51 protein-coding genes (1 of these 51 cut by a window edge) are annotated in these 57,495 nt (G+C 73.8%); 23 read left to right on the forward strand and 28 right to left on the reverse strand.

Annotated features, from left to right (window positions below; genetic code table 11):
* Positions 1-48 precede the first annotated feature (48 nt).
* Positions 49-2,049, forward strand: a complete 2,001-nt coding sequence (locus tag AB0H28_RS09295; RefSeq protein WP_358036625.1) for an ABC transporter ATP-binding protein — start codon at positions 49-51, stop codon at positions 2,047-2,049.
* Between the two features lie 73 nt (positions 2,050-2,122).
* On the opposite strand, the gene thrS is transcribed toward AB0H28_RS09295, so the two are convergent.
* Positions 2,123-3,340 carry a threonine--tRNA ligase gene (gene thrS / locus AB0H28_RS09300; protein WP_358036308.1) on the reverse strand — a complete coding sequence of 406 codons (1,218 nt, stop codon included), beginning with the start codon at positions 3,338-3,340 and terminating at the stop codon, positions 2,123-2,125.
* A 219-nt stretch (positions 3,341-3,559) separates the two neighbouring features.
* Entirely contained in the window at positions 3,560-3,838 is a 279-nt protein-coding gene (locus tag AB0H28_RS09305; protein ID WP_358036310.1) for an excalibur calcium-binding domain-containing protein, read from the reverse strand.
* A 247-nt stretch (positions 3,839-4,085) separates the two neighbouring features.
* Here AB0H28_RS09305 and AB0H28_RS09310 point away from each other — a divergent pair, with 247 nt between their 5' ends.
* Together AB0H28_RS09310 and AB0H28_RS09315 are read left to right on the forward strand one after the other, a co-directional pair.
* Positions 4,086-4,727, forward strand: coding sequence for a DedA family protein (locus tag AB0H28_RS09310; protein WP_358036312.1), 642 nt, complete (start codon positions 4,086-4,088; stop codon positions 4,725-4,727).
* Positions 4,724-4,918 carry a hypothetical protein gene (locus tag AB0H28_RS09315; protein ID WP_358036314.1) on the forward strand — a complete coding sequence of 65 codons (195 nt, stop codon included), beginning with the start codon at positions 4,724-4,726 and terminating at the stop codon, positions 4,916-4,918. Before AB0H28_RS09310 ends, AB0H28_RS09315 begins: the two co-directional genes overlap by 4 nt.
* A gap of 282 nt (positions 4,919-5,200) precedes the next feature.
* Here the strand turns inward: AB0H28_RS09315 and AB0H28_RS09320 are convergent, their stop codons facing one another.
* Positions 5,201-6,604, reverse strand: coding sequence for an NAD(P)H-quinone dehydrogenase (locus AB0H28_RS09320; RefSeq protein ID WP_358036316.1), 1,404 nt, complete (start codon positions 6,602-6,604; stop codon positions 5,201-5,203).
* Positions 6,605-6,770: 166 nt separating this feature from the next.
* Between AB0H28_RS09320 and AB0H28_RS09325 the strand changes: the two genes are divergently transcribed.
* Complete coding sequence (locus tag AB0H28_RS09325; RefSeq protein ID WP_278107801.1) at positions 6,771-7,226, forward strand: gamma-glutamylcyclotransferase; 456 nt, start codon at positions 6,771-6,773, stop codon at positions 7,224-7,226.
* Between the two features lie 74 nt (positions 7,227-7,300).
* Here the strand turns inward: AB0H28_RS09325 and AB0H28_RS09330 are convergent, their stop codons facing one another.
* Genes AB0H28_RS09330 through AB0H28_RS09345 form a run of 4 tightly spaced genes read right to left on the reverse strand, consistent with a single transcriptional unit; the run spans position 7,301 to position 10,664 of the window.
* On the reverse strand, positions 7,301-8,263 hold the full coding sequence (locus AB0H28_RS09330; RefSeq protein ID WP_358036318.1) for a GNAT family N-acetyltransferase: 963 nt from the start codon (positions 8,261-8,263) through the stop codon (positions 7,301-7,303).
* Between the two features lie 41 nt (positions 8,264-8,304).
* A complete protein-coding gene (locus tag AB0H28_RS09335; RefSeq protein WP_358036320.1) occupies positions 8,305-9,045 on the reverse strand; it encodes a hypothetical protein in 741 nt (246 codons plus the stop codon).
* Positions 9,046-9,088: 43 nt separating this feature from the next.
* Positions 9,089-10,039: a hypothetical protein gene (locus AB0H28_RS09340; RefSeq protein WP_358036322.1), complete on the reverse strand. Its 951-nt coding sequence runs from the start codon at positions 10,037-10,039 to the stop codon at positions 9,089-9,091.
* Positions 10,032-10,664, reverse strand: coding sequence for an MBL fold metallo-hydrolase (locus AB0H28_RS09345; RefSeq protein ID WP_358036324.1), 633 nt, complete (start codon positions 10,662-10,664; stop codon positions 10,032-10,034). Before AB0H28_RS09345 ends, AB0H28_RS09340 begins: the two co-directional genes overlap by 8 nt.
* A gap of 124 nt (positions 10,665-10,788) precedes the next feature.
* Here AB0H28_RS09345 and AB0H28_RS09350 point away from each other — a divergent pair, with 124 nt between their 5' ends.
* Positions 10,789-11,739 (forward strand): DUF4349 domain-containing protein, encoded by a 951-nt coding sequence (locus AB0H28_RS09350; RefSeq protein WP_358036326.1) that lies wholly within the window; start codon positions 10,789-10,791, stop codon positions 11,737-11,739.
* Here the strand turns inward: AB0H28_RS09350 and AB0H28_RS09355 are convergent.
* Positions 11,696-12,955: an amidohydrolase gene (locus tag AB0H28_RS09355; protein WP_358036328.1), complete on the reverse strand. Its 1,260-nt coding sequence runs from the start codon at positions 12,953-12,955 to the stop codon at positions 11,696-11,698. The genes AB0H28_RS09350 and AB0H28_RS09355 overlap by 44 nt on opposite strands.
* 479 nt (positions 12,956-13,434) lie before the next feature.
* Positions 13,435-15,018: a methylmalonyl-CoA mutase family protein gene (locus AB0H28_RS09360; RefSeq protein ID WP_358036330.1), complete on the reverse strand. Its 1,584-nt coding sequence runs from the start codon at positions 15,016-15,018 to the stop codon at positions 13,435-13,437.
* 204 nt (positions 15,019-15,222) lie between these two features.
* On the opposite strand from AB0H28_RS09360, the gene AB0H28_RS09365 reads away from it, so the two are divergent.
* Positions 15,223-17,235, forward strand: coding sequence for a serine/threonine-protein kinase (locus AB0H28_RS09365; protein ID WP_358036332.1), 2,013 nt, complete (start codon positions 15,223-15,225; stop codon positions 17,233-17,235).
* Positions 17,236-17,284: 49 nt separating this feature from the next.
* Entirely contained in the window at positions 17,285-18,949 is a 1,665-nt protein-coding gene (locus AB0H28_RS09370; RefSeq protein ID WP_358036334.1) for a phospho-sugar mutase, read from the forward strand.
* Between the two features lie 93 nt (positions 18,950-19,042).
* Here the strand turns inward: AB0H28_RS09370 and AB0H28_RS09375 are convergent, their stop codons facing one another.
* Both AB0H28_RS09375 and upp read right to left on the reverse strand, forming a co-directional pair.
* Entirely contained in the window at positions 19,043-19,717 is a 675-nt protein-coding gene (locus AB0H28_RS09375) for a GPP34 family phosphoprotein (protein ID WP_358036336.1), read from the reverse strand.
* 157 nt (positions 19,718-19,874) lie between these two features.
* Entirely contained in the window at positions 19,875-20,507 is a 633-nt protein-coding gene (gene upp, locus AB0H28_RS09380; protein WP_358036338.1) for a uracil phosphoribosyltransferase, read from the reverse strand.
* Between the two features lie 124 nt (positions 20,508-20,631).
* Between upp and deoC the strand changes: the two genes are divergently transcribed.
* The 10 genes from deoC to AB0H28_RS09430 all read left to right on the forward strand — a co-directional run bounded on the left by deoC (position 20,632) and on the right by AB0H28_RS09430 (position 32,128).
* Positions 20,632-21,591, forward strand: coding sequence for a deoxyribose-phosphate aldolase (deoC, locus tag AB0H28_RS09385; protein ID WP_358036340.1), 960 nt, complete (start codon positions 20,632-20,634; stop codon positions 21,589-21,591).
* Positions 21,592-21,596: 5 nt separating this feature from the next.
* Positions 21,597-23,027, forward strand: coding sequence for an aldehyde dehydrogenase family protein (locus AB0H28_RS09390; RefSeq protein ID WP_358036342.1), 1,431 nt, complete (start codon positions 21,597-21,599; stop codon positions 23,025-23,027).
* On the forward strand, positions 23,020-23,844 hold the full coding sequence (locus tag AB0H28_RS09395) for an aldehyde dehydrogenase family protein (protein WP_358036344.1): 825 nt from the start codon (positions 23,020-23,022) through the stop codon (positions 23,842-23,844). The genes AB0H28_RS09390 and AB0H28_RS09395 overlap by 8 nt, the downstream gene beginning before the upstream one ends.
* A gap of 140 nt (positions 23,845-23,984) precedes the next feature.
* Positions 23,985-24,479, forward strand: a complete 495-nt coding sequence (locus tag AB0H28_RS09400; RefSeq protein WP_358036346.1) for a BlaI/MecI/CopY family transcriptional regulator — start codon at positions 23,985-23,987, stop codon at positions 24,477-24,479.
* Between the two features lie 10 nt (positions 24,480-24,489).
* The gene (locus tag AB0H28_RS09405) at positions 24,490-25,395 is read left to right on the forward strand and encodes a M56 family metallopeptidase (protein ID WP_358036348.1); all 906 of its coding nucleotides are present in this window, start codon (positions 24,490-24,492) and stop codon (positions 25,393-25,395) included.
* A 100-nt stretch (positions 25,396-25,495) separates the two neighbouring features.
* The gene (locus AB0H28_RS09410) at positions 25,496-26,743 is read left to right on the forward strand and encodes a cytochrome ubiquinol oxidase subunit I (protein ID WP_358036350.1); all 1,248 of its coding nucleotides are present in this window, start codon (positions 25,496-25,498) and stop codon (positions 26,741-26,743) included.
* Positions 26,744-26,754: 11 nt separating this feature from the next.
* Positions 26,755-27,795 carry a cytochrome d ubiquinol oxidase subunit II gene (locus AB0H28_RS09415; protein ID WP_358036352.1) on the forward strand — a complete coding sequence of 347 codons (1,041 nt, stop codon included), beginning with the start codon at positions 26,755-26,757 and terminating at the stop codon, positions 27,793-27,795.
* Positions 27,792-29,474 carry a thiol reductant ABC exporter subunit CydD gene (cydD, locus tag AB0H28_RS09420; RefSeq protein WP_358036354.1) on the forward strand — a complete coding sequence of 561 codons (1,683 nt, stop codon included), beginning with the start codon at positions 27,792-27,794 and terminating at the stop codon, positions 29,472-29,474. The genes AB0H28_RS09415 and cydD overlap by 4 nt, the downstream gene beginning before the upstream one ends.
* A 136-nt stretch (positions 29,475-29,610) precedes the next feature.
* Positions 29,611-31,377, forward strand: a complete 1,767-nt coding sequence (gene cydC / locus AB0H28_RS09425) for a thiol reductant ABC exporter subunit CydC (protein WP_358036627.1) — start codon at positions 29,611-29,613, stop codon at positions 31,375-31,377.
* 58 nt (positions 31,378-31,435) lie between these two features.
* Positions 31,436-32,128, forward strand: a complete 693-nt coding sequence (locus tag AB0H28_RS09430; protein ID WP_358036356.1) for a permease prefix domain 1-containing protein — start codon at positions 31,436-31,438, stop codon at positions 32,126-32,128.
* A gap of 7 nt (positions 32,129-32,135) precedes the next feature.
* On the opposite strand, the gene AB0H28_RS09435 is transcribed toward AB0H28_RS09430, so the two are convergent.
* A complete protein-coding gene (locus AB0H28_RS09435; RefSeq protein ID WP_358036358.1) occupies positions 32,136-32,480 on the reverse strand; it encodes a helix-turn-helix transcriptional regulator in 345 nt (114 codons plus the stop codon).
* Between the two features lie 116 nt (positions 32,481-32,596).
* On the opposite strand from AB0H28_RS09435, the gene AB0H28_RS09440 reads away from it, so the two are divergent.
* The 3 genes from AB0H28_RS09440 to AB0H28_RS09450 all read left to right on the forward strand — a co-directional run bounded on the left by AB0H28_RS09440 (position 32,597) and on the right by AB0H28_RS09450 (position 37,371).
* On the forward strand, positions 32,597-33,571 hold the full coding sequence (locus AB0H28_RS09440) for a DNA primase (RefSeq protein WP_358036360.1): 975 nt from the start codon (positions 32,597-32,599) through the stop codon (positions 33,569-33,571).
* A 63-nt stretch (positions 33,572-33,634) separates the two neighbouring features.
* On the forward strand, positions 33,635-36,025 hold the full coding sequence (locus AB0H28_RS09445) for a transposase (protein WP_358036362.1): 2,391 nt from the start codon (positions 33,635-33,637) through the stop codon (positions 36,023-36,025).
* A 125-nt stretch (positions 36,026-36,150) separates the two neighbouring features.
* Positions 36,151-37,371 (forward strand): ABC transporter substrate-binding protein, encoded by a 1,221-nt coding sequence (locus AB0H28_RS09450; RefSeq protein WP_358036364.1) that lies wholly within the window; start codon positions 36,151-36,153, stop codon positions 37,369-37,371.
* Between the two features lie 90 nt (positions 37,372-37,461).
* Here AB0H28_RS09450 and AB0H28_RS09455 read toward each other — a convergent pair whose 3' ends face one another.
* The 4 genes from AB0H28_RS09455 to AB0H28_RS09470 form a co-directional block, all read right to left on the reverse strand.
* The gene (locus tag AB0H28_RS09455; RefSeq protein ID WP_091061022.1) at positions 37,462-38,055 is read right to left on the reverse strand and encodes an ATP/GTP-binding protein; all 594 of its coding nucleotides are present in this window, start codon (positions 38,053-38,055) and stop codon (positions 37,462-37,464) included.
* Between the two features lies 1 nt (position 38,056).
* Positions 38,057-38,434, reverse strand: a complete 378-nt coding sequence (locus AB0H28_RS09460; RefSeq protein WP_091416218.1) for a DUF742 domain-containing protein — start codon at positions 38,432-38,434, stop codon at positions 38,057-38,059.
* Between the two features lie 100 nt (positions 38,435-38,534).
* Positions 38,535-38,939, reverse strand: coding sequence for a roadblock/LC7 domain-containing protein (locus AB0H28_RS09465; RefSeq protein WP_013283992.1), 405 nt, complete (start codon positions 38,937-38,939; stop codon positions 38,535-38,537).
* Positions 38,936-42,790 (reverse strand): nitrate- and nitrite sensing domain-containing protein, encoded by a 3,855-nt coding sequence (locus AB0H28_RS09470; protein ID WP_358036367.1) that lies wholly within the window; start codon positions 42,788-42,790, stop codon positions 38,936-38,938. Before AB0H28_RS09470 ends, AB0H28_RS09465 begins: the two co-directional genes overlap by 4 nt.
* Positions 42,791-43,249: 459 nt before the next feature.
* Between AB0H28_RS09470 and AB0H28_RS09475 the strand changes: the two genes are divergently transcribed.
* Positions 43,250-43,588 carry a hypothetical protein gene (locus AB0H28_RS09475; RefSeq protein ID WP_358036369.1) on the forward strand — a complete coding sequence of 113 codons (339 nt, stop codon included), beginning with the start codon at positions 43,250-43,252 and terminating at the stop codon, positions 43,586-43,588.
* Here the strand turns inward: AB0H28_RS09475 and AB0H28_RS09480 are convergent, their stop codons facing one another.
* Together AB0H28_RS09480 and AB0H28_RS09485 are read right to left on the reverse strand one after the other, a co-directional pair.
* A complete protein-coding gene (locus AB0H28_RS09480) occupies positions 43,589-44,665 on the reverse strand; it encodes an adenosine deaminase (protein ID WP_358036371.1) in 1,077 nt (358 codons plus the stop codon). It abuts the gene before it with no gap.
* Positions 44,666-44,711: 46 nt separating this feature from the next.
* On the reverse strand, positions 44,712-45,131 hold the full coding sequence (locus tag AB0H28_RS09485; protein ID WP_358036373.1) for a PPOX class F420-dependent oxidoreductase: 420 nt from the start codon (positions 45,129-45,131) through the stop codon (positions 44,712-44,714).
* A 63-nt stretch (positions 45,132-45,194) separates the two neighbouring features.
* Here AB0H28_RS09485 and AB0H28_RS09490 point away from each other — a divergent pair, with 63 nt between their 5' ends.
* Positions 45,195-46,046: a putative RNA methyltransferase gene (locus AB0H28_RS09490; protein WP_358036629.1), complete on the forward strand. Its 852-nt coding sequence runs from the start codon at positions 45,195-45,197 to the stop codon at positions 46,044-46,046.
* Here AB0H28_RS09490 and AB0H28_RS09495 read toward each other — a convergent pair.
* The 9 genes from AB0H28_RS09495 to AB0H28_RS09535 form a co-directional block, all read right to left on the reverse strand.
* The gene (locus tag AB0H28_RS09495; RefSeq protein WP_358036375.1) at positions 46,043-46,723 is read right to left on the reverse strand and encodes a DUF4272 domain-containing protein; all 681 of its coding nucleotides are present in this window, start codon (positions 46,721-46,723) and stop codon (positions 46,043-46,045) included. The two genes, AB0H28_RS09490 and AB0H28_RS09495, sit on opposite strands and share 4 nt — an antisense overlap.
* 99 nt (positions 46,724-46,822) lie before the next feature.
* Positions 46,823-48,103 carry a thymidine phosphorylase gene (locus AB0H28_RS09500; protein WP_358036377.1) on the reverse strand — a complete coding sequence of 427 codons (1,281 nt, stop codon included), beginning with the start codon at positions 48,101-48,103 and terminating at the stop codon, positions 46,823-46,825.
* Positions 48,104-48,246: 143 nt separating this feature from the next.
* Positions 48,247-48,951, reverse strand: coding sequence for a cytidine deaminase (locus AB0H28_RS09505; RefSeq protein ID WP_358036379.1), 705 nt, complete (start codon positions 48,949-48,951; stop codon positions 48,247-48,249).
* A 104-nt stretch (positions 48,952-49,055) separates the two neighbouring features.
* Positions 49,056-50,336 carry an ABC transporter permease gene (locus AB0H28_RS09510; protein ID WP_358036381.1) on the reverse strand — a complete coding sequence of 427 codons (1,281 nt, stop codon included), beginning with the start codon at positions 50,334-50,336 and terminating at the stop codon, positions 49,056-49,058.
* A 2-nt stretch (positions 50,337-50,338) separates the two neighbouring features.
* The gene (locus tag AB0H28_RS09515) at positions 50,339-51,676 is read right to left on the reverse strand and encodes an ABC transporter permease (RefSeq protein ID WP_358036383.1); all 1,338 of its coding nucleotides are present in this window, start codon (positions 51,674-51,676) and stop codon (positions 50,339-50,341) included.
* Positions 51,673-53,280: an ABC transporter ATP-binding protein gene (locus AB0H28_RS09520; RefSeq protein ID WP_358036631.1), complete on the reverse strand. Its 1,608-nt coding sequence runs from the start codon at positions 53,278-53,280 to the stop codon at positions 51,673-51,675. Before AB0H28_RS09520 ends, AB0H28_RS09515 begins: the two co-directional genes overlap by 4 nt.
* A gap of 202 nt (positions 53,281-53,482) precedes the next feature.
* Entirely contained in the window at positions 53,483-54,553 is a 1,071-nt protein-coding gene (locus AB0H28_RS09525) for a BMP family ABC transporter substrate-binding protein (protein ID WP_358036633.1), read from the reverse strand.
* Between the two features lie 277 nt (positions 54,554-54,830).
* Positions 54,831-55,172, reverse strand: a complete 342-nt coding sequence (locus tag AB0H28_RS09530) for a hypothetical protein (RefSeq protein ID WP_091061503.1) — start codon at positions 55,170-55,172, stop codon at positions 54,831-54,833.
* Positions 55,173-55,229: 57 nt separating this feature from the next.
* Complete coding sequence (locus AB0H28_RS09535; protein ID WP_358036385.1) at positions 55,230-56,222, reverse strand: hypothetical protein; 993 nt, start codon at positions 56,220-56,222, stop codon at positions 55,230-55,232.
* Between the two features lie 98 nt (positions 56,223-56,320).
* Between AB0H28_RS09535 and AB0H28_RS09540 the strand changes: the two genes are divergently transcribed.
* Positions 56,321-56,908, forward strand: a complete 588-nt coding sequence (locus AB0H28_RS09540; RefSeq protein WP_358036387.1) for a TetR/AcrR family transcriptional regulator — start codon at positions 56,321-56,323, stop codon at positions 56,906-56,908.
* 55 nt (positions 56,909-56,963) lie between these two features.
* Here the strand turns inward: AB0H28_RS09540 and AB0H28_RS09545 are convergent, their stop codons facing one another.
* Positions 56,964-57,495: the 3' end of an alpha-amylase family glycosyl hydrolase gene (locus AB0H28_RS09545; RefSeq protein WP_358036389.1), read on the reverse strand. 1,268 nt of this gene lie beyond the right edge of the window; the window shows 532 of its 1,800 coding nt (coding positions 1,269-1,800); its start codon lies beyond the right edge, outside the window; its stop codon occupies positions 56,964-56,966.

A 57,495-nucleotide genomic window follows, 5' to 3' on the forward strand; every position in this document is an offset into this window, starting at 1 on the left:
CGTGAGGGCACGAAGGCCGTACCGCAGCAGCAGGGTGAGCCGAAGCGGCTGCCGCCGGCCGGGCGGCGACCGGGCGGGCCGCCGCACATGAGCATGGGCATGCCGGCCGAGAAGGCGATGCGGTTCGGCCCGTCCGCGCGACGGCTGCTGGGTCGGCTGCGACCGCACCGCGTCCAACTCACCGGTGTGCTGGCGCTGGCGCTGGCCAGCGTCGGCCTGAGCGTGGTCGGGCCGAAGGTGCTCGGGCACGCCACCGACCTGATCTTCAACGGGGTGATCGGGCGGCAACTGCCGCCGGGCACCAGCACCGAGGCGGCGGTGGCCGCGGCCCGGGCAGCCGGCAACGGCAATTTCGCCGACATGCTGGCCCGGATGGACGTGGTCCCGGGCGCGGGCATCGACTTCGGCCGGCTGGGCCGGGTGCTGGCGTTCGCGGTCGCGCTCTACGTCGTCGCCGGCGTGCTGATGTGGGCGCAGGGCTGGGTGCTCAACGGGGTGGTGCAGCGCACCGTGCTGCGCCTGCGCGCCGACGTGGAGGACAAGCTCAACCGGCTGCCGCTGCCCTACTTCGACAAGCAGCCGCGCGGCGAGCTGCTGAGCCGGGTCACCAACGACATCGACAACGTCCAGCAGACGCTCCAGCAGACGCTGAGCCAACTGCTCACCTCGCTGCTCACGGTCGTCGGCGTACTCGGGATGATGTTCTGGATCTCGCCGCTGCTGGCGACGGTGGCCCTGGTCGCGATCCCGCTGTCGGTGCTCGTCACCGGCCAGATCGCCAAGCGGTCGCAGCGCAAGTTCATCGCCCAATGGACGCACACCGGCGAGCTGAACGCCCAGATCGAGGAGGCGTACACCGGGCACGAGCTGGTCAAGGTGTTCGGCCGGCAGAAGGAGGTCGAGGCCGCCTTCCACGCCAAGAACGAGGAGCTGTTCACGGCCAGCTTCGGCGCCCAGTTCGTCTCCGGGATCATCATGCCGGCGATGTTCTTCATCGGGAACCTCAGCTACGTCGCCATCGCGGTCGTCGGCGGGCTGCGGGTGGCCTCCGGCGCGATGACCCTCGGCGACGTGCAGGCGTTCATCCAGTACTCGCGCCAGTTCACCCAGCCGCTCACCCAGGTCGCGTCGATGGCGAACCTGCTCCAGTCCGGGGTGGCCTCGGCCGAGCGGGTCTTCGCGGTGCTCGACGCCGACGAGCAGAGCGCCGACCAGACCGACCCGGCCCGGATCGCCGACCCGCACGGCCGGGTCGAGTTCGCGCACGTCTCCTTCCGGTACGACCCGGACAAGCCGCTGATCGACGATCTCTCCCTGGTCGCCGACCCGGGGCACACGGTCGCCATCGTCGGCCCCACCGGCGCCGGCAAGACCACGCTTGTCAACCTCGTCATGCGGTTCTACGAGCTGGACGCCGGACGGATCACCCTGGACGGGGTGGACATCAGCGAGATGCGCCGGGACGACCTGCGCGGCCGGATCGGCATGGTGCTCCAGGACACCTGGCTCTTCGGCGGCACCATCCGGGACAACATCGCCTACGGGCGGCCGGACGCCACCGAGGAGGAGATCCTCGCCGCCGCCCGGGCGACCTTCGTGGACCGGTTCGTCCGCAGCCTGCCGGACGGCTACGACACCGTGATCGACTCCGAGGGCAGCAACGTCAGCGCCGGCGAGAAACAGCTCATCACCATCGCGCGGGCGTTCCTGGCCGAGCCGTCGCTGCTGATCCTGGACGAGGCGACCAGCTCGGTGGACACCCGCACCGAGGTGCTGCTCCAGCGCGCCATGGCGGCGCTGCGCTCGGACCGGACCAGTTTCGTCATCGCGCACCGGCTCTCCACCATCCGCGACGCCGACCTGATCCTGATGATGGAGCGGGGCCGGATCGTCGAGCAGGGCACCCACGACCAGCTCGTCGCCGCCGACGGCGCGTACGCCCGGCTCTACCGGGCGCAGTTCACCGGTGCGGTGCTCGCCGACGAGGTGCCGGCTGCGCCGGGCCCGCCGGCCGGGATGCGTCCCACCGGCGCGCCGGTCGGGAACTGAGATGGACCCCGCGACAGCCCCGACACCGGGCACCGCCCGGGTGACCGCGGGTCACCCGGGCGGCGGGGCCGGGTCAGGCCGGCGGGAGCAGGTCGGCCGACCGGCTCGCGACCACGGCGCCGATCAGGCGCAACGCGTCCGCCCGGGGCATCGGGTCGAGGCCACGCCCGTCACGCAGGCGCAGCGAGACCGCACCCTCGGCCGCCTCCCGGGCGCCCACCACCCCGACGTACGGAACGCGGCGGCTGGCCGCGTCGCGGATCCGGGCGCCCAGCGAACCGCCCGCGTCGACCTCGACCCGCAGCCCGGCCGCCTCCGCCTCCGCGCCCAGCCGCCGGGCGGCGTCGGCCTGCGCGTCGTCGACCGGGAGCAGCAGCACCTGCACCGGGGCGTACCAGGCCGGGAACGCGCCCTCGTGCACCTCGATCAGGTAGGCGAACAGCCGCTCCATGCTGCCCACCAGGCTCCGGTGCACCATCACCGGCCGCTTCGGGCGCCCGTCCGGGCCGGTGTAGGACAGGTCGAACCGCTCCGGCTTGTCGAAGTCGAGCTGCACGGTGGAGATGGTCGACTCCCGGCCGCCCGCGTCCACGATCTGCACGTCGATCTTCGGGCCGTAGAACGCGGCCTCGCCGGGCGCCTCGACGGCGTCCACCCCGTCGAGCGCGGCGCGCAGCAGGTCCTCGGCCCGCGCCCAGCCGGCGTCGTCGCCGACGTACCGCTGGCCCGGCCCGCGCACCGACAGCCGGAACCCGGCCGGCCGGACGCCGAGCGCGGCGTGCGCCTCGCCGATCAGCCGCAGGATCTCCCGGACCTCGTCGCCGACCTGCTCCGGCGCGCAGAAGTTGTGCGCGTCGTTGAGCGAGATGGCGCGCACCCGGGACAGGCCGCCGAGCACCCCGGAGCGTTCCGCCCGATACATCCCGCCCAGCTCGGCGACCCTCAGCGGCAGCTCCCGGTAGGACCGGCCGCGGGCGGCGAACACCAGCGCGTGGTGCGGGCAGAGCGCCGGGCGGAGCACGAACTCGTCGTCGCCGCTCAGCCGCATCGGCGGGAACATGTCGTCGGCGAAGTAGCCGAGATGCCCCGAACGCTCGAACAGCTCCCGCTTGCCCAGCGGCGGCGAGTAGACGTGCCGGTAGCCGGCCCGGCGCTCCAACTCCCGCACGTACTCCTCCACGGCGTGCCGGGCGGCGGCGCCGGCCGGCAGCCAGATCGGCAGGCCGGCGCCGGCCAGCGGATCGGAGACGAACAGCTCCAGCTCCCGGCCGAGCCTACGGTGGTCGATCATGTCGCTCTCCTTGATCGGGTACGACCCGGAGGCGAGTGGGCTCGGAACGCCGCGAGGCCCCGGAGCGGATCGCCCCGGGGCCTCGTCGACGGAAACGTCAGTGCGGCGCGCCGGGAACACCCGGCGTCGTGGTCCTCACCGCGCTGCGCATGCCTCGACCTTACGGCCGGCGGACCGGACGGGTCGACGGCTTTTCCGGTCGACGCCGCCCGTGCCCGGTCAGCGCTTCTCGCAGGCCACGCCGTCCTTGTCCCGGTCGAGGTGGGTGTTCTTCGCGTAGACGGTGTTGGACACCGTGAAGGTGGTGACCGGCTTGGTGGTGCCGCGCACCTTGTCCTTCGCGCCCTTCTTGCCGACGCCGTGCTTGTAGGTCTTGTTGAGCGAGGTGCAGTTCTTGTATTTGGCTGCCGCCGCCTCGGCGGGACCGGCCACGGCGAGCGCGCCGCCGCCGGCCGCCAGGGTCAGGGCGAGCACGCCCCGGAGCAGGGTGGAAACCATCGAGGAGCCTCCTGTGCGGGATTGCTGAGAGCGCCCAAGATCGTATCGAGGGAGGGCGCTCAGGGAGGCGTGCTGTCGCAGGCCCGACAGCGGAGGCCGGGTGCGGGTCGCCGGCACGGGACCTGCCGGCGACCCGCGGCGGCCCGGGCGTCGGGAACGGGGGACCCGACGGCACCGGTGCCGCGTCCCGTCAACGGTACGCCGGTGCGCACGGATCCGTTGCCCCGCCCGATCCCCGGCGGCGGTCATGGCTGACCTCATCGCCGGCGTCGCGTCGCCCATGTGGGCGTACGCGCTGCTGTTGACGCTGCTGGTCGCCGACGCCTTCGTTCCGGTGGTACCGACCCAGATCGTCATGATCACCACCGGCGCGCTGACCGTCTACGGCGGGCTCAGCCTGCCGCTCACCATCGCGGTCGGCGCGGCCGGCGTCTTCGTCGGCGACCTGGCCTGCTACCTGCTCGGCCGCACCACGCCGGCCCGACGGGCGAACCGGGACGCGACGCCGGGGCGGGCCCGCCGGGCCGTCACCCGGGCCACCCGCCGGCTGCGCGAGCCCGGGCCGCTGGTGATCCTGCTCTGCCGGTTCGTGCCCGGCGGCCGGATGGCGGCCTGTTTCTCGGCCGGCCGCAGCCGCTATCCGTACCGCCTCTTCCTGGGCTACGAGGCGGTGGCGGCCGTCGGCTGGGCCGGCTACGGCACGCTCGTCGGTCATCTGGGCGGCAGGGCGCTCACCCAGTCGGGCTGGCGGCTGCTGCTGATCGGCGGCTTGGCCGCGCTCGGGTTCGCGGCGGCCGGCTGGGTGATGACCTGGCTCAGCACCCGGCAGCCCCAGCCGGCCGGAGCGACACCACGAGCAGGTGACCACAGCGGAGGAGAACGATCATGAATGACGGGACGAACTGGCGCGATGTCGGGACGCAGGCCCGACGACCCGACCCCACCTGGAACGACCCCGAGCGGGTGGCCCGACGCCGGCAACTCAGGAAGCAGATGCTGGCCGCGGTCGACGGTGCCCGGCCCGACCGGGCCGGCGAGGAGCCGGACCCGCCGGCCCCGGCCGGGGCCTCGGTCGACTAGTCCCCCGCCGTGTCGGCCCTGGCTGACCAGCTCTTCATGGGCCGTAGCGCCAAGGTCAACGTGCTGGCCATCGCGCAGATGCTCACCGCCCGCGCGATCGGCGGACCGGGGCACGGGGGAACTTCGGCATCCGGTGCCTCGCCCGCTACACCGCCGACAACTGGAAGATGCTCGTCCCCAAGTCAGTTCGAATGGCCGCCACGCTGATGACCAGGATCGTCGATTCCTCTGATCGCGCAGTGGCGGTGGCCGTAGCGACAACCGCGACCGCTCCCTCCGGCGTCACTCCAGCTCGTGCAGCATGAGCTGCCGGGCGGCCTCGGTGATCGAGCCGGACAGGCTCGGGTAGATGGTGATGGTGTGGGCCAGCTCGTTGACGGTGAGGTTGTTCTCCACCGCCATGGTGATCGGCAGGATCAGTTCGCTGGCCTTCGGCGCCACCACCACGCCGCCGATCACCTGGCCGCTGGCCGGCCGGCAGAACAGCTTCACGAAACCGTCGGCCAGGTCGTCCATCTTCGCCCTCGCGTTGCCGGACAGCGGCAGCATCACCTGGCGGGCCGGGGTCTTGCCGGCGTCCACCTCGTCCTGCGAGACGCCGACCGTCGCCAGCTCCGGGTCGGTGAAGACGTTCGCCGCGACGGTACGCAGCCGCAGCGGCCGGACCGCCTCGCCCAGCGCGTGCCACATGGCGATCCGGCCCTGCATGGCCGCGACGCTGGCCAGCGGCAGGACGCCGGTGCAGTCACCGGCCGCGTAGACGCCCGGCACGTTCGTCCGGGAGACCCGGTCGACCGTCACGTAGCCGCCCCGGGCCAGCTCGACGCCGTATTCCGCCAGGCCCAGGTCGGCGGTGTTCGGGATCGAGCCGACCGCGATCAGCGCGTGCGAGCCGGTGACCTGGCGGCCGTCCGAGAGCACCACTTCGACGCCGTCGCCGGCCCGGCGCACCGCCTCGGCCCGGGAGTTGTTGAGGATGCTCATGCCCCGGTTGCGGAACACCCGCTCGATCGCCATCGCGGCGTCCGCGTCCTCGTGCGGCATCACCCGGTCCCGGCTGGAGACCAGCGTCACCGGCACGCCCATGGCCAGGTAGGCGCTGGCGAACTCGGCGCCGGTGACGCCGGAGCCCACCACGATCAGGTGCTCGGGCAGCTCGGGCAGGTCGTAGACCTGCCGCCAGGTCAGGATGCGCTCGCCGTCGGGCACGGCGGTGGGGAGCTGGCGGGGGGTCGCGCCGGTGGCGACCAGCACCGTGGACGCGCCGATCGGATACGCGGGCGAGCCGTCGGCCGGTGTGACGATCACCTGGTGGGTGTGACCGAGCGTGTCCTCGCCGAGCCGCGCGGTGCCGGCGACGAACTCCACCCCGGCCTTGACCAGCTTGGTGTGAATGTCGGCGGACTGGGCCAGCGCGAGCCGCCTGACCCGCTCGTGCACCGCCCGGGCGTCGACGGTGACCGCTTCCAGTCCGTCGGAGTGCACCCCGAACTCCTCGGTGTCCCGGTAGCCGGTGACCACCTCCGAGCTGGCGATGAAGGTCTTGGAGGGCACGCAGTCGGAGAGCACGCACGCGCCGCCGGCACCGTCCGCCTCGACCACCGTGACATCGGCGTCCAACTGGGCGGCGACCAGCGCCGCCTCGTACCCGGCCGGCCCACCGCCGATGATCACGATCTGGCTCACAGAGCCATCCTTTCGTTCGCGACTGCGGGGCTCCGCTTCGCTGCGCTCCTCGCGCTCACCACAGCCGTCCTCTCGTCAGTGCTCACAGTGACTTTCTTCTCCCCGTCGCGTCCGACACGCACCGTCGTATTCTCCCCCACCCGCCGACGGGACTATCGTCGTCGCCGTGCGTCTCTACGCCGCTTACGGCTCAAACCTGGACCCCGCTCGCATGCGCGCCTACTGTCCGCATTCGCCGATGGTGGGCACCGGCTGGCTGGAAGGGTGGCGACTCACCTTCGCCGGCGAGGACGTCATCGGCTGGGAGGGCTCGGTCAGCACCGTGGTCGAGGCCCCCGGTGACCGGGTCTTCGTGGCGCTCTACGACATCCACCCGTACGACGCCGCCCAGCTCGACGAGATCGAGGGCGTGACCGCCGGGACCTACCGCAAGCTGACCGTCCGCGTCTCGACGCTGGACGGGGACGTGACCGCGTGGGTCTACGTCTTCGACGGGTACGAGGGCGGCCTGCCGACGTCGTGGTACCTGTCGGAGATCGCGAACGCGGCGGAGAAGGCGGGCGCGCCCGACGACTACGTCACCGAGCTGCGGTCCCGCCCCACCGGCACGGCGTCCGCGTAGCGCGTCTCCCACCCCGACAGTGTGCGCCCGGCGGCCGGTCGGCCGCCGGGCGACCCCGATGCGGGGGGCCCGGGTCACACCAGGGTGGCGGGCACGCTCCGCTCGTACATGTCGACCCAGTGCTCCTCGACCAGGCCGACCGAGCGGTAGAGGGTGACCGGCGCGGTCGGGTTGGCCAGGTCCACGCCCAGCCCGGCGCGGGCCCGGCCCTTGGCCGCGTAGACCGCGAAGGCCCGGCGCAGCAGCGCCGCGCCCACCCCGCGTCGACGGTGCTCCGGCAGCACCGAGAGCGTCCGAACCCAGCCCCCACCCTGGTCGACCGCCTGGTCGGAGGATTGCAGGGCCCCGGCCGGCTCACCGTCGACCTCGGCCAGGAACCACTCGTCCCAGACCTTGCCGGAGGAGGGAAGCAGCTCCCGCCAGCGGTCGAAGTCGAGCGGCTCGTGATCCGGCGTGTCCCGGAACGCCGTGTCGTAGATCCGGTGGAACAGTCGCAGGTCGGCCTCGTCGTCCGGGCGCAGCGGCCGGATCGTCAGGCCGGCCGGCGGCGTCGGCTCGGCGGGCAGGTCGGCCAGGGACCGGCTCATCCGCAGGTAGCGCTTGACCCGGGTGAACCCGGCGGTCGCCAGCTCGCCCGCCCAGCGGGTCTCGGGCCGGTAGGCCCCGGCGCGCACGGTCAGCGCGGGCAGGCCCCGCTCGGCGGCCCGGTCGGCGACCCGGTCGAGCAGCCGGGCCAGCAGCGGCGCGCGCAGCTCGACGCCCCGGTCCGGGTCGACGAGCACGTCCACCCACTCCCGGCCCACCCCGGTCGGGTTGCTCAGGATCGACCAGGCCACCACCGTGCCGTCCGGGTCGTCGACCAGCCAGGAGTCCCGGGTCGGGTCGACGAACGGCGCGGTCAGCGCGTCCCGTACGTCTTCGGTGTCGAAGTCGGGATGGCCCACCGCGAACGTGTCGGCGGCGTGCACCACCGCCAGGATCGCGGGGACGTCGTCGAGGGTGGGGCGGCGGGCGGTCCACCCGGCAGGGAGCGTCACGCGGCAGATCCTGGCAGTCGGACCGCCCCCGCGCCTCCCATTTATCCTCGCCGGGCGTGCAGCCGCGCGGCGGTGAGCAGGTCGACCAGCTCCGCGCCGCCGACCGCGCCGAGCGCGTGGAACGCCGGGGACACCAGCCGGTCGGTCACCGCCTCGGCCCAGATCCGGCGCCGCACCAGCGGCCCGACCGGCGGGTAGGGGGGCGTCCATCCGCAGGCGGCGGCGCCCGCCTCTCCCTCCGGCCCGGCCAGCACCGCCTCCAGCGGCGTCAACCCGGCGGCCCGCACGGCCAGCAGGTAAGCGCCGGCGAAGTGCTCACGCAGCAACAGCAGGCCGACGGCGGCTCGGGCGCCGGCGGACGGGTCCCGCATCGGCATGGCCCGCCACGCGGCGAAGAGCGGCATGGCGCTGCCGTCCGCCGCGTCGACGGCCCGGTCGAGCAGTCCGGCCAGCCGAGCCACGTCGGGCGCGTCGCCCAGCCGGGACGTGCCCCACCGGCAGCACTCCGCCAGGTTGGCGGCGGCCACCTCCAGCGGTAGCACCGCGCGCGCCGCGGCGTCCCAGCCGTCCGCGACGGCCTCCGGGGCGATGAAGCCGAGCGCCGAGGCCACCGTCTCGGCACGGACGTCGCCGAGCGCGCCGGCCCGGCCGGTGATGTAGAACGCCCACCCGGAGATGCCCAGCAAGCGGGCCCGCCGCAGGGTCGACGGGCAGCGGGAGAACGCCTCCCCGAGCTCCAGCACCAGCGGTTTGCAGGCAGCGGCGACCTGCTCCGGAGTCATCGGCGATCCACCGCCGTCCGTCCACCGTGGCCGTTCATCACGCTCAGTCTGCCTGTTCGTCACCGGCCTCGGCATCCCCCTCTTCGGCGTCGAGCGCCTCCAACACGGCCTCCACCTCGCCGGCCCGACGGCGGGCGGCGGTGACCGCCCGTTCCGCCCCCCGGCGGGCCAGCCGCGCCCGGCTCAGCTCCTGCTCGGCCACGGCCCGGCGGCGCTCCAGCTCGGCCAGCTCGGTCTCGACCCGGTCCAGCGTGGCGGCGCCGTCCCGCTCGGCAGCGTCCGCGCCGGCCAGTTCCTTCCCGGCCCGGTCCAGCTCGGCGCGGGCCTTCTCCAGTTCGCGGGTGGCCGCCCGCCGCCGCTTGGCCCGTTCGGCCCGCGCCGCCCGCTCGTCGCGGGCCCGGCGCGCGTCGGCCCGCTCGGCCGCCCGATCCGGTACGCCGGACTTCGCCGCGCCGGCCGCCCGCGGTTCCTCCTCGCCACCGGTCACCAGCCGCAGTTGGGGACGGGGCACCTCACCGAAGCCGGCGTAGTGGCTGGCCCGCAGCAGCCGGCCGGCGCGCACCCGCTCGGCCACGTCGGTGTCGGAGAGCGCGGCGTTGAGCGTCGCCTCCACCTCGCCCAGCGGCAGCTTCCCGGCCGGCGGCGCGGCGGGTTCGGCGGCGGCCAGCCGGCGTACCTCGGCGACCAGCGCGCCCACCACGGCGCGGCGCTGGGCGGAGAGTTCCCGGAGCTTGCCGCCGCGCAGGTCGCGTTGCGCGGCGCGGAGCGACTCGGCGAGCTGGGCCAGGTCGGCGACCAGTTCGGGTCGCCGGATCGCGAGCAGGTTGACCAGCCAGGCCGCGACTGTGGGCCGCCGCAGCCGGCCGATCTCCCGGGCGGTGCCCGGGTCGCCGGCCTCGCGCGCCTGCGCGGCGGCGGCGTCCCGGGCCGCGACGAATCTGTCCGGCGGCGCGGCGTAGAGCCGCCGGAGAACCTCGGTGGGGACCTCAGGCATCGATCCGGGTGCCCGGCTCCAGACGGCGGTAGTCGGTGTTCGACATGGCGGCGTACTGCCGGTCCAGCACGCCGAAGCCGTTGGCGTTGAGCAGTCCGTCGTGCAGCGCGTACGCCCGCCGCGGCGCGACCGCGCGGATGAAGTCGAGCACCTCGGAGAACTTCGACCAGGGCGCGTGGATCGGGGCGAACAGCGTGTCCACCCGCACGTCGTCGGGGACGAACAGCGCGTCGCCCGGGTGGTAGACCACGTCGTCGAGGAGGTAACCCAGGTTCTGGATCACCGGAATGTCCGGGTGGATGACGGCGTGCTGGCCCCCGTACGCCCGCACCGGCATCCCGGCGGCGGTGAACGACTCGCCGGGCGCGACCGCGACGAGCGCCTCGGCGGCGTCGCCGAGCACGTCGGCGAGCGACGCCGGGCCGTGCACCGGCACCGGCCGCCGCTGGAGCGCGGCGGTCAACGCCGGGACGTCCACGTGGTCCGGATGCTGGTGGGTGATCAGCACCGCGTCCGCCCCGTCCAGCGCCTGCGCCGCGGCGCTGAAGACACCGGGGTCGACGACGAGCACCGCACCGTCGTGCTCTACCCGCAGGCAGGAATGGGCGTACTTGGTGAGCTGCATCGTGACTCCTCGATTACCGAATCGTGACGTCCTCAGCGCAGTCTGCCGGAACCGGCGCGACACCGCGTCGCGTCCGAGGTATCGGCCCCGGCTCGCGGGGCCGTCGAGGAACGGAGCGGGGAGCATGGTCGGACGACGGGTGCGGGGCGTGGCCCTGGTCGCGGTGGGCCTCGTCGCGGCGCTGGCCGTGGGGGCGTGCAGTGCGGGCGGGGACAGCGGCGGCAACGACGCGGCGGCACCGGCCGCGGAGGGCGGCAGTGACGCCGGCGCGGGGCGCGACCAGGCGGCGCCGGGCGGGACGGGCGGCGCCGACCTGCGGGTGGACCAGCGGTCCATCATCTACACCGGCACGATGCAGGTCCGGGTGGACGACGTGGACACCGCGGCGCGGGAGGCGACCACGGTGGTCACCGCGGCCGGCGGCTTCGTCGGCGGGGACCGGCGGTCGAGCCGGTCGGCCGACGCCCGGGCGGTGCTGACCCTGCGGGTGCCGGCGGACAAGTTCGCCGGCGTGATCGACCAGTTGGCCGGCTACGGCCGGCAGGAGAGCCGGGAGATCCGCACCGAGGACGTCACCGAGCAGGTGGTCGACCTGGACGCCCGGATCGCCACCCAGCGGGCCCGGGTGGAGAGCGCCCGCAAGCTGCTCGCCCGGGCCGACTCGGTGGACCAGTTGGTCACGCTGGAAAACGAGGTGGGCACCCGACAGGCGGACCTGGCCGCGCTGGAGGCGCGCAAGCGCCGGCTGGCCGACCTCACCGCGCTCTCCACCATCACCGTGACGTTCCTGGGTCGCGACGCCAGCACCGCCCACGAGGGCGCCGACCTCGGCTTCCTCAGCGGCCTCGGCGGTGGCTGGGCGGTCTTCCTGACCTCGGTCCGCGTGCTGCTCACCGTGCTCGGCGCGGTGCTGCCGTTCGCGGTGGTGATCGGCGTACCGCTGTGGCTGCTGCTGCGGTGGCGACGCCGGCGGGCCCGGCGGACGCCGCCGCCGGCCGGCCCGAACCCGGCGGGGCCGCTCGGCGGTCCGGTCAGCGCGCCGCCGCCAGTGCCCGCAGCGCGGTCTGGACCATGAGGCGTACGCCCGCCTCGATGGCGCGCTCGTCCACGTCGAAAGAGGCCCGGTGCAGGTCCACATTGGGCCCGTCGCGGCCGACACCGAGGCGGGCGAGCGCGCCGGGCACGTGCTCCAGATACCAGGAGAAGTCTTCGCCGCCCATGCTCTGCGGCGTCTCGGCGATGCCTTCCGGGCCGAGCGCCGACGCGGTCGCCGCGGTGAACACGCCGATCGCCCCCGCGTCGTTGGTCACCGGCGGCCGGCCCCGCAGGTATTCCAGGTCGACGGTGGCGCCGGTCGGCGCCAGCACGTCCCGCACCACCTGAGCCACGATCTTGGGCGCCTGGTTCCAGGTGTCCCGGTCCATCACCCGGAGCGTGCCGGCGGCGCACGCCTCGGACGGGATGACGTTGTACCGGGTGCCGGCCGAGGCGTGGCCGAACACCAGCAGCAGCCCGCTGTTGGCCGGCACCCGGCGGCTGATCAGCGTCGGCACCTCGGTGACCAGCCGGCCGAGCGCGTCGACCAGGTCGACGGTGAGGTGCGGACGGGCGGTGTGCCCGCCCGGGCCGGTGAGCCGGACGGTGACGTTGTCCGCCGCGGCGGTGATCGGGCCGACCCGCAGGCCGACCTTGCCCACCGGCAGGTTCGGGTCGCAGTGCAGCGCGAAGATCTGCACCACGTCGTCCAGGCCGCCGGCCTCGATGACCTCGAGCGAGCCGCAGGGCAGGATCTCCTCGGCCGGCTGGAAGATCAGCCGCACCCGGCCGTCGAGCTGGCCGAGGTCGGCGAGCTGGGCGAGCAGCATGCCGACGCCGAGCATCACCGCGGTGTGCACGTCGTGGCCGCAGGCGTGGCAGACGCCCTCCACCGTCGACCGGTAGGGGACGTCCTTCGGGTCGCCCAGCGGCAGCGCGTCGATGTCGGCGCGGAGCGCGATCACCGGCCCGTCGGGGCGGCCGTCGATGTCGCAGATGACGCCGTTGCCCTTCGGCAGCAGGCGCGGGTTCAGCCCGGCGAGGGAAAGCTCGCGGTGCACCAGGGCCGCCGTCTCGAATTCCTCGCCCGACAGTTCCGGGTGGGAATGGATGTGACGGCGGGTCGCGATGAGGCCGGGTACCCGCAGCGCGAGCAGATGGTCGAGTTCGAAGGGCAGGGGCTGGGAACCGGTCGGCGACTCGGGCCGGGACGACGCCAGCGGGCCGCCCGGGGGCAGCGTCAACGCACTCGTCACGTCGAATTCTCGATCACTAGAGAGGGATGGATCATCGGGTAGGACAGCAGACAGCCTAGACCCCCGACGGTGACGCTGCGCAACGTCTTTCCCGTAGCGGTCGGACCGCGTAGCGTCACGAATGCCCTGGTGAGAGCGCTCGAATATCTGCGGGACAGCAGGTAGATCGCGGTCGGACGCCGTCATCTGCTCCCCACCTCCTACAACGCGTAACCGCTTCATCGGTCACCAAACAGCGAGCCGTCGTTCCGAATTGTCGCATTAGTCGCGGCAATTAACTGCCGCTCGGACAATTGCCCGACAACATTCGGCCGCCAGGCGACTCCCGACGGTGACATGACCGCCCGATGACCGACCGCACAGACTGTCCGTCCCGTTCACCCGATCGGGTTACCCCTATTCCAAAATCGCACACCCGGACGCGACACGGCCCGCACCGGCGCCTCCACCGCGCCGGCCCGGGCCGCCGTCGGTACGCCTCAGAACCGGTCGCTCGGCCGGTGGACGCCCCACACCGCTCGCAGCGTCCCGCACACCTCGCCGACCGTGGCGCGCGCCCGCAGCGCCTCCTTCATCGGGTAGAGCACGTTCGCGTCACCCTCGGCCGCGGCGCGCAGCTCGGCCAGGGCCCGCTCGACCGCGGCGGAGTCACGGTCGGCACGCAACTTGGCCAGCCGCTCCGCCTGGGCCGCCTCGATCGTCGGGTCCACCCGCAGCGGCTCGTACGGCTCCTCCTCGTCGACCCGGAACCGGTTGAGCCCGACCACCACCCGCTCGCCCGCATCGATCTCCTGGGCGATCCGGTACGCCGACTGCTCGATCTCCCGCTTCTGGAAGCCCGCCTCGATGGCGTCCACCGCCGAACCGTGGTCGAAGACCCGTTCCATCAGCGCGGTGATCGCGGTCTCCAACTCGTCGGTCATCGCCTCCACCACGTACGACCCGGCGAACGGGTCGACGGTGGCGGTGAGATCCGTCTCGTACGCCAGCACCTGCTGGGTGCGCAGCGCCAGCCGGGCCGCCTTCTCGGTGGGCAGCGCGATCGCCTCGTCGAAGCTGTTGGTGTGCAGCGACTGGGTGCCGCCGAGCACCGCGCCCAGGCCCTGCACCGCCACCCGGACCAGGTTGACCTCCGGCTGCTGCGCGGTGAGCTGCACACCAGCGGTCTGGGTGTGGAACCGCAGCATCATCGACTTCGGGTTCTTCGCGCCGAACTCCTCGCGCATCAGCCGGGCCCAGATGCGCCGGGCCGCCCGGAACTTGGCGACCTCCTCAAGCAGCGTGGTGCGGGCCACGAAGAAGAACGACAGCCGGGGCGCGAAGTCGTCCACGGCCAGCCCGGCCGCGAGCGCCGCCCGGACGTACTCCACGCCGTTGGCCAGCGTGAACGCGATCTCCTGCGCGGGCGAGGCGCCGGCCTCGGCCATGTGGTAGCCGGAGATCGAGATGGTGTTCCACTTCGGCACCTCGGCCCGGCAGTAGGCAAAGGTGTCGGCGACCAGCCGCAGCGAGGGCTTCGGCGGGAAGATGTACGTCCCCCGGGCGATGTACTCCTTGAGGATGTCGTTCTGGATGGTCCCGTTGAGCGCCGTGCCGGGCACCCCGGTCTCCTCCGCCACCAGCTGGTAGAGCAGCAGCAGCACCGAGCCCGGCGCGTTGATGGTCATCGAGGTGGAGACCTTGTCCAACGGGATGTCGCCGAAGAGGGTCCGCATGTCCTCGATGGAGTCGATCGCGACGCCGACCTTGCCGACCTCGCCGTGCGCGATCGGGTCGTCCGAGTCGTACCCCATCTGGGTGGGCAGGTCGAACGCGACGGAGAGGCCCATGGTGCCGGCGCGCAGCAACTGGTGGTAGCGGGCGTTGCTCTCGGTCGCGGTGCCGAACCCGGCGTACTGCCGCATGGTCCACGGACGGGACGTGTACATCGTCGGGTAGACCCCTCGGGTGTACGGGTAGTCGCCCGGCTCGCCCAACCGGGAATCCAGGTCCGCCGGAAGGTCGGCCGCCGTGTAGACGCCCTTGATCGGGAAGCCCGACTCGCTTGACCGCGCATCGCTCATTACCGGATGGTAGGACGCGGTCGCCGCCGCACGGGTGAGGGATACCGCACACCGGGACGCGGCGAACCACCGGAGGTGAGCAGCTGCCCACATACCGTCGAGTAGGTAAACGCCCGCCGCGTCGGGTTTCGCATCGGGCGTCGGAACCAGCAAGATAGGGGGGTTGTGTCCCAGCCCCCTCGATATCCCCCGGTGGCTTTTGAAGTGACTCAGATTCCGACGTGGAGCGGTGGACCGGCCAGTCCCCCCACTGGACGCGCGGCGCCCGGCACCACCATCGGTGGTCGCTACTCGTTGCGCTCGCCGGTGGGCAACGGTGGCATGGGCACGGTCTGGCGGGCCACAGACACCCTGCTGCGCCGCGATGTGGCGGTCAAGGAGGTCGTCCTCCCGCCGGGGCTCGCCCCCAGCGACCGCGACGCGCTCTACGAACGCACGCTGCGCGAGGCGCGCGCAGCCGCCGCGATCCAGCACCCGGCCGTGGTCCAGGTCTACGACGTGGTCACCGAGGGCGGCCGGCCGTGGATCGTGATGGAGCTGCTGGACGCCCGCAGCCTGGCCGACATGGTGATCGAGGACGGGCCGGTCGCGCCCCGCGCGGTCGCCAAGATCGGCATCGCGCTGCTCGGCGCGCTGGAGGTGGCGCACGCCCTCAGCGTGCTGCACCGCGACGTCAAGCCGGCCAACGTGCTGATCTGCTCCGACGGCCGCTGCGTGCTGACCGACTTCGGGGTCGCCCGGATGCCCACCGACGTGCAGCTCACCACGCCCGGCATGGTGCTCGGCTCGCCGCACTTCATCTCCCCCGAGCGGGCCATGGGCCAGGAGTTCGGCCCGCCCAGCGACCTGTTCTCGCTCGGCGTGACGCTCTACACCGCGGTGGAGGGCCGGCCCCCGTTCGACAAGGGCGACCCGATCGAGACCATGCACGCCGTGGTCGAGGACCCGCCCGCCACGCCGCAGCGCAGCGGCCCGCTCACCGGGGTGCTGATGGGCCTGCTGGAGAAGGACCCGGCCCGCCGGCTGGACGTGCACCGGGCCCGGGCCATGCTGCGCGAGCTGCTCGCCGGGCCGCTGACCAGCACCGCCACGGCGGTCAACTCGGTCACCGACCCGTACGCGGTGGTGCCGGTGCCGCGCCCGACGACGCCGCCGGCCATCGCGGCGGAGCCCAAGCCGGGCGCTCAGATCGGCGGCCGGGCCATGATCGGCCCGAGCGAGTCGCTGACCGACCGGCTCGCCGCGCTGCGGCGCGGTGAGCGCCCCGGCGCGAAGCCCGCGGCGGGCGCCGCCGCGCTCGACGAGACCAGCGCCGACGCGCTGGCCGGGTCGCTGCACACCCCCACCGGGGCGATGTCCGGCCCGGATGGGCCCGAGACCATCCGACGCACCTCGGCGGACGCCACGGTCCGCTTCGGTCGAGACGCCGGCTCCGACGCCACGCAGGCCGTGCCCACCGCCTCGCCGACCAGCTACGGCGGAGGCGCCGACGCCACCCGACCGGTCCCCGGCGGCCACCAGTGGTCGGTGCCCGGCACCGGCCAGCCGTGGACCACCCCGGCCACCGCGCCGGCCGGCGCCGCGCCCGGCGGGGTGACGGGCCTGCTCGGCCGGGTGCGGGCGTGGCCCCGCAAGGTGCAACTCGCCGCCGCCGGCGGGCTCGCCGTGGTGCTGCTGGTGAGCGTGATCGCGCTGACCAGCGGCGGCGACGACGCTCCCCCGCCGGTCGTCGGCACGCTGCCGTCGGCCTCGGCCACCCCGCCGGTGGAGATGCAGGAGCAGTCGGTCAAGGGGATGACCATCCAGTTGCCGAAGGGCTGGCAGCGGCAGACCGGCGGCCTCTTCATCGACTACGTCGACCCGGACGACGACGGCCGCAAGGTGCGGGTCATCGCCGAGGACTGGGGCGGCACCTCGATCAGCTGGGCCGAGTTCGCCTCGCGGAACCTCAAGAAGAACAGCACCAAGAGCAAGACCTGCCCCGCGCCCTACACGGAGGTGTCGGTCACCGAGCAGCCACTCGCCGGCCAGACCGCGGGCCAGCTCGAATACACCTGCGGCGAGGGCGAGGACATGCGCCACGGCATCTGGCGGGGTCTGGTCAGGGACGGCAAGGTCTACTCGTTCTACCTCTCCTCCACCGACGCACGGTTCGCCGAGAGCAAGCCGATCTTCGACGCGATGGTCGACTCGTTCCAGCTCACGGCGGCCAACTGAGTCGGGGCCGACGGCCGCTGGTGCTCCGCCGCCGTGCTATCAAGAGGCCATGGCGGCGGATACCACTGACCCTGACGACCTTCGCGTCCGAGCCGAACGCTGGCTCGCCGACGACCCCGACCCGGCCGGCCGGGACGAGCTGCGCGCCGTCCTCGACGGGCTGCCCGGCACGGCCACCGACCTGGCCGACCGGTTCGCCGGCCCGCTGACCTTCGGCACCGCCGGGCTGCGCGGTCCGCTGCGCGCCGGGCCCAACGGGATGAACCTCGCGGTGGTCACCCAGGCCGCCGCCGGGCTGGTCGGCTGGCTCGCCGCCCAGGGCGGCGAGGGTCCGCTGGTGATCGGGTACGACGCCCGGCGCGGCTCGCGTGCCTTCGCCGAGCGCACCGCGCAGGTGGCCACCGGCGCGGGCCGGCCGGCGCTGCTGCTGCCCCGCCCGCTGCCCACACCGGTGCTGGCGTTCGCGGTGCGGCAGCTCGGCGCGGTCGCCGGGGTGATGGTCACCGCCAGTCACAACCCGCCCCAGGACAACGGCTACAAGGTCTACCTGGGCGCGCAGCTCGGCGGTGAGCTGGGTGCCGGGGCGCAGATCGTGCCGCCCGCCGACGCCGGCATCGAGGCGGCCATCCGGGCGGTCGGCGCGCTCGCCCAGGTGCCGCTCGGCCCGGCCGGCCAGGTGCTCGGCGACGACCTGGTGGCCGCGTACGTGGACCGGGCCGCCGCCGTGGTGGAGCCGGGCGGGTCGCGCGAACTGAAGGTGGCATACACGCCGTTGCACGGGGTGGGGGCGGCGGTGCTGACCGCGGCGTTCGCCCGGGCCGGGTTTCCGGTGCCCGGCGTCGTGCCCGAGCAGGCCGAGCCGGACCCGGCGTTCCCGACCGTCAGCTTCCCCAACCCGGAGGAGCCGGGCGCGGTGGACCTGCTGCTCGCGCTCGCCGACCGCACCGGCGCGGACCTCGCGATCGCCAACGACCCGGACGCGGACCGCTGCGCGGTGGCCGTGCGCGACGCCGGGTCCTGGCGGATGCTGCGCGGCGACGAGGTCGGCGCGCTGCTCGCCGATCACCTGATGCGGCGCGGGGTGACCGGCCTGTACGGCACGACTATCGTCTCGTCGACGCTGCTGCGGGCGATGTGCGCGGCCCGGGGCCTGCCCTACGACGAGACGCTCACCGGATTCAAGTGGATCGTCCGCGCCGGTGGCGGCCGGGAGCCGCTGGTCTACGGCTACGAGGAGGCGCTCGGCTACTGCGTCGCGCCGGAGCACGTCCGGGACAAGGACGGCATCACCGCCGCGTTGACCGTCGCCGAGTTGGCCGCCGGGCTGAAGGCCGACGGCCGCACGCTCACCGACCGGCTCGACGAGCTGGCCGCCGAGTTCGGCGTGCACCACACCGACCAGCTCTCGGTGCGGGTGGAGGACCTGCGGGTGATCGCGGACTCGATGGCGCGGATCCGGGCGGCCACCCCGACCACGCTGCTCGGGCACCCGGTCACCGGGGCGTCCGACCTGCTCCCCGACGCGGACGTGGTGATCCTGCGCACCGACGCCGCCCGGGTGGTGATCCGGCCTTCCGGCACCGAGCCGAAGCTCAAGGCGTACCTGGAGGTGGTGGAGCCGGTGACCGGCGGCGACGTCGCCGCGGCCCGGAGCCGGGCCGGGGCCGCCGTCACCGAACTGCGCACCGAGATCGCCGCCGCCCTCGGCCTCTGAGGTGTAAGGAGGGGCCCCCTCTTAACACGTAGGTGTGAGAAGGGGCCCCTCCTATACCGGAGGCGTTAGAAGGGGGCCCCTCCTTACATCCCCTTACCGCTTGCCCAGGGCGGCGTCGACCGCCTGGCCCAGGGCGGCGACGACGAGGCTGACCGAGGGCCGGACCACGCTGTCGTCCAGGCTCACCGTACCGGAGAAGCCGGCGCCGGCGGCGATCTCCTCCAGGCGCGTGCGGGCCTCGTCGGCGGCGGCGCCGGTGAGCCCGAGTGCGGGCTCCATCCGCAGCACGGCGACCAGCGTGGCGAGCGCGGCGGTCCGCTCGTCCGGGAGCTGGCCGCTGGTCAGCGCCGCGGCGAGCCGTCGCCGGATGTCCGCCTCGACCGAGGTGTCCGCGACCGGGTAGCGGTGCACGTGGATGAAGCCCAGTTCGGTCTCGTCCACGTCGCGGACCACGCCCCGGCCGCAGAGATCGCCGAGGATCTTGTCGCGCAGCCCGTGCCGCAGCCGCTGCACCCAGGACGAGGGTGTGTGCGGGGTGTCCGCAGCGATCTTGGCGAGCACCGCGTCGGCGATCGGCTCGCCGGTCGGCGTCGGATCCACCGCCGTCAGGTTCCCGTCCGCGTACGCGACCCGGCCGGCCAGGGCCAGCTCGACCAGCACCGCGGCGGCCATGCCCAGGTCCAGGCTGATCCGCGGCATGGCGGCCTTGCCAGTTTCGTCGTCATACGCGAGGAGCAGCAACTCCTCGGCGAGCGCAACACCAGTCATGGCCCGGAACGCTAGCGCCTCCCCGCCCTTCCGCGCACCACTTCGCCGTGCCCACATCTCGCCCACACCTCGCCCGCCTGATTCACGGAAAGTGGCCCTGCCCGAGGGGAAATGGGGCCTCTTTCCGTGAATCAGGGGGACGGGGGCGGGGGGGCGGTCAGAAGCGCGGCATGCCGCCGAATTGGCGGTCGCCGGCGTCGCCCAGGCCGGGGACGATGAACATCCGGTCGTTCAGGCCCTCGTCGATGCTCGCCGTGACCAGGCGCAGCGGCAGGCCGGACCGCTCCAGCCGCTGGATGCCGACCGGGGCGGCCAGCACGCAGAGCACGGTGATGTCGGTGCAGCCGCGGTCGGCGAGCAGCCGGCAGCAGTGCTCCAGCGAGCCGCCGGTGGCGAGCATCGGGTCGAGCACCAGCACCGGCAGGCCGCTCAGGTCGCGGGGCAGCGACTCCATGTACGCCCGGGGCTCATACGTCTGTTCGTCGCGGGCCAGGCCCACGAAACCCATCGACGACTCGGGCAGCAGGTCGAGTGCGGCGTCGGCCATGCCGAGCCCGGCGCGCAGCACCGGCACCAGCAGCGGCGGATTCGCCAGCCGGGTGCCCTCGGTGTCGGTGACCGGCGTCTGGACCGGGTACCTCTCGATCGGGAAGGAGCGCGCGGCCTCGTACACCAGCATGGTGGTGAGTTCGCGCAGCGCGGCCCGGAACGACGCGGAATCGGTCCGGGCGTCCCGCATGGCGGTCAGCCGCGACTGGGCGAGCGGGTGGTCAATGACGGTTACGTCCACGATCGCTCAACCTACCGGTCGCCGGCGCGGCGCACGCCGGGTGCGGCCCGAACAGCGACGCCGCTCACGCCCTCGTTCCGCGTGACCAAGATCACTCGACGCGCGGGTGCGTACTATTCGGGGCATGACGGCGACAGCGACGTCGGCCCGGTCGGACCTCTCCGAGCTGGGACGATCCGAGACCGCTCTGCGGACCTTCCTGCACGGCCTGCCGGGCGTGGACCAGGTCGGCGCGGAGCAGCGGGCGGCCCAACTCGGCACCCGCTCCATCAAGACCACGGCCAAGGCGCAGGCGATCGACCTGGCGATCCGGATGGTCGACCTGACCACCCTGGAGGGGGCCGACACCCCGGGCAAGGTGCGGGCGCTGGCCGCCAAGGCGCTGCGGCCCGACCCGGCGGACCCGAGCTGCCCGCACGTCGGCGCGGTCTGCGTCTATCCCGCGATGGTTCCGTACGTGGCCGAGGTGCTGCGCGGCAGCGGCGTGCACCTGGCCAGCGTGGCGACCGCGTTCCCGTCCGGGCAGGCGCCGCTGGAGATCAAGCTCGCCGACACCCGGGCCGCCGTCGCCGCGGGCGCGGACGAGATCGACATGGTGATCAACCGGGGCGCGTTCCTGGCCGGTCGCTACTCCGAGGTCCACGACGAGATCGTCGCCACCAAGGAGGCGTGCGGGGACGCGCACCTCAAGGTGATCCTGGAGACCGGCGAGCTGGCCACCTACGACAACGTGCGGCGCGCCTCCTGGCTGGCCATGCTGGCCGGCGGCGACTTCATCAAGACCTCCACCGGCAAGGTCCCGGTCGCGGCCACGCTCCCGGTGACGCTGGTGATGCTGGAGGCGGTCCGCGACTTCCGCGCCGCCACCGGGCGGCAGGTCGGCGTCAAGCCGGCCGGCGGCATCAAGAACACCAAGGACGCGATCAAGTACCTGGTCATGGTCAACGAGACCGTCGGTGCCGACTGGCTCGACCCGGAGTGGTTCCGGTTCGGCGCGTCCAGCCTGCTCAACGACCTGCTCATGCAGCGCACCAAGCTGACGACCGGTGTCTACGCCGGCCCCGACTACTTCACCCTGGACTGAACGCGATGTTCGAATACGCACCCGCCCCCGAGTCGCGCTCGGTGGTCGACATCAAGCCCTCGTACGGGCTCTTCGTCGACGGGACGTTCGTCGACCCGTCCGACGGCGGCAGCTTCAAGTCGGTCAACCCGGCCTCGGAGGAGGTCCTGGCCGAGGTCGCCGAGGCCGGCAACGAGGACGTGGACCGCGCGGTCCGTGCCGCACGCACGGCGTACGAGCGGGTCTGGGGTCCGATGCCGGGCCGGGACCGGGCCAAGTACCTGTTCCGGATCGCCCGGATCATTCAGGAGCGCTCGCGCGAGCTGGCGGTGCTGGAGTCGCTGGACAACGGCAAGCCGATCCGGGAGTCCCGCGACGTCGACGTGCCGCTGGTGGCCGCGCACTTCTTCTACTACGCGGGCTGGGCGGACAAGCTGGAACACGCCGGTTTCGGCGCGAACCCGCGCCCGCTGGGCGTGGCCGCGCAGGTCATCCCGTGGAACTTCCCGCTGCTCATGCTGGCCTGGAAGATCGCCCCGGCGCTCGCGGCGGGCAACACGGTGGTGCTGAAGCCGGCCGAGACCACCCCGCTGACCGCGCTGCTCTTCGCCGAGATCTGCCAGCAGGCCGACCTGCCGGCCGGTGTGGTCAACATCGTCACCGGCGCCGGTGACACCGGCCGGGCGCTGGTCGAGCACCCGGGCGTGGACAAGGTCGCGTTCACCGGCTCCACCGAGGTCGGCCGGGCCATCGCCCGCGCGGTCGCCGGCACCCGCAAGAAGCTGACCCTGGAGCTGGGCGGCAAGGCCGCCAACATCGTCTTCGACGACGCCCCGGTCGACCAGGCGGTCGAGGGGATCGTCAACGGCATCTTCTTCAACCAGGGCCACGTCTGCTGCGCCGGCTCCCGCCTGCTGGTGCAGGAGTCGGTCGCCGACGCGGTGCTGGAGTCGCTCAAGCGCCGGATGGCCCGGCTGCGGGTCGGTGACCCGCTGGACAAGAACACCGACGTCGGCGCGATCAACTCGGCCGAGCAGCTCGCACGCATCCGCGAGCTGTCCGAGGTCGGCGCCGCCGAGGGCGCGCAGCGCTGGTCGCCGCCGTGCGAGTTGCCCGAGCGCGGCTTCTGGTTCGCGCCCACCATCTTCACCGGGGTCACCCAGGCGCACCGGATCGCCCGCGAGGAGATCTTCGGCCCGGTGCTGTCCGTGCTGACCTTCCGCACCCCGGCCGAGGCCGTGGAGAAGGCCAACAACACGCCGTACGGGCTGTCGGCCGGGATCTGGACCGACAAGGGCTCCCGGATCCTCTGGATGGCCGACCGGCTGCGCGCCGGCGTGGTCTGGGCCAACACGTTCAACAAGTTCGACCCGACGTCGCCGTTCGGCGGCTACAAGGAGTCGGGCTACGGTCGCGAGGGCGGCCGGCACGGGCTGGAGGGGTACCTCAATGTCTGAGCGGGTCGCGGTACGCAAGACGTACAAGCTCTTCATCGGCGGGAAGTTCCCGCGCAGCGAGTCGGGACGGTCGTATCTCGTGCAGGACTCCAACGTGTCGCTGGCCTCGCGCAAGGACGCGCGGGACGCGGTCGTCGCGGCCCGGGCCGCGGTGAAGGGCTGGGCCGGGGCGACCGCCTACAACCGGGGGCAGATCCTCTACCGGGTGGCCGAGATGCTGGAGGGCCGGCGCGAGCAGTTCGTCGCGCTGGGCGTACCGGCCGACGAGGTGGACGCGGCGATCGACCGCTGGGTCTGGTACGCCGGCTGGGCCGACAAGCTGCCGCAGGTCTACGGCGGCGCGAACCCGGTGGCCGGCCCGTACTTCAACCTGTCGGCCCCGGAGCCGACCGGCGTGGTGGCCGTGGTGGCGCCCGAGGCGCCGGCGCTACTCGGCCTGGTTAGCGTGATCGCCCCGGCGATCGTCACCGGCAACACCGTGGTGGTGGCCGCCTCCCCGGCGGCGCCGCTGGCGGCGGTGACCCTGGCCGAGGTGCTGGCCACCTCCGACCTGCCGGGCGGGGTGGTCAACATCCTCACCGGGCGGATCACCGAGACGGCGCCGACGCTTGCCGCGCACATGGACGTCAACGCCGTCGACCTGACCGGCGTCACCGACGCCGAGCTGGCGGTGGAGTTGGAGATCAAGGCCGCGGAGAACCTCAAGCGGGTGCTGCGACCGGCCCCGCCGGACCACGACTGGCACACCGATCCGGGCCTCACCCGGATGACCACGCTCCTGGAAACCAAGACCGTCTGGCACCCCAAAGGCACCTGACACACCCCGCCCCCACCCCGTGCCGCACTGATTCACGGAAAGAGTGGCCATCCAGCCCTGGATGGCCACTCTTTCCGTGAATCAGGAAGCGAGGGGGTGGGGTGGCGGAGGGGGTCTACTACGCGGAGTAGGATTGACGGGTGACTCGGCTGGGGGACCTTGAGCGTGCGGTGATGGACGTGCTGTGGGATTCGGCGCCCGCCGCGTCGGACGGCGTGACCGTGCGCGAGGTCGCCGACGCCCTGGACGGGCGTGAGCTGGCCTACACCACGGTCATGACGGTGCTCGACCGGCTCGCCGGCAAGGGCATGGTGCAGCGCGAGCGGGAGGGGCGGGCCTGGCGTTACCGGCCCGCCGCCACCCGCGAGGCGCACATCGCCCAGCTCATGCTCGATGCCCTCGACCTCGGCGGCAGCCGGGACGCCGCGCTGGTGCGCTTCGCCCGGTCGGTGACCGGCACGGAGGCCGACGTGCTCCGCGCCGCGCTCGCCGCCGAGGCCGGGCTGGCCGACCCGGGCCGAACCGCCGAGGCCGGGCTGGCCGACCCGGGCCGAACCGCCGAGGCCGGGTTGACCGGCCGGGTCGAGGATCCGCGGCCCGCCGGGCCGGCGCTCGACGAGGCGACGGACCGGTAGGGCGGCTGCCGTGGCGTACGCCGTGCACTTCGCCGCGACCATCCTGGCCTGCTGGCTGACCGCGCAGGTCCTCGCCGCCGCGCGGTGGACGTGGCGCGCGCCCCGGGTGGCGATCCTCTGCTGGCAGGCGGTCGGGTTGGCGCTCGGTCTCTCCGCGATGGGTCTGCCGATGGCGGTGGGTCTCACCGCCTACGACCGGCCGACCGGGAGCGCGTTGCTGGCGCTCGCCGACGACCTGGCCCACGGCACGCCGCCGGCCGGCATGGGCGCGGCGCACCTCGGCCTGGTCGGGGTGGGCTTCGGCATCGGCGCGGTGCTGCTCACCACGACCGTGCGCGCGGTGCACGGCGCGGTTCGCGCCCAGCGCCGGCACCGGGAGCTGCTCAGCCTGGTCGCCCGGCGCGACCCGACGGTGCCGGGCGCGCTGGTGCTCGACCACCCGAGCGCGGCGGCGTACTGCCTGCCCGGGGTGCGACCCCGGGTGGTGGTGAGCGCCGGCACCGTCGACCTGCTCGACCCGGCCGAGTTGGCGGCGGTGCTCACCCACGAGCGGGCGCACGCCCAGGAGCGGCACGACCTGGTGCTGCTGCCGTTCACCGCGCTGTGCCGGGCGCTGCCCTGGTTCGGCTGGGTGCGCGACGCGCACGCGCGGGTGGCGCTGCTGGTCGAGATGCGCGCCGACGACAAGGCCCGGGAGCTGCACGCGAACGCGCCGCTGGCCGGCGCGTTGCGCCGGTTCGCCGCCGCCGGGCACCGGGTCACGCCGGCCGGCACGCTCGGCGTCGGCGACCGCGACCTCGACGTACGGGTGCAGCGGCTGCTGGTGGCGGACCGCCCGCCACGGGTGCTGGGCGCCACCGCGCTGGCCGTCGCCGCCACGCTCGTCGCGTTGCCGGTGTCGCTGTTCCTGAGCTGAGGACCCCTACGGGGCAAGTCCGGGTGCGCGCACCCGGATAGGTAGAAAACCTACGTGTAGGCTCGCTACGACAAGCGAACCAACCTGTGGGAGAACCGCCATGGATCCCCTGCTCCTCGCCCGACTCCAGTTCGCCACCACCACCTCGCTGCACTTCCTCTTCGTGGCGGTCACGCTCGGCCTGGTCACCCTCCTGGTCGGGCTCCAGACCGCCGGCTACGTCACCGGCAAACCGGTGTACGAGCGGCTGACCCGGTTCTGGGGCCAGCTCTACGTGATCAACTACGCGCTCGGCATCGCCACCGGGATCGTGATGGAGTTCCAGTTCGGGCTGAACTGGAGCGGACTGTCGCGCTACGTGGGCAACGTGTTCGGCGCACCGCTGGCCATCGAGACGCTCGTGGCGTTCTTCCTGGAGTCCACGTTCCTCGGCATGTGGATCTTCGGTTGGCACCGGCTCCGGCGCGGCGTGCACCTGGCGCTGCTCTGGGGGGTCGCGCTCACCGCGTACGCCTCGGCGTTCTGGATCATGGTGGCGAACGCCTGGCTCCAGCACCCGGTCGGCTACGAGGTACGCGACGGCGTCGCCCACCTCACCGACTTCGGCGCGCTGGTCGCCAATCCCACGTTCGGATTCGCGTTCGGGCACGTGGTGTCCGCCGGTCTGGTCACCGGTGGCCTGCTGATGGCTGCGGTCAGCGCCTGGCATCTGCTCCGGCGCACGCCCGACTTCCTGCTGTTCCGCACCTCGCTGCGGCTCGGGCTGGTCACCGCGGCGCTCGCGGTCAGCGCGCTCCAGGGTTTCGGCTTCGCCCAGTTCGGCCCGGTGGGGCAGTTCCAGCCCACCAAGTTCGGCGGCGGCCCGGACCGGGACGCCACGGTCGCCGACTGGACCGCCCGGTTCGGCCCCGGCGACTGGAACCCGCCGGTGCTCTCCAGCGCCGCCCTCGGCTTCATGATCCTCATCGGCTTCACGCTGGGCTGCGTGTGGCTCCTGCTGCCGCTGCTCCGGCGCGACTGGATCATCCGGCTGCGGTTCCCGCTCTGGCTCGTCCTGCTCGGCCTGCCGCTGCCGTTCGTGGCGGTGCTGCTCGGCTGGATCGCCCGGGAGGTGGGCCGCCAGCCCTGGGTGGCGTACGGGCTGCTGCCCACCGCGCAGGCCGTCTCGCCGGTCCAGCCCGCGCTGATGCTCGCCTCGCTGATCGGGTTCACCCTGCTGCTCGGCGCGCTCGCCGTCACCAACTGGGTGCTGCTGGCCCGGCACGCCGCCCGCGGGGCGCGCGACCCGCTCCTCGGCCGCCCGCCCGCGCCGGATGCGAACGACCACCACCAGCCCGTGTTCGCCTGAGGGAGGCCACCGTGGAACTCGCCTGGTACGCCCTGCTCGGCCTCTTCTTCGCCGGCTACCTGGTGCTCGGCGGCTACGACTACGGCGTCGGCCTGCTGCTGGCCCGGCGCGGCGCCACCGCCCCGGGCCACGCCACCACCCCGGGCGATGCCCGCGCCCGCCGGGCCGCGCTCACCGCCGTCGGGCCGTTCTTCCTCGGCAACGAGGTCTGGCTGGTGGCCGCCGTCGGCATCCTGTTCGGCGCCTTCCCCACGCTGGAGGGCGAACTGCTCTCGGGCTTCTATCCGGTGGTGCTCGGCACCCTGGCCGGGGTGGTGCTGGTGACCGCCGGGGTGCAGCTACGCGGCCGGGCCGGCGGCGAGGCGGCCCGTGCCGGCTGGGACCGGATCGTGGTGCTCGGCAGCGTCCTGGCCGCGCTGGGCTGGGGCGCTCTGCTCGGCGGCCTGCTCCAGGGCGTGCCGTTCACCGCCGACGGGCACGTGGCCGGCGTCGGTCACGTGGTCACGCCGTTCGTGGCCGCCACCGGGCTGACGCTTGTCGCGTTGGTCGCGCTGCACGGTGCGACATTCCTCACGCTACGGCTGTCGCCCACTGACGCGCCGGCGCTCGCCCGGCTGGCCCGCGGCCTGGTGCCCGCCGCGCTCACCGCGGTCGCCACGGCCACCGTCCTGGGCCTGCTCTCCGATCGGGTACGCGCCGCCGTGGCGCGCCCGGCGGTCGCCGTACTCCTGCCGTTGGCGCTGGTGGTGGCGCTGCTGATGGCCCGCGCGGCGCTGCGCCGGGGCCGGGCCGGGGTGGCGTTCGCCGCGACCGCGACGGCGCTGGCGCTGCCCGTGCCGCTGGTCGGCGCCGCGCTCTGGCCCCGCGTCCTGGTCGCCACCGGCGACCCGGCGACGTCGCTGACCGTGGCCGAGGCGGCGGCGAGCCGACCCACCCTGGCGCTGCTGGGCTGGCTCGTGCTGCCGCTCGTGCCGGCCCTACTAGGCTTTCAGGCGATGTGCTGGTGGGTGTTCCGGGGACGGATCGACGGCAGGGCGCCGGTGTACTGGTGAACCGCCGTCCGTTCGATCCGCGTCTGCTGCGCCGGGTCCCCGCGGCCCGGCGCGACCTCGCCGTGCTCGCGGCACTCGGCGGGCTCACCGCGCTGCTGGTGGTCGCCCAGGCCACCGCGCTCGCCACGCTCCTGGCCACCGCGATCGACGGGCGGCTGCACCGCCCGGCGCTGGCCGGTTTCGTCGTGGCGGTCGCCGCCCGGGCGCTGGTGAACTGGGCGCAGGGCACGGTGGCGGCGCGGGCCGCCGCGACGGTCAAGGCGGCGCTGCGGGCCGACCTGCTGCGCGCGGTCGGCCGGCACGGTCCCACCTGGGTCGCCGGCCGGCGGGCCGGGCAGCTCGCCACGCTGGCCGGCCGCGGGCTGGACGCGCTCGACCCGTACTTCACCGGTTATCTGCCGCAGCTCGTGCTGAGCGTGACCGTCCCGGCGGCGGTGCTGGCCCGCATCGTGTTCGCCGACTGGAGCTCGGCGCTGATCATCGCGCTCACCATCCCGCTCATCCCGATCTTCGGGGCGCTGCTCGGCTGGCAGGCGCAGGCCGCCACCGAACGCCAGTGGCGGCGACTGTCGCTGCTCGGCGGGCATTTCCTCGACATGGTCGCCGGGCTGCCCACGCTGCGCGCGTTCGGCCGGGCCCGGGCCCAGGTGGACGTGGTGCGCCGGATGGCCGACGGCCACCGCCAGGCCACCATGCGGACGCTGCGGATCGCGTTCCTGTCCGCGCTGGTGCTGGAACTGGTCGCTACGCTCTCCGTCGCGCTGGTCGCGGTGCCGGTCGGCATCCGCCTGCTCGGCGGCGGGATCACGCTCTCCACGGCGCTGCTGGTGCTGCTGCTCACGCCGGAGGCGTACCTGCCGCTGCGCGCCGCCGGCAGCCGGTTCCACGCCAGCATGGAGGGACTCACCGCGCTGGACGAGGCACTGACCCTGTCCGCGACCACCACACCGGCGGCGCCGGCCGCCGCCGGGCGCAGCGCGCCGGACGGCCGGGGCGAGATCCGCTTCGAGGGCGTGACAGTCGCGTACGACCGGACCACCGCACTGCGCGACGTCACGCTGACCATCCGGCCCGGCGAGCGGGTGGCCGTCATCGGCCCCAGCGGCGCGGGCAAGAGCACGCTGCTCAACCTGCTCCTCGGCTTCGTCGCCCCGACCGCCGGCCGGGTCACCGTCGACGGCGTCGACCTGGCCGGGGCCGACCTCGACGCCTGGCGGCGCGAACTCGCCTGGGTGCCGCAGCGGGCGCACCTGTTCGCCGGCTCACTTGCCGACAACATCCGCCTCGGCGCCCCGGACACCCCGGCCGCCGCGCTGGCCGCCGCGGTCGCCGACGCCGCGCTCGACGAGGTGGTCGACGCGCTGCCCGACGGTCTCGACACCCGGCTCGGCGAGCGCGGCCACGGCCTGTCCAGCGGGCAGCGGCAGCGCGTCGCGCTGGCTCGGGCGTTCCTCCGGGACGCCCCGCTGGTGCTCCTGGACGAGCCGACGGCCCGGCTGGACAGCGCCAGCGAGGCGGTGGTCCTGGCCGCCACCCGCCGGCTGGTCGCCGGGCGGACCGCGCTGCTGGTCGCGCACCGGCCGGCGCTCCTGGCCGACGCCGACCGGATCCTGCGCGTCCGCGACGGTCGGGTCACCGAGCTACGCCCGGCGGCCGGCGACCCGGCGGTGACCCGGTGACCCCGCACGGCGTCCGCGCGGCGCGGGGCCGCCACGACGCCCCGGCCGACGACGCCGGCACGGCGGTGACCCGGTGACCGCCGGCGACGGCGTGACGCCGGTGGGCCGAGAGCCCGCCGGGTCGACCGGAATCCCGATCCGGCCGTCCGGCTCGCCGGAGCCGCCGGCACCGGTCCGTCCCGGCGCCGAGCGGGCCGTGCTCCGCCTGGCCCGGCCCTACCTGGGCCGGCTGCTGGGCGCCGGGCTGCTCGCGGCGGCGACCGAGTTCGCCGGGCTGGCGCTGATGGCGACCGCCACCTGGCTGCTGATGAGCGCCGCCGGCCGGCCGCCGCTCGACCGGCTGACCGTGGCGATCGTCGCGGTGCGGGCGCTCGCGGTCGGCCGGGGCGTGTTCCGCTACACCGAACGGCTCGCCGGGCACGACGCCGTGCTGCGCATGGTCACCGACGTGCGGGCGCGCGTCTTCGCCACGCTCGCCGCCCGACGCGACGGCGTCGACCGCCGCACCGGGGACGCGCTGAGCCGACTGGTCTCGGACGTGGAGGCGGCCCAGGACCTGCTCCTGCGCGTGCTGGTGCCGGGTGCCGCGGCGGCCGTGGTGGGCCTGCTCGCCGTCGGTGGCGCCGCGCTGATCTCGCTGCCGGCCGCCGGCGTCCTCGCGGCCGGCCTGCTGGCGGCCGGGGTGGCGCTGCCCGCGCTGGCCACCCGACTGACCCGCCGGGCCGCCGACGAGGTGGCCCCGCTGCGGGGCGCGCTGGCGGTGGACGCGGTCGACCTCACCCACGGCGCGGCCGACCTGGCCGCCTTCGGCGCGACCGACGCCGCGCTGGCCGCCGCGCGGGGGCGGGCCGGGCGGCTGGCCCGGCTGGAACGCCGGCTCGCCGCGACCGGCTTCGCGGTGGACACGGCCGGCGTGCTGGTGAGCGGCCTCACCGCCGCCGCGGTGGTGGTCGTGGCGCTGCGCGCCGGGGTGGACGGGGTGCTGGTCGGCGTGCTCGCGGTGGGCACCCTGGCCGCCGTCGAGGCGGCCCTCGCCCTCGTCGCCGCCGCCCGGCAGCGCACCCAGCTCCGGGCCGGGCTGGCCCGGGTGGCCGACCTGCTCACCGAGCCCGCCGCGCCGGCGTCGGCGGGTGCGACGCCGCCCGCGTCCGCCGGCCACCACGTGCGGTTCACCGACGTCACGGTCCGGTACCGGGCCGGCGCCGCGCCCGCGCTGGCCGGGTTCGACCTCGACCTGCCGGCCGGCCGCCGGGTGGCCGTGGTCGGGCCGAGCGGGGCCGGCAAGAGCACTGTCGCCGCGGTGCTCACCGGCGTGGTACGCCCGCACGCCGGCCAGGTCACCGTCGGTGCGGCGACCGTCTCCGACCACCTGCCCCGCCTGGTCGGCGGCCTGCTCGCCGAGGCTTACGTCTTCCACGCCACGGTGCGGGAGAACCTGCTGCTCGGCCGGCCGGACGCCACCGAGGCGGACCTGGCCGGGGCGACCCGCGCGGCCGGGCTGCTGGACTGGGTACGCGACCAACCCGAGGGTTGGGACACCGTGGTCGGCGAGCAGGGCGGGCAGCTCTCCGGCGGGCAGCGGCAGCGGCTCGCGCTGGCCCGGGCGCTGCTGGCCGCCCCGCCGGTGCTGGTGCTGGACGAGCCGACCGAAGGGCTCGACCCGGCGGCGGCCGACGCGGTGCTCGCCTCCGCGCTCGCCGCCACCCCGACCGGGCACTCGGTGCTGCTGATCAGCCACCGGCTCAGCGGACTGGCCGGGCTGGACGAGATCGTGGTGCTGGAGGGCGGCGAGGTGGCGCAGCGCGGCCGGCACGACGAGCTGGTGGCGCGGCCCGGCTGGTATCGGGAGCAGTGGCTGCGCCAGGAGGCGGCCGAGCGCGGCTATCTGGCACTGGCCCCCTGAGCGGCGGTAGGGGATTTCCCGGACGCGGCCCGTGGCCCGGCGGTGGCAGGCTGGTGCCATGCGCGTGGATCAGGAGGGGCGGGTCGAGGACCGGCTGCGCGAGCTGTCCGGGCGGCTGCACGGGCCCACCCGGCTGAAGGCCGACCTGCTGACCGAGGCGCGGCACGCGCTGGAGGACGCCGTCGAGGCGTACCGGGAGGGTGGCCTGTCGCGGGCCGAGGCCGAGCGGCGGGCGGTGGCCGAGTTCGGCGGCGTCGCCCAGCTCGCGCCCGGTTTCCAGGCCGAACTGGCTGCCGGCGCGTTACGCGGGCTGGCGCTGCGCGCGCTCGCGGTGGCGTGGGTGCTGATGGCCGCCGGCGACCTGACCTGGCGGGGGTCGAGCTGGAGCGCGGGCCCCCGTCCGCCGGCAGGTTATCTGCTGCTCTCCGCCGCGTTGAACGGGATCTGGGGGGTGATCGCCGGGCTGGCGCTGGCCGGGTTGCTGCTCGGCATGCTCGCCGCCCGGCGGGGGTCGCCCGGCCTCCTGCGGTCGGCCCGCACGGTCGGTCACGGGCTGACCGGGGGGCTGCTGGCCGGCGTGATCGCCGGCGGTGCGCTGTTCGGCTGGTCGGTCCGGCTGTGGGACGCCGCGTTGACCTGGCCCCCGATGATCGTCGGGGCGGTGGTGGTGTCGGCGGCCTGGTTCGCTCTGGCCCGCTCGGCCCGATGGTGGCTGCTCAGCGCGCGCGGCCCGCGGTTCGCCCGCTGGTGAGGGCGGGTCAGGCCGGCGCCACGGGGGGCTGCTCGTCCGCGCCGAGGAAGCGGCCGACGGTGGCGCTGAACTCGCGCCAGCCGGCCCGCTCGCCGGCGAGCGCCCGGCCGCCGGCGTCGGTGAGTCGATAGGTGCGCCGTTCCCGGCCGTTGACCGTGCTCCACGTGCTGGCTACCAGGCCGGCCCGTTCCAGCCGGCGCAACGCCGGATAGATGGTGCCGGTGGGCAGTTCCAGCGTGCCGCCGCTGCGCGCCCGCAGCGCCTCGATGATCGCGTAGCCGTGCAACGAGCCCTGCTCAAGCACGGCGAGCAGCAGCGCGTCCAGGTGTCCGTGCAGCGCCTGCGCCTTCATGCGTAGAAAGCCTACTTGTCGGGGCTTCGGGACGCCACCGGGGTGCGGGTCCCAACCGGAACCGGTCGCCCACTAGGGTATGTGCGCAGAGTCACTCGGCGGCGCGACGCCGCCGGGTGGGCACCCGAACGCACACGGAGGTCAGCGTGGCCCGCCAGTCGCCCCAACGGCCCGACGCCGACGAGCCCGAGCTCGACGACACCGAGGCGCCGGCCGCAGCAGACGAGGTCGAGGTCGACCGCCCCACGGCGGATCGCGCGCTCTGGGACGAGGTGCGGATCGACCCGGTGGAGATCGCCCTGCCCGCCGGCACCGGCTACACGCTGCGGGCCTACCGGTCCGCGCGCGAGCTGACTCCGACCGACGTCGCCGAGCGCGACCTGGACGACCCCTTCCTGGCCCGGCGCCAGGTCGCCGAGGCCGAGGACGACGAGGAGGTGGTGATCCTCGACGAGGAGTTCGCCGCCCTCTCCGCCGAGGAGGACGACGAGGACGGGAAGAAGGACTCCGAACGCGCCGCGACCCGCCGCCGCGGGACGCTCGACGCGGACGATGCCGATGCCGATGCCGACGAGGCGGACTCCGACGACGACGCCGCGGGCGACGAGGAGGTGCCGGTCTTCCTCACCCACAAGGGCCGACTGCTGCTGTTCAAGACGCCGGAATCACTTGTCACTTTCATCCGTTCCGGTGCGCCCAACGACCTGTCCCAGCTGGACAGTTGGAATGAACTGTCCGAACGGCTGGAACCGGCCGACATCGCCCCGCTGGACGAGGACACCTACGAGCTCGATCTGGTCGTGGAGAACCTGCGCGGCGGCCACGACGCATGGGACCCGGCGCTGCTGATCGAGGCCGGCGAGATCGCCCGTGACCTGGCGTACGCCCTGCGGCTACCGGCCGTGCTCGACATGCTCTCCGCGGGCTCCAGCCTGGACGATCTGGACGAGGCGCTGCGCGCTTCCGTCAACGGCGGGGTCGGTGGTTTCCTGGGTCGCCGGCGGTTGAAGAAAATCGGGGCACAAACCGCAAGTCTGGGTTGGCGCACCATTGTCGGCAAGATCTCTGCCGTGGTGGACTGGCGCGACTGACCCGGACCGGGGAGCATCAGTCTCTGGCAGAACAAGACCTGTGTCCGGGAGGAGGACGACGCCGTGGCGCTCGTGCGCGTGTACTGCGGTCTGGCCTCGGCAGATCCGGCCGACCGAACGGCTTCGGCCGGAACGCTGACGTCCGCTGTGGTCGACGACGCAGGCCGTCTGCTGCACGTCTGTGAGATCGGCGACGAGCCCGCCGGCTACGCCCGGCTGGTCGCGTTGCTGGTGGAGCGGTCCGGTGGACCGAGCGGGGCGGCCATCGCCGCGGACAGCGACGACCACACCGTCACCTCGCTGCTCAGTGCCGCCGGCCGGCCACTCGCGATCGCGGACGACGACTCGGTCGACGACTTCGCCGAGCGGTTCGCCGACGACGACTCCCTGGAGGAGATGCAGTCCCCGCCGGCCGAGCGCCGCGCGGTCGGTCTCGCCCGGGCCCTCCAGGCCGGCGCGCTGTCCGCGGTGAGCCTCCCCACGCCGCGCGACCTCGCCGGCTACAAGCAGGTTCTGGCCGCGCACGCGGCGCTGGCGAGCGGTCGGCACTCGGCCGCCGTGACGCTGCGCGAGGTGCTCCGCGAGCTCTATCCCGCCGCGCTGCGGGCCTACCCCGACCCGGCCGAGCCGGTCGCCCTGGCGGTGCTCGACGCGCTGCCCGAACCGAGCATGCTGACCGGTGCCGGCCGTGGCCGTGACGTCGGCGCGGCCACCGACGCGGTGACCGCGCAGCTGGCCGCCGAGGGCCTGGCGGACGCCGACACCGTCGCCGAGGCGGTGACCGCGCTGCGGGTCGCCATCTCCGAGACGCCCCGGCGGGCCACCGTCGACCGGGTGCTCACCGCCGCAGTCGTCGAGACCGTGCGGCAGGCCGTCGCTTCCGTCCGGGCCTGCGACGCCGGCTGCGACGCGCTGGTCGGCGCGCTGGCCGAACGGACCACCCCGGCGCCGGCCGCCGGCCGCCGGGCCGCCGCCCGCAGCGGCGAGCCGGTCGACGAGTTGGCCGGCTCCACCGGGCTGCGCCCGGTGCGCCCGGCCCAGCCCGGACCCGCCGTCGAGCCGGCCGGCCGGCGCAGCCGACCCGAACCGGAACTCGACGTCACCGAGCCGCCGGGCCGGCGCAGCCGACCCGAGCCGGTCCCCGGTGGCCGGCGCAGCCGCCCGGAGCCGGTCTCCGGCCCGGCCGCCTCGACCGCGCCCCGACCGCTCGGCCCGCCGCCGGTCGCGCCCGCGCCGGTCGCGCCGCCGCCGGTCGCCCCGGCCCCGGTCACCCACGTCGCCCCGGCCGCGGCACTGGGCCGGCCGATGTCCGCGCCGCCGAGCCGTCCCGAGCCGACCGGCACGCCCCTGCCCTCGCGGGTGGACGGGCCGACCAACCGGCCGGTCTCCGCGCCGCCCCCGCCGCCGCCCGGGATCACCCCGATCGCCCCGTCCCAACGTGGTGCGGTGCCCCCGGCCGAGGCCGGCGAGCCGTTCCGTCCCACGCTCACCACCGCGGCGATCAACAAGGCGCGGGCCGAGCGGCAGCGCACGGTCATCCCGCCGCGCCCGAAGACCACTGCCGCCGAACCGCCGACCGGCGGGTTCAGCGCCACCGATCTGAGCATCCCGGTGCCGAACCCGGGGCCGTCCGCCCCGCCACCCGCCCCGCCGGGCTCCCGCGCCAACTGGCCGCTGGTCAACAACGCCGACGACCAGGCCGACCGGGAGCGGGAGGCGCCCGCCTACCCGTACGGGCGGAGCGTGGACGCGCCGAGCGACCCGGGCCGGGTCACCCCGCCGTGGCTCGCCGACGACCTGCCGCAGGAGCCGCCGATGCTGCGGCTGGTCGAGCCACCGCCGCTGGCCGACCGGGCACTGCGCAACGAGCTGGACCGGTCGGCCGACCCGGGCCCGGACGCGCCGCCGCTGCGGTTGGTCGACCGGGGCGACGCGACCCGCACGGCCCCCCGCGCCGAGATGCCCGCCCCGCTCGAGCGGCGGCCCGCGCCGAAGGAGCACCGGCCGCCGCCCGTCTCCGACGAGGGCGACGGCGACCTGCTGATCTTCGCGCAGGCCAAGTCCGCCTGGTTCGTCGGGCACGGCGACGAGGCCGACCTGGAGTGGTCGTCCACCGCCGACACCGGCTGGCAGGCCGCCGAGCAGGCGGCCCGCCCGGCGACCGGCGCGGAGACCAAGGCGGGTCTGCCCAAGCGGGTGCCGCAGGCCAACCTGGTGCCGGGCTCACCGCTGCGCGAGGAGCGTCCACTGCGGATCATCCGCAACGCGGCCAGCCTCGCCGAGAACACCACCGGTTACTTCCGGGGTTGGCGGCGCGGGCAGGAGATCGGCGGCTTCGCGGTCGGCGGTCGCCCGGGCCGTGAGGCGGCCGGCGGCTGGGACTTCAGCCGGGACACCGGTGACCGCGACGACGAGCGGGAATACGAGTACCGCTCGGCGGGTTACCGCTCCTGATCGCCCGCCCACGTCCGGGTGTTCCTGCCCACACCCGGGTAATTTGACGCCGGGTCCGGCCGGCCGGGAACATACCCGGCGGACCAGCGGCGCCGCACGTTCGCCGTGGTGGGAAGGCGACTCCATTGGCGACACCGGCAATCGACTCCACCGTGCTCACCCGTCGGGGCGTCCTCGCCGCCGCGGCCGGCGGCCTGCTGCTCGCGGGTTGCGGGCCGCAGGGCCAACGGCCGGACGAGGGCGCGAGCAGCAGCGCGCCCGGTGACCAGAACCTGATCGTCGGCGCCAGCCTGGAGCTGAGCGGCCGAGGCGCGGCGCTCGGCGTGGTGCAGCGGCGAGCGCTGGAGATCACGGCGGAGTCGCTGAACCGGTCCGGTGTCATGGTGGGCACCCTGCTCCGGTCGGTCCGGTTGGAGATCCGGGACAATGGCAGCCACCCGGAGGTCGCCGCCCGGCAGGCCGCCGAGTTGACCCGGGCCGGGGCGCACGCCCTGGTCGGTGGCGTGCTCGGTGACACGGCCACGGCCCTCGCGGTGGCCGCCCAGCAGGTCAAGACGCCGTTTCTGGCGCTGGGCTTCTCCGACCAGATTCTGCAGCCGTTGCCCGACCGCACGTTCAGTTTCAAGCTCACCCCGGACGGCACGGACGTGGCGCGCCGGATGGTGGACCTGCTCGAATCGCGGCGGGTCGGGCGGGTGGTCCTGCTGGCCGAGGACGGGCCGCACGGCGACTCCGGGGTGCGGGCGCTCCGCGACGCGCTGGGCGGCAGCACCGTGGACCTGGTGCGCACGGTGCGCCTGCCGGGCGGTGGGCGCAGCTTCCGGGCCGCCGCGGAGCGGGCCACCGCTGGGAACCCGGACGGCGTCGTCGTCTGGGGCACCGCACCCGACTCCGGCACGGCGGCACGGGAGCTGCGGCGCGCCGGCCACCGTGGCGCACTCTTCTTCGACGCCGGCGCGGTCGTCGACGACACCCTGCGCGGCGCCAACGCGAAGGCCGTCGAGGGGGCGTACGCCGTGCACCCGACCTGCCTGGGCGGGTCCGCGTTGACCGCCACCAGCGGCGCGTTGGTGGCGCGGCGGGACTTCGACTACCGCTACACCCAACGGCACGGCTCCTCGGTCGGCTTCGCCCCGTACGGCGCGGACGCGCTGCAACTCGTCGCGACGGCGGCCCGGGAGGCGACGAGCCTCGACCGGGGCCGGCTGCGGGCGTTCCTGTCGACCCGGATGAGCGAGGGCATCGCGGGCGGGTACGCGTTCACCCCGGACCGGCACGGGGGCATGGAGGCCGACTCGCTCGGCGTCTACCAGGTGTCCCAGGGCGGCTGGACCCGGTACGCCTGACCGTCCGGGCGGGTGCGCCTCACGTCCGGTGACGGACACAGCAGGAAGCGCCCGGTGGCCGATGGCCGCCGGGCGCTTCCTGCACCTCGGTCAGGCGGGTGCGACCGCCCGTGAGCGCCGCATGGTGAGCACGTATTCGACCAGGGAGATCAGCACGTGCTTCGTCGACTCCCGGTTGCGGGCGTCGCAGGGCACCACCGGCACGTCGCGGGAGATCGCGAGCGCGTCCCGGACGTCCTGCGGGTCGTGGTACTGCATGCCGTCGAAGCAGTTGATGGCCACCAGGTAGGGCAGCCGCCGGTGCTCGAAGAAGTCGATGGCGGCGAAGCAGTCGGCGAGGCGGCGGGTGTCGACCATCACCACCGCGCCGATCGCTCCCCGGACCAGCTCGTCCCACATGAACCAGAACCGCGTCTGACCCGGCGTACCGAAGAGGTACAGGATCAGGTCACGGTCGATCGAGATACGACCGAAGTCCATCGCCACAGTGGTCGTCGTCTTGCCCGGCACCTGCCGGGTGTCGTCGACGCCCACGCCGGCGGAGGTCATGATCGCCTCCGTGGTCAGCGGCGTGATCTCCGAGACCGAGCCGACCAGCGTCGTCTTGCCGACGCCGAACCCCCCGGCGATAACGATCTTCGCCGACGTCACGCGTCCGCTCGGCACCGGCGGCCGGTGCGACATGTCAGAGCCTGCGAAGTCCACTCAGCACCCTCTCCAGCAATTCAGTGCCCACCGCGTCGTCGGAGTCGTCCAGAATGGTCGGCTCGTGGACCGCGACCAGGCCATCCGTCGCCATGTCGGCGATGAGCACCCGGGCCACGCCGAGCGGAAGCTGCATCCGCGCCGCGATCTCGGCGAGCGACTGCACACGTCCGTCACACAACGCGGCGATGTACTGGTGTTCACGGCCTTGGCCACCGTTGCCGGTGGCCACCGCTCGGCCGCGCACCGTCGTCTCGACGAGCGCCTCCAGGGCGATGTCGAGCCGGGGGCGGGTACGACCACGGGTCACGGCGTACGGCCGGACCAACGCTCCGGTCGGTTCGTCACGATCCGCCATGTCGCCGCTCACCTCCCTCGTACCCGACACCGGCTCGTCCCGGTGGCACCCGTCGCTGTCGTCGTTGTTCCCGCTTCTGACCCATCGGCCAGCGCGTCATTCAGCCCATCATCCCCACAGCCGTACGCGGCTGCGGCGTCAGGGCGTCGCCCACCCGGTCGACGAGCAGGGCCATCTCGTACCCGACCTGGCCCACGTCGCAGCTACGCGCCGCGAGCACCGCGAACGACGAGCCGTCGGAGATCGACATCAGGAACAGGAAGCCGTTGTCCATCTCGACGACTGTCTGCAGCACCGCCCCGCCCTCGAAGCAGCGCGCCGCGCCCTGGGTCAGGCTGACCAGGCCGGACGCGATCGCCGCGAGCTGGTCGGCGCGGTCCCGCGGAAGGTCACGGGACGAGGCGAGCAGCAGGCCGTCGGCCGAGACCGCGACCGCGTGCGCCACGCCGGGCACCCGGTCGGCGAAGTTGGCGAGCAGCCATCCGAGATCCTGCGTAGTAGTCATCCTTGTTGCTCCTTCTGCCCGCTCCCGGCCACCGGGCCTGAGCCAGACTGCGAGGACTGCTGCCCGCCCGGAGTGCCCTCCGGGCCGGTCGTGTTGCTGTCGGTCGGGTGGTTACGCCCCCGCTGGACACCCCGATGGTAGGCCGAGAGCAGACCCCGGACGGCCTCCGGCGTCCGCCGCTGCGCCACCGGCGACGGCTTGTCGATGCTGCCCGGCACCAGTTGCGCCATCGGTGTCCGCTTCGGCAGGCCCTTCCGCGTGGTTTCCGCGACCGGCACCTCGGTGGCCGCCGAGGCGGCGCGCCACCCGTCGTCCGCCGCGGTCTGCCACGGCGACGACTGCTGCGGCGCCGTCGGCTGCCGGGTGGGCAGACCTCCGGCGTACGCGGGACGGCCGTTCCCGTTCGCCGCCCGGTTGTCCTGGGGTGTTCCGCCGGCCGTCGGGGTCTGTGCCATCGGTGTGTTACCTGTCGTTGCGGGTGTCGTCTGCGGCACGGGCCGGCCGGCGGTGTCCACCTTGGCGAACTGCTGGGTCGCGGCGCCGTTCGCCGGAGCCGCCGGGGTCGGTGCCGCCGCTTCCTCGTTCGGCCCCGGCCGGCGGGTGCGGAACCAGGCCGACTCGAGCTCCCGGAAGATCGGCAGCTCCATCGTCTCGTCCGCGTACCGCTGGCGGTTGCCGGCCTGCTGGGGCGCGGCCGGCCGCGGCGCGCCGGCCGGCGTCGGCGGTGTGGCCGGCGGCTGGTCGGCGGGCTGCTGCGCCGCGGCCGACGGGGTCTCGGAACGCGGGACGCGAGGCAGCTCGGTGGTCATGTCGAGGCCGCCGGCGGGTCGCTCCGGCGCGGCCGGGGCCGGGGCGACCGGCGGCCAGACCGGCGGCGCGCCCACGTGCGACGCGGGCGCCGGACGCGACGGCGGCTGGTCGGCCGGCGGCGCGGAGACCGGGTCGCCGTCGGTCGCCGGGCCGGGGACCGGCGCCGCCGACACCGGACGGGCCGGCAGCGGAGTGCCCGAGACCGGCGCGGCCGACACCGGACGGGCCGGCAGCGGGGTACCCGAGACCGGCGCGGCCGACACCGGACGGCCGAAGTACGCGTCGCCCGAGACCGGTCGACCCGAGTATGGGTCACCCTGGTACGGGTCACCCGAGACGGGGTGACCGGAGACCGGCGCGGCCGACACCGGACGACCGGCGAACGGGTGACCACCGGCCGGGACGCCGGAGACCGGCGGCAGCGGCGGGGCCGACACCGGCGGGACCGGCGGGGCGGAGACCGGCGGCGGGTGGTAGGGCCGCGCCTCGGGGCTGCTGGGCAATTGCCGCGGGATCGCCGGCTGCTGACCGCTGACGGCCGGGTCGCCGTCGCCCGGGTTGCGCCGCTGGGGCAGCGGGTCGATCGGCTGGCCGTTCTCGGGCCGCGGCGGGTAGCTGTCGTTGGCGCTCGCGTTGGCCCCGGTCAGGTCGGACCAGGCCGGCATGGCGCGGCCGGCGTTCGCCGGAGTGCCGGCGCCGTTGCGGTGGCCCGGGTCGAAGGACCGGCCGCCGAGCGTGACCTGGTTGCCGGAGGTGCCGGGGTGCGACGACGGCGGCTGGCTCTGCGGGCCGTTGCCGTATGCGGGCAGGGCACCGAAGGCGGGCGCCGGGCCGGCGCCGAAAGCCGGCGCGGGACCGCTGCCGAAGGCCGGCGCCGGACCGCTGCCGAAAGCCGGCGCCGGACCGCTGCCGAAAGCCGGCGCCGGGCCGCTGCCGAAGGCCGGCGCGGGACCGCTGCCGAAAGCCGGCGCCGGACCGTTGCCGAAGGCCGGCGCGGGGCCGCCCTGCTGCTGGCCGGCGGCCGGGAGCGCCGGCACCGGCTGTCCGCGGCCGGCGAGGGCGCGCGGCACCAGGACCGTGGTGGGCAGCGTGACGTCGGCGACGGTGCCCCGGTCGGCGGCGGGGCGCAGCTCGACCTTGACGCCGTGCCGGGCCGCCAGCCGGGCGACCACGACGAGACCCATCATCCGGGAGACCGCCACGTCCACCTGCGGCGGCGTGGCCAGCCGCTCGTTCAGGTCGTGCAGCTGGTCGGCGCTGATGCCGATGCCTCGGTCCTCGACGTAGAGGGAGGCGCGGTCGCCGACCCGGCGGGCCTCCACCATGACGTGCGAGTCCGGCGGGGAGAACGCGGTGGCGTTGTCGAACAGCTCGGCGACCAGGTGCACCAGGTCGTTCACCGCGTGCGCGGCGACCTCGATGTCCCGGTCGATGACGCCGAACTCGATCCGGGTGTAGTGCTCGACCTCGGACTGGGCGGCACGGAGCACGTCGATCAGGGCAGCCGGCTCGCGCTGCACGCGGGTGGAGTCCGCGCCGGCGAGGACCAGCAGGTTCTCGTCGTTGCGGCGCATCCGGGTGGCGAGGTGGTCGAGCTGGAACAGCTCGGCCAGCCGGTCCGGGTCCTCCTCGCCGCGCTCCAACCGGTCGAGGTGGCCGATCAGGCGGTCGACCAGGATCTGCGAGCGGCGGGCCAGGTTGACGAACATGGTCGCGACGGAGGCGCGCAGCGCGGCCTGTTCGGCCGCGGTCCGGACCGCCTCCAGGTGGACGGCGTTGAACGCCTCGGTCACCTGGCCGAACTCGTCCTTGCTGCGCACCGGCAGCGGCTCGGCGATCTGGTTGGCGAGCTGCACCGGCGAGAGCTGGCCGGTCACCTGCGGGTCGCGCAGCCGGGCCACCGCCTGCGGCAGGCCGTATTGGGCGACCGAGAGGGCGCCCTGGCGCAGGTCGCGCAGCGAGCGGGCCATCGAGCGGGCGACCAGGTAGGCGAAGAGGATGGCCAGCAGCAGCATGGTGAGCAGCAGGCCGGTTTCGAGGAACACCTGGCGCTGGGTGTCCGAGCGCAGCTCGTCGGCCTGCCGGACCACGTTGCCGTCGAGCCGGGACTCGACCGTGCGGAGCAGCTTCGCGTTGCCGACCATGGCCTGGTCCCACTGGTCCGGCCCGAACGGCGCGTTCTTCATCGAGCCGCTGTTGTTGCCGCGCATGAAGCCGGTGAGGTTCTCCGCCTTGCGCAGGTCCGGACCCTCGACGGTCTGGTCGAAGAACTCGGAGTCGGCCGGGGTGGCGACGGACCGGAAGGTCGCCAGCGCCTGCGCCTGGGCGGTGCCGCTGGCGATGAACTGCTCACGCAGCGCGGGACTGTACTGCCCCTGGGTGAGCGCCTGGTGCACGACCACCCGGCGCTGGGCCAGGTATTCCTTCTGCCGGGCCACCGCGGCGGCGGCGCGCATCCGGTCGCTCAGGTCGTTGTCGCCGGCGAGCTGGGTGGTCGAGTCGCGGATCGACAGCAGGTCCTCGATCAGGCTGTCGTACACCTTCTTCGCGTCGTCGATCTTGAGCCTGCCGTTCAGCACCTGGCTGCGGGTGGCGGGCAGGTCCTTGAGCTGGTCGTCGATCTCGTCCAGCCGGGCCTCGAAGTTGCGCGGCAGATCGTCCAGCTCGCCACGCTGGCGCAGGTAGGGCGCCTTCGCCTGGTCCACCCGCTGGTTGGCCCGGTTGAAGGCTTCCTGATATTGCGCCCGGGTCTGGACCTCCCGCGCGCCGAGGAACAGCACGGAGCCGGCCCGCTCGTCCTGCATGGTGTCGGCCAGGTCACCCGAGTAGCCGATCAGGCTGGCCAGGTCGCCGGCCCGGTTGGCGCTGTTGAGCGTCTCCAGGTGGTCGATCAGACCGCTGGTGCCCACCACGACCGTGGCGATGGTCGGCACGATCATGATCAGACCGAGCTTGGACCAGATCGGCATGTCGCGCAGCCGGCTCGCCGGCCGGCGCAGCCGCGACAGGAAGGAGCCCGCCGTCGTTGGCCGTTTGCTCACGTCACCGCCCTCGCAAAACCGCGTCCGACGTCACCTGAGGGCAACGCCGAGCGTCCGACCCGGCGGGTCGGACCTCCGAGATTCCATCACGCCGCCTCGCAAAGAGAAAGCCCAGGTTGTCCCTCGCCTGAGGTGTGATGAGATGTTGATGCAATTTGATAGCAATCCGTCTGGCCGGAGTCACTGAAGGTAATGAATCACCCGCATCGCGTCGTCCTCCTCGCCGGTCCGTCCGGCTCAGGAAAGTCGTACATAGCACAGCGAACAGGACTTCCGGTGCTGTGTTTGGACGACTTCTACAAGGACGGCGATGACCCTACGTGTCCGCGTCAAAACGGACAGGTCGACTGGGAGTCTCCCTTGTCCTGGGATGCGGACACGGCGGTGGAAACCATTGCCCGATTGGCCCGTGAGGGCAAGGCCGAAGTGCCGGTTTATGCGATCGGCGCGGACCGGAGGGTGGCCACCCGGCCATTCGACGTCGACGGATCGCCATTCTTCGTCGCCGAAGGGATCTTCGCCGCCGAGATCGTCGCCGAGTGCCGGCGCCGCGGCCTGCTCGCCGGGGCGTACGCGCTGCGCCGCCCACGCGGCGCGACCTTCCTGCGCCGCCTCGCCCGCGACCTCGCCGAACAGCGCAAGGCGCCGCGGGTGCTGCTCCGGCGCGGCCTCACGCTGCTGCGGGCCGAGCCGGCCGTGCTCCGCCGCCAGACCGGGCTGGGCGCCGAGGCCGCGCGGGCCGGCGAGGTGCTGCGCGGGGTGGCCGCCCTGCTCGCCGGCCACCCGCGCCGGTCGTGATCAGCCGATCAGCTTCGCGTACGCCGGCTTGATCACCTCCTCGATGATCCGCAGTCGCTCGTCGAACGGGATGAACGCGCTCTTCATCGCGTTGATGGTGAACCACTGGAGTTCCTTCCAGCCGTAGCCGAACGCCTCCACCAGCAGCGCCATCTCGCGCGACATCGAGGTGCCGCTCATCAGCCGGTTGTCGGTGTTCACCGTCACCCGGAACCGCAGGTCGCGCAGCAGCCCGATGGGATGGTCCGCGATCGACGCCGCGGCGCCGGTCTGCACGTTCGACGACGGGCACAGCTCCAGCGGGATGCGCTTGTCCCGCACGTACGCCGCCAGCCGACCCAGCGCGGGCGGGTTGCCCGGGGTGATGTCGTCGACGATGCGCACACCGTGGCCCAGCCGGTCCGCGCCGCACCACTGGATCGCCTGCCAGATCGACGGCAGCCCGAACGCCTCGCCGGCGTGGATGGTGAAGTGGAAGTTCTCCCGCTGGAGGTATTCGAACGCGTCCAGGTGCCGGGTGGGCGGGAAGCCGGCCTCGGCGCCGGCGATGTCGAACCCGACCACGCCGGTGTCCCGGTGCCGCACCGCCAGCTCGGCGATCTCCTGCGAGCGGGCGGCGTGCCGCATCGCGGTGAGCAGGGTGCCGATCCGGATCGGGGTGCCCGCCTCACCGGCCAGCGCGCTGCCCTCCCGGAACCCGGTCACCACCGCCTCGACCACCTCGTCCAGGGTGAGGTTGCGCTCCAGGTGCTGCTCGGGCGCGAACCGGACCTCGGCGTAGACGACGCCGTCGGCGGCCAGGTCCAGCGCGCACTCCCGGGCCACCCGCCGCAACGCGGGCGCGGTCTGCATCACCGCCACGGTGTGCGCGAACGTCTCCAGGTAGCGCTCCAGCGAACCGGAGTTCGCGGCCTCGGCGAACCAGCGGCCGAGCGCGTCCGGTTCGGTGGTGGGCAGTTCGTGGCCGGCCTCGGCGGCCAGCTCGACGATCGTCGCGGGCCGCAGGCCGCCGTCGAGGTGATCGTGCAGCAGCGCCTTCGGGACCTTGACGATGTCCTCGTACGAGATTGCGACCATGCTCAGACCCTAGTCATCGCCGGTGCCGTCCCGGCAGCGGACCGGCTCAGGGCCGCCAGCCGTACACCCGCTCGACGTGCAGACGCAGGACCAGCCGCCCGTCGGCCACCATGGCGGCCCGGTAGTCGGCCCAGTCCGGGTGCTCGCCGCGGATCCGCCGGTAGACCTCGACCAACTCCTCGACCGTCGCGTCGTCGGTCGCGGCGGCCGGCGGGGTGAGCGCGACCGTGCCCTCGGCCACCGCGTACGCCCCGCCGTCGGCGGTGGTCACGTGGAAGCTGGCCCGGGGGTCGCGGCGCAGGTTGCGCACCTTGGCCCGGTCGGCCGTGCTGGAGCAGCGGACGAGCCCCGGCTCGGCCAGGTAGTCGAGGTTGGAGAGCTGGGGACGGCCGTCCCGGCGCAGGGTGGCCAGGACCCCGCGGCCGTGCGCTCCGAACAGTTCCCACAGTCGCTCGCTGGTTGCCATGCCCCAATCTAGATCGGCCCGCCCGGCGCCCGGAATAGGATCTTCGGCGTGGCCGACCCCGCTCTGCTCCCGTCGGTGCTGGCCCGGCTGCGTTGCCCGGTCTGCGGCGAGCCGCTGACCGGGACGACCGCCGGCACCGCCCGCGCGCTGCGCTGCCCGCGCGGGCACAGCTTCGACACCGCCCGGCAGGGCTACGTCAACCTGCTCGCCGGGCGGGCCCCGCACAGCGGGGACAGCGCGGACATGGTCGCCGCCCGGGCCGACTTCCTCGCCGCCGGCCACTACGACGCGCTCGCCGCCGCGCTGTCCGACGCCGCGAGCCGGATCACGGTGGGTGACCCGTACCCCCTGGTGGTGGAGCCCGGCGCCGGGACCGGGCACTATCTCGCCGCGGTGCTGGCGGCGCTGCCGGACGCCGCCGGCCTGGCCCTGGACGTCTCCAAGCCGGCGCTGCGCCGCGCGGCCCGCGCGCACCCGCGCGCCGCCGCCGCGCTGGCCGACACCTGGCAGCGGCTGCCGCTCGCCGACCGGTCCACGGCCGTGCTGCTGAACGTCTTCGCGCCGCGCAACGGCGCGGAGTTCCACCGGGTGCTCGACCCGGCCGGCGCGCTGCTGGTGGTCACCCCGACCGGCGACCACCTCGGTGAACTGGTCGAGGCGCTCGACCTGCTGCGGGTCGACCCGGCCAAGGCCGACCGGGTCGCCGGCAGCCTGGGCGCCCACTTCGTCGAGGACGCCGCCACCGAGCACCGGGCCCGCCTGGCGTTGACCCGCGCCGAGGTCACCACGCTGGTCGGGATGGGGCCGAGCGCCTGGCACGCGGACCCGGCACGGCTCGCGGCGCGGATCGCCGCCCTGCCCGAGCCGACGCCGGTCACGCTCGCCGTCCGGCTCGGCACGCACCGTCCCCGCTAGGTGGAGAGGTCGACCTCTTCCCAACCCGGCGGCTCGTCGTGGTACGGCCCGCGCAGCACCACCGCCCACTCCAGCGCCCACCGGCGCTGCCCGATGGCGTTCGCGTCCACCAGCCCGGGCAGCGCCCGGCCGGCCCGCTCGGTTTCCAGGTAGGCCCAGTCCAGGCAGTAGTGCAGGTCGAGCAGGGCGGCGGCGTCGGCGGGATGCTGCGGCGCGGCCAGGATCCGGGCCCGCCACCGGCCGAACGTCTCCCCCGTCACCAGGTTCGGCATCCGCTCGACCAGCCGCTCGTCCACCGGCACGGTCGGGTCGAGCTGCTTGCTCAGGCCGAGCACCCAGGCCAGCGAGAAGAGCGCGTCGTGGTGCAGCACGAACGACCGGTGGTCGCCCCGGCCGCCCATCACGAACTGCCACTCCGGCGGCGTCAGCATCTCTACCAGATGCGACTCCAGCAGCCAGCTCATCGCGGCCTGCGGCGGCATGCCGAAGCAGCGGGCCAGGATCAGGTGCAGCACCGCGATCCGTGCCTCGATGTCCGGCGTCGGGCGCAGCTCGATCTCGTCACCCGGCTCCCAGACCAGCGGGAACTGCGGCGGCGGGAGCGGAAGGCCCAGCCGGGACAACTCGTCGAGGCTCGCCTCACGGACGGCCCGGGGGTCGGGAGCGGATACGCGCAACGCCTCAGTCCCTGTCTGCTCGCCTCGGCTCGATGCCGGTCGGTCCCCCTGGCCTGCGAGGATAGCGGCTCCGGCCGGGCCGGCACCATGGCCCGCCGGTCACCCGATCCGTTCGATCACCAGCGGCGTCGTGGTCGGGGCCGCCGGCGCCACCCGGATCGCGTCGCGCGCCTGCGCCAACGCGGCCGGGATCCGCTCGGCGTGCTCGGCGCGCAGCTCGAACAGCGGGTCACCGGCACGCACCGGGTCGCCGGGGCGCTTGTGCAGCACCACGCCGGCGGGGACGCTCACCGGGTCCTCCTTGCGGGCCCGGCCGGCGCCGAGGCGCCAGGCGGCCACCCCGATCGCGTACGCGTCCACCCCGGTCACCCAGCCGTCCTCGGTAGCGGTGACCACCTCGACCTCGTTCGCGGTCGGCATCGGGGCGTCCGGGTCGCCGCCCTGCGCCCGGATCATCGCCCGCCACGAGTCCATGGCCCGCCCGTCGCGCAGCGCGGCGGCCGGGTCGGCGTCCGGCAGGCCGGCCGCGTCGAGCATCTCCCGGGCCAGCGCCAGCGTCAGCTCCACCACGTCGGCCGGGCCGCCGCCGGCCAGCACCTCCACCGACTCGGTCACCTCGACCGCGTTGCCGACGGCCCGGCCGAGCGGGGTGGACATGTCGGTGAGCAGGGCGACCGTCCGCACCCCGTGCGCGTCGCCCAGCTCGACCATGGTGCGGGCCAGCTCGCGGGCGTCGTCGACGTGCTTCATGAACGCGCCGGAGCCGACCTTCACGTCGAGCACCAGCGCCCCGGTGCCCTCGGCGATCTTCTTGCTCATGATCGAGCTGGCGATCAGCGGGATCGCCTCGACGGTGCCGGTGACGTCGCGCAGCGCGTACAGCTTGCGGTCGGCCGGGGCGAGCCCGTCACCGGCCGCGCAGATCACCGCGCCGACGTCGCGGAGCTGGGCGATGAACTCGTGGTTGGACAGCGCCGCCCGCCAGCCCGGGATCGACTCCAGCTTGTCGAGGGTGCCGCCGGTGTGGCCCAGGCCCCGCCCGGAGAGCTGCGGGACGGCCGCGCCGCACGCGGCGACCAGCGGGGTGAGCGGCAGGGTGATCTTGTCACCGACGCCGCCGGTGGAGTGCTTGTCGACGGTCGGCCGGGCCACCGGCGAGAGGTCCAGCCGCTCGCCGCTGGCGATCATGGCGGCGGTCCACCGGGCGATCTCCGGGCCGGTCATGCCGCGCAGCAGGATCGCCATGGCCAGCGCCGACATCTGCTCGTCGGCCACCAACCCCTCGGTGTACGCGTCGACCACCCAGTCGATCTGCCCGTCGCTCAGCACCCCCCCGTCCCGCTTGGCCCGGATGACGTCAACCGCCGTAAAAGCACTCACCTTTGAGTTCCCATCAATAGATCAACACTCGGACCCGCGACGACCCGCGGACGGCGACCACGTCAGGCCTGGGCCGACCGTGACCGGCGGAGGGATCAAGCCTGACCGCCCGGAGCCGGGCACGGTCGGCCCAGGCCCCCACCTCAACCACCCCAACGGCCAGGAATCTCCGACGGAGGCTCACCCTCGCCGGCCCAGAAAATCGCGCCCGACGCGTCCACCACGACCACGCGCGGCGTCCGCGCCGCCCCCCACTCGATCGCGCCGGCCGGATCGTCCCAGGTGGGGCCCTCCTCCAGCACGCCGGTCTCGGCGCCCTCGGTGTCCCCGGCCGACCGCTCCCAGTAGGCCGTCCAGACCTGCTGCCCGGCGGACAGGTCGGGGTGCACGAACACGGTGCCGCGGCCCCGCCAGGCAGCCAGCCGGTCCGGCACCACCGGCACCGGGTGCTCGCCGGTGACCGCCTCGATGTCGGCCACGTCGAACGCGTGCGGCAGCAGCTCAGCCATCCGCAGCGGGCGGTCCTTCGCCTCGATCAGGCACTCCGGGCCGCCCTGTTCCCAGAGCAGCTGCCGGCACCGGCCGCACGGCATCAGTGGCTCACCTGTCGCGTCGACGCAGGACAGCGCCACGATCCGGCCGCCGCCGGTGGCGTGCAGCGAGGAGACGACGCCGCACTCGGCGCAGAGCACCACGCCGTACGCGGCGTTCTCCACGTTGCAGCCGACCACCGTCCGGCCGTCGTCGACCAGGGCGGCGGCCCCGACCGGGAACTTCGAGTACGGCACGTAGGCGTGCCGCATGACCTCAACGGCGGCGGCCCGCAGCCGCTCCCAGTCGATCTCCATCACAACCCCCATTCTGCCCAATTCACGCCGATCGGTCGGGTGCCCGGCCGGAGACGACAGTGCCCGGCGGGTCTCCCCCGCCGGGCACGGTGCGTCGCGGCGGGTCAGCCCTTGACGTACGGTTTGCCGTCGGCGGCCGGCGCCCGGACCTTGCCGACCAGCCCGGCCACCGCCAGGATCGTCGCCAGGTAGGGCAGCATCGCCAGGAACTGGCTCGGAATGCCGCTGCCGATCGCACCAAGGTAGGTGGCGAGCTGGTCGGCGAAGCCGAAGAAGAGCGCCGCGAGCAGCGCGCCGGTCGGGCTCCACCGGCCGAAGATCAGCGCGGCCAGGGCGATGAAGCCCTTTCCGCCGATCATGTTCTTGGTGAACGAGTAGAGCGCCAGCGTGTACGACGCGCCGCCGACCCCGGCCACCAGACCGGCCATGATCACGTTGCGGTAGCGCAGCCGCAGCACCTTAACGCCCACCGTGTCGGCGGCGGTCGGGTGCTCACCTACCGACCGGGTCCGCAGGCCCCACCGGGTGCGGAACAGCGCCAGGTGGATGACCAGCACCAGCAGCAGGCCGAGATAGAGGAAGATGTTGCCCCGGAACAGCGCCGGCCCGATCAGCGGGATATCGGACAGCAGCGGGATCTCCCACCTGCTGAACCGCGGGGCGCTGTTGTACTTCGCCGCGTCGGTCTGCATGAGCCGCTCGTAGAGGAAGCCGGTGACGCCGACCGCGAGCAGGTTGAGCACGATGCCCATGACCACCTGGTCGACCAGGTAGCGGATGGCGAACACGGCCAGCAGCAGCGAGATGAACGCTCCGCCGAGCGCGGCGGCCACCAGACCCACCCAGACGCTGCCGGAGATGCTGCCGAACAGCGCGCCCGAGAACGCGCCCATCAGCAGTTGGCCCTCGATCGCCACGTTGACCACGCCGGAGCGCTCGCAGAGCACGCCGGCCAGCGCACCGAAGATCAGCGGCAGGGCGAGCACGAACGTGCCCCGCACGATGTTGACCAGCGGCATGAAGTTGCGCCCGTCGGGCGCGGCCGACACCTGCCAGCACAGGAAGCTCAGCACGAAGGCGACCAGCCCGGCGCCGAGCAGCAGCGTGAACCAGCGCTTCGGCACGCCGGCCAGTAGCGCGCCACCGGCCGCCGCGGCGATGACCCCGAACAGAATCGCGCCGACCGTGCCGTGGATCGCCAGGGCGGCGCCGCCCTCGGTCTCGCTGAGCGTGAAGCGGGCCTGCTGGTCGGTGGCGAGCGAGCCGAACAGCACCGCCGCGAGCACGCCCAGCGCCAGCAGGACGGCACCGGCCTTGCGGGCCCGCGTCCAGAAACCCTCGTCGACAGCGGTGACCGCGACGGCGGGGACAGCGGTGGTGGACATGCTCACCAGCCCTTCGCGAGGCTCGTCTGCAACCGGGCGGTGCGGGCCGCCCGGAGCTGGAAGATCGCCTTCACCAGGGCGGGCGCGGCGATGAAGATGACGATGAGCGCCTGGAGCACGGTGACCAGCTCCAGCGAGATCCCGGAGTATGACTGCATCCGGTTGCCGCCGGCCTGAAGCGCGCCGAACAGCAGCGCGGCCAGCAGCACGCCCCACGGCTTGACCCGGCCGAGCAGGGCGACCAGGATGCCGTCGAACCCGATCTGCGCGATCACCAGCGGGGTCAGCGCGTCGGCGGTGGAGCCGAGCACCATGTTCGAGCCGCCGAGACCGGCCAGCAGCCCCGCGATCATCATCACCAGCACGTACGTCTTCGTCACGCTGATGCCCGCGGTCCGGGCGGCGTCCGGGTTGGCGCCCACCGCGCGCAGCTCGAAGCCGAGCGTGGAGCGGTTGAGCAGCCAGGCGATGAACCAGGTGACCAACACCGCGAGCAGGATGCCGGCGTGCACCCGCAGGTTGTCGCCGAGCAGCCGGGGCAGCTGCGCGGAGGACTCGACCGGCTTGCTGATCGCGTCGGCGCGGTCCGGGTTCTGCACCCCGCCCTGCACGATGATCCAGGACAGGAAGTAGATCGCCACATAGTTGAGCATGATCGTGTTGATCACCTCGTGGGCGCCGGTGCGCGCCTTGAGGATGCCGGGGATGAACCCCCACAGCGCACCGCCCAGCGCGCCGGCGAGCAGCGCCACCAGCAGGTGCACCCCGGGCGGCAGCGGCAGCGCGAAGCCGGCCACCGCGGCCAGGATGACACCGATGGTCGCCTGGCCCTGGGCGCCGATGTTGAACAGGCCGCCGCGGAAGGCCAGCGCCACCGACAGGCCGGTGAAGACCAGCGGCGCGGTGTAGGTGAGCGTCTCCGAGATCGGCCCCATCGCGGCGGTGAAGCCGACCGCGTCCGGGTCGAAGACCGCACCCTTGAACAGGTTCGCGTACGCCTCGCTGACCACGGTCCAGCTGGCGTTGAAGGCGTCCGCCGGGCGGGCGGTGATGTAGCCGTAGGTGGCCAGCACGTCCGGGTCGGAGACGATGATCAGCACCGCGCCGACGAGCATCGCCAGCACGACCGCGAGCACGGTCACGGTGACCGTGTTGGCCGCCCAGAGGTTGTCCAGGAAGAGCTTGCCCAGGCTGGGCCGGGGCGCCTCGGCGGGCCGCTGCTTCGGCGCGGTGTCGCCGGCCGGCGCGGTCGGCGTCGCCCGGGCCTCCTCGCGCGCCTGGAGCGCCTCGGTCGCCGGCTCCTTGTCGGGGGAGCCCGACGCCGGGTTCGGGTTCGTCATGCCTCGTCCTCGTTGCCGGGGCCCTCGGGGGCCGGGGCGGCGTCGCCCTCGTGCGGGGTGGCGGCGGCGCTGTCCTCGTGCGGGGTCGCGGGCGCCGTGTCCGGGGTGATGCCGGCCATCAGCAGGCCGATCTCCTCGCGCGGGGTGTCCGGGCCGACGATGCCGATGATCCGACCGCGGTACATGACCGCGATCCGGTCGGCCAGGCCGATCACCTCGTCCAGCTCGCTGGAGACCACCATGACCGCGGTGCCGGCGTCCCGCTCGCCGACGACCCGGCTGTGGATGAACTCGATCGAGCCGACGTCCACACCCCGGGTGGGCTGGGCGGCGATGAAGAGCTTCAGCGGCCGGGACAGCTCCCGCGCCACGATCACCTTCTGCTGGTTGCCGCCGGAGAGCGTGCCGACCGCCGCGTCCGCCGACGAGGTGCGGACGTCGAACTGCTCGATCCGCTCCCTGGCCGACTCCGCGATCGCGTTCGGCTTCAGCGACAGGCCCCGGCCGAACGGCGGCCGGTCGTAGATGTCCAGCACCAGGTTCTCCGCCACGGAGAACTCCTTGACCAGTCCGTCGACGCTGCGGTCCTCCGGCACGTAGCCGACGCCGGCGCGCAGCACCTTCTTGGTCGACCAACCTGACGCCGCCTCGCCGTCGAGGCTCACCGTGCCGGCGAGCACCGGGCGCAGGCCCATGATCGCCTCGATCAGCTCGGTCTGGCCGTTGCCCTGCACGCCCGCCACGCCGAGCACCTCACCGGCGTGCACGGTGAGGTCGACGCCGTCGACGGCGCGTACCTGGCGGTCGTCGTCGACGACCAGGCCGGCGACCTCCAGGATCGGCTTGCCGGGCTGGGCGGGCTTCTTGTCCACGGTCAGCCGGACGTTGCGGCCGACCATCAGCGCGGCCAGCTCGTCCCGGCTGGCGCTCGGCTCGGCGGTGCCGACCGTCCGCCCGCGCCGGATCACGGTGATCCGGTCCGCGATCGCCTTCACCTCGCCCAGCTTGTGGGTGATGAACACGATCGACTTGCCGGCGGCCTTGAGCGACCGCATGACCGTGAGCAGCTCGTCGGTCTCCTGCGGGGTGAGCACGGCGGTCGGCTCGTCGAGGATCAGCAGGTCGACGTCACGGGTGAGCGCCTTGACGATCTCCACCCGTTGCTGGATGCCCACCGGCAGGTCCTCGATCACCGCGTCCGGGTCGACCCGCAGGTTGTAGCGCTCGGAGACCTCGGCCACCTCACGCCGGGCCCGCCGGCGGTCGAGGAACCCGGCGAACGGCAGCTTGACCTGCTCGGCGCCGAGCATCACGTTCTCGGCCACGGTGAAGACCGGCACCAGCATGAAGTGCTGGTGCACCATCCCGATCCCGGCGGTGATCGCGTCCGACGGCCCCCGCAGCCGCAGCGGCTTCCCGTCGACCAGGATCTCGCCCTCGTCCGGCTGGTAGAGGCCGTAGAGCACGTTCATCAGGGTCGACTTGCCGGCACCGTTCTCGCCGAGCAGGGCGTGGATCTCTCCAGGCTCCACCGTGAGGTCGATGTGGTCGTTGGCGACCAGATCACCGAACCGTTTGGTGATGCCGCGCAGTTCGAGTCTCAGCGCAACCTCCTGGAGTGCGAGCGATGGTGCAGCGTAGCTACTGCCGCGCCGCCACCGCGCCGGGTGGGGTGTGGTGGAGGAAGGTGACCGGCCGCCCCGGGCGCGGGGTTCGGACCCCGTACGCCCGGGACGGCCGGATCGTGCTACCTGTGCTCGCCGGCCCCCGCAGCCGATGATCTCACCGCGGCGGCCGGCGCAGCGGTCACTTGGTCGGCTGGGCCTTCGAGGTGACCGTGATGGTGCCGGCGGCGATGTCCGCCTTGATCTTGTCGACCTCGGCCTTCAGGTCCGCCGGAACCTTGCTGTCGAACTCGTGGTACGGCGCGATGGAGACGCCGTTGTTGGCCAGCGTGCCCACGAAGCCCGGCTGCGCCTGGAGCTTCTCGCCACCGGCGGCCTTCACCACGGCCTCCTTGACGGCGTCCGGGATGTTCTTGACGACCGTGGTGAGGATCGCCGAGCAGTCCGGGGTGCTCTCGCAGCCGTCGACGTCCACCCAGACGACCGAGTACTTGCCGCCCGAGGCCTTGGCCGCGGCGGTGGTGCCGAGGCCGGCGCCGCCGGCGACCGGCATGACGATGTCGGCGCCCTGGGCGACCAGCGCGTCGGAGACCTTCTTGCCCTCGTCCTGCTTGACGAAGTCGTTGGTGAAGGAGCCCTTCTGGGTGGCCTTGTCCCAGCCCAGCACCTGGACGTTCTTGCTCTTGGCCTTGTTGTAGTAGGCCACCCCGTCGGCGAAGCCGTCCATGAAGATGGTGACCGGCGGGATCGGCAGGCCGCCGTAGGTGCCCACCTTGCCGGTCTTGCTCATCCCGGCGGCCAGGTAGCCGGCCTGGAACGCGGCCTGCGCGGTGTCGAACTGCATCGGGTAGACGTTGCTTACACCCGGGTTGGCGTCCACGATCGCGAACTGCTGGTTCGGGTTCGCGGTGGCGGCGGCCTTGGTGGCGTCCGACATCAGGCCACCGACGGCCAGGATGAAGTCGCACTTCTGGTCGACGAAGCCCTTGAGGTTGACCTCGTAGTCCGCCTCGGCCTTCGACTGCACGTTCTTGATGTCGATGTTGTCGTTCTCCTTCTTCGCCTCCTGGAGGCCCTTCCAGGCCGAGGTGTTGAAGGACTTGTCGTCGATGCCACCGACGTCGGTCACCATGCAGGCGCTGTACTTCTTGCCACCGGTGCCGCCGGCGTTGTTGTCGTCTTCGGGAGCCTCACCACATGCGGCGGCGCCCAGCACGAGGCCACCCGCCACGAAGGCGGAGGCGATCCGCATCCCACGCACAGAGCGCAAGACGTCTCCTTCCCATTGCGCCCGCGTCGTGCGCGGTACGCATGCCCTTGCGCCGGCCTGCGGTATGCCGCCGGCGTCCCACGTTACGGACGGGAGCGTACGCCCGCGCCCACCCACCGGCCGACAATCGTGCACGACTGTTGAGCGTCCGTTACCCCGGTGTAACCCTTGCGTGGGGCAGATCACTTTTCCGGCCGGTAGGCGTGCGTGGACGTGTCCTGAACGTCCGTTTCCCGGTGCGCTCCCGTCGCCCGGCAAGCTACCGCCAGAAGACCGCGACCGCCGCGTTGAGCAGGGTCAACCCGATGATCGCGAGGAAGTGCCCGCGGTTCACGGATTCCCGCTTACGCGAGAAGAAGACCATGACGAAGATGAGCAACGCGAGCACCAACTTGGTAACAAGCTTCGCCGGGGCCGGCTCGTCGCCGTCGCGCAGGGGCGCGGAGAGTCCGAGACCGGTCAGGATCTGGATCACCGCCCCCCACAGCATGGCCGCGTTGATCCGCAGCCGGCCGCTCACGTACTGGGCGATCCCGCCGCCGAGCAGCAGCGCGAAGCCGATCAGATGGACGTAGAGAAGGATCAGTCGAAGAGCTTCCACGCCGGCCATTCTCCCCTATCAACGACGGCGCGTAGTAGTCAGCTCGGCGAGGTGCCGTCATACCGTGACCTCGGTCCGGGCCGGTGGTGCCGACGGCGCGTCCACACGTTCCACGGCCCGGCGGCCGACCAGCACCAGCACCAGTCCGACGAGCGCGTACCCGGCCAGCACCGCCAGCGGCCGGGCCGCGCCCGCGCCGTCGAAGAACGCCGCCGAACGCAGCAGCGTGCCGCCGGCGCCCACCGGCAGGAACTGCCCGACCGTGCCCCACGGCTGCGGCAGCAGCTCGGGCGCGGCGGCGACCGCGGAGAGCGGGTTGCCGACCAGGAAGACCAGCAGCGCGCCGAGCCCCAGGCCGGCGCGGCCGAGCAGCGTGCCGAGACCCGCCACGATGCCGGCCGCGGCGAGCGAGAACAGGCCGATCGCCCCCGCCTCCCGCCACGGGGCGCCACCGAGCAGGCCGAGCCAGCCATGCAGCACCGCGACCCCGACCGCACCGGCCAGCACCGCGTACCCGAGCAGGCCGGCCAGCCGCGCGCGGCGGCCGGCGACCAGGAGCGTGAGCAGCACGCCGGCCAGCATGCCGGTGAGCGCCAGCGGCAGGAAGCCGGCCGCGAACCCGGCCCCGCGCGGGTCGTCCGGGTCGGCCGGCACGACCGCCGTCACGGGCACCGGGCGGCCGGCGGAGAGCTGGCCGGCCGCCTCGGTGAGCAGGGCCGCCACGGTGGGGCTGGCGGCCGGCGCGGTGTGCAGGGCGACGCCGTCCGGGCCGACCACGAACGCGGCGTAGACCTCCCGGTCGCGCAGCGCCCGGTCGGCCGCCGTGGCGTCCGGCAGCGCGGTGACCGCGAAGCCGCCGGGGCGGGCGGCGGCCAGTCGGGCGGTCAGCTCGGCGACGGCCGGCGGCGGGCCGGCCACGGCCACCGGCAGGTCGCGCGGCGCGAGGTGCGCGGCGGGGGCCGCGAACAGCGGTACGAGCAGCGCCTGCACCGCCACCACCGCGCCGACGAGCAGCGCGGCGAGGGCCCAGGGCGAGCGGGAGCGGAGCATTGTCGCCTCCTTAAAACGAATGTTCGTTCTCTTAGGTTGAGCGTGCGCCGCCGCTCGGACGTTCGTCAAGAACGAACGCTCGCTTTAGCATGTGTGTCGTGCCACGCGTCTCCGCACAACACCTCGCCGCCCGCCGACAGCAGATCCTCGACGCGGCCCGGCGCTGCTTCGTGCGCGACGGTTTCCACCACACCTCCATGCAGGACGTGATCAAGGAGGCCGGGCTCTCGGTCGGCGCGGTCTACCGCTACTTCCCGAGCAAGAACGACCTGATCACGGCCATCGCCCAGGCGGTGATCGGCACCGCCGACGCGACCTTCGCCGACCTGTCCACCGCCGACCCGCCGCTGCCGCTGACCGGCGTGCTGGACCGCGCCCTGACCTTCGTCGACACCCAACTCGGCCCGGAGGGGGTGCTGCCGCTGGCGTTGCAGGTGTGGAGCGAGGCGCAGCGGGACCCGGCGCTGGCCGAGTTCGTCGCCGCCACGTACACCCGACTGCGCGGCCATTTCGTGATCGCGGCCGAGCGGGCGCGCGACGCCGGTGAACTGCCCCCCGGCGCCGACCCGGCGGCCGTCGGCGCGGCCCTGTTCGGCCTGGTCCCCGGCTACTTCACCCAGCGCATCCTCACCGGCTCCCCGGACCGCGCCACCTACCTCGCCGGCGCCCGCACCCTCCTGCGCTGAGGTGTTAAAAGGGGCCCCCTGCTATGCAGAATGCGTTAAAAGGGGGCCCCTCCTTTCACCAGCGCCAGAGTTGGAAGGTGGGGCCGTCCGCCGGGAGGGTGGCCGTGCCCGGGCGCAGCGCGGGGGCGCCGCCGTAGATGTTGTCGGCGGCCGGCAGGCCGGCCAGGTGCAGCGGCGCCCCGGGGGCGCGGCGGGCCAGGGCCAGCACCGTGCCGGTCGGCCCCTCGCGGAGGAAGACCAGCGTGTCCGCGTCGGCGTGCACCCACCGCAGGCCGCCGTGCCGCAGCGCCGGCTCGGCGCGGCGCAACGCCAGCAGCGACCGGTACGCGTCGAACGTGCGCCGGTCCCAGCTCTCCGGCCGGTGCCACGGCATCGGGGTACGCGAGCCCTCCCCGTTCGTGCCGGTCAGGCCCAGCTCGTCACCGGCGAAGACCACCGGAATGCCGGGCATGGTGGCGAGCAGTCCGGCGGCCACCTCCTGCCGCGCCGCGTCCCCGACCACGGTGCGGATCCGGGCCGAGTCGTGCGAGCCGAGGAGCTGCCACGAGTGGGTGTAGGACCGCCAGGAGACCAGCGACCGGTAGGCG

Source organism: Micromonospora sp. NPDC050980, from assembly GCF_040653835.1.
In the GTDB taxonomy this organism is placed as follows: Bacteria; Actinomycetota; Actinomycetes; order Mycobacteriales; family Micromonosporaceae; genus Micromonospora.

Bases quoted from the DNA above. Each gene is read 5' to 3' on its own strand.
- AB0H28_RS09315 (WP_358036314.1), top strand. From the start codon at position 4,724: ATGAATGACGGGACGAACTGGCGCGATGTCGGGACGCAGGCCCGACGA.
- AB0H28_RS09485 (WP_358036373.1), bottom strand. From the start codon at position 45,131: ATGGCAACCAGCGAGCGACTGTGGGAACTGTTCGGAGCGCACGGCCGC.
- AB0H28_RS09460 (WP_091416218.1), bottom strand. From the start codon at position 38,434: ATGGCGGATCGTGACGAACCGACCGGAGCGTTGGTCCGGCCGTACGCC.
- AB0H28_RS09515 (WP_358036383.1), bottom strand. From the start codon at position 51,676: ATGACGAACCCGAACCCGGCGTCGGGCTCCCCCGACAAGGAGCCGGCG.
- AB0H28_RS09345 (WP_358036324.1), bottom strand. From the start codon at position 10,664: ATGCAGCTCACCAAGTACGCCCATTCCTGCCTGCGGGTAGAGCACGAC.
- AB0H28_RS09340 (WP_358036322.1), bottom strand. From the start codon at position 10,039: ATGCCTGAGGTCCCCACCGAGGTTCTCCGGCGGCTCTACGCCGCGCCG.
- AB0H28_RS09525 (WP_358036633.1), bottom strand. From the start codon at position 54,553: ATGCGGATCGCCTCCGCCTTCGTGGCGGGTGGCCTCGTGCTGGGCGCC.
- AB0H28_RS09510 (WP_358036381.1), bottom strand. From the start codon at position 50,336: ATGTCCACCACCGCTGTCCCCGCCGTCGCGGTCACCGCTGTCGACGAG.
- AB0H28_RS09435 (WP_358036358.1), bottom strand. From the start codon at position 32,480: ATGAAGGCGCAGGCGCTGCACGGACACCTGGACGCGCTGCTGCTCGCC.
- AB0H28_RS09465 (WP_013283992.1), bottom strand. From the start codon at position 38,939: ATGACTACTACGCAGGATCTCGGATGGCTGCTCGCCAACTTCGCCGAC.
- AB0H28_RS09375 (WP_358036336.1), bottom strand. From the start codon at position 19,717: ATGACTGGTGTTGCGCTCGCCGAGGAGTTGCTGCTCCTCGCGTATGAC.
- AB0H28_RS09360 (WP_358036330.1), bottom strand. From the start codon at position 15,018: ATGAGCGATGCGCGGTCAAGCGAGTCGGGCTTCCCGATCAAGGGCGTC.
- AB0H28_RS09410 (WP_358036350.1), top strand. From the start codon at position 25,496: ATGGATCCCCTGCTCCTCGCCCGACTCCAGTTCGCCACCACCACCTCG.
- AB0H28_RS09480 (WP_358036371.1), bottom strand. From the start codon at position 44,665: ATGGTCGCAATCTCGTACGAGGACATCGTCAAGGTCCCGAAGGCGCTG.
- thrS (WP_358036308.1), bottom strand. From the start codon at position 3,340: ATGATCGACCACCGTAGGCTCGGCCGGGAGCTGGAGCTGTTCGTCTCC.
- AB0H28_RS09505 (WP_358036379.1), bottom strand. From the start codon at position 48,951: ATGGAGATCGACTGGGAGCGGCTGCGGGCCGCCGCCGTTGAGGTCATG.
- AB0H28_RS09390 (WP_358036342.1), top strand. From the start codon at position 21,597: ATGTTCGAATACGCACCCGCCCCCGAGTCGCGCTCGGTGGTCGACATC.
- AB0H28_RS09535 (WP_358036385.1), bottom strand. From the start codon at position 56,222: ATGCTCCGCTCCCGCTCGCCCTGGGCCCTCGCCGCGCTGCTCGTCGGC.
- AB0H28_RS09305 (WP_358036310.1), bottom strand. From the start codon at position 3,838: ATGGTTTCCACCCTGCTCCGGGGCGTGCTCGCCCTGACCCTGGCGGCC.
- AB0H28_RS09430 (WP_358036356.1), top strand. From the start codon at position 31,436: ATGCGCGTGGATCAGGAGGGGCGGGTCGAGGACCGGCTGCGCGAGCTG.
- deoC (WP_358036340.1), top strand. From the start codon at position 20,632: ATGACGGCGACAGCGACGTCGGCCCGGTCGGACCTCTCCGAGCTGGGA.
- AB0H28_RS09455 (WP_091061022.1), bottom strand. From the start codon at position 38,055: ATGTCGCACCGGCCGCCGGTGCCGAGCGGACGCGTGACGTCGGCGAAG.
- AB0H28_RS09335 (WP_358036320.1), bottom strand. From the start codon at position 9,045: ATGACTCCGGAGCAGGTCGCCGCTGCCTGCAAACCGCTGGTGCTGGAG.
- AB0H28_RS09350 (WP_358036326.1), top strand. From the start codon at position 10,789: ATGGTCGGACGACGGGTGCGGGGCGTGGCCCTGGTCGCGGTGGGCCTC.
- AB0H28_RS09370 (WP_358036334.1), top strand. From the start codon at position 17,285: ATGGCGGCGGATACCACTGACCCTGACGACCTTCGCGTCCGAGCCGAA.
- AB0H28_RS09310 (WP_358036312.1), top strand. From the start codon at position 4,086: ATGGCTGACCTCATCGCCGGCGTCGCGTCGCCCATGTGGGCGTACGCG.
- AB0H28_RS09395 (WP_358036344.1), top strand. From the start codon at position 23,020: ATGTCTGAGCGGGTCGCGGTACGCAAGACGTACAAGCTCTTCATCGGC.